Source organism: Alphaproteobacteria bacterium (assembly GCA_040905865.1).
GTDB lineage: Bacteria > Pseudomonadota > Alphaproteobacteria > UBA8366.
In genome coordinates this window covers 1-57,671 of record JBBDQU010000075.1, presented here as the reverse complement: position 1 = coordinate 57,671, position 57,671 = coordinate 1, and the positions used below count along the sequence as shown (strand labels likewise).

The following is a 57,671-nucleotide window of genomic DNA, read 5'->3' as shown; positions in this document are numbered from 1 at the left end:
GCTGGTCTGGTCGCCGACCCAGGAAATGCGCGCTTTCCTGATCGTCGGCTGTCTTGGCGCGTTTACGACCTTCTCCGCCTTTGCCATGGATATCGTGTTGCTGGATGAACGCGGGCAGGTTCTCGGCAACGCTATCTATATCGGCTCGTCGGTCGGGCTGTCGGTCCTGGCGCTGATCGGCGGGCTGCACCTGATGCGGGTCATCCTCGCGTGAGTTCCGTTGAGATTCGCGAAGTCGGTCCGGAAGATGACGATGTGCGGCTGGACCACTGGTTCAAGCGCCATTTTCCGATGATCGGCTACGGCCGGCTGCAAAAGCTGCTGCGGACCGGTCAGGTTCGGGTCGAGGGGCGCCGGGCCAAACCGGGGCTGCGCCTTGCGACGGGGCAATCGGTCCGGGTGCCGCCGCTGGACACCGGGCCGGATTCCGCCGCTCCGCGCCCGCCGCGCCGGGCGCTGGAACTGAGTGACAGGGATGCGGAATTCGCGCGGTCCCTGGTGATCTTCCGCGACGACGATGTGCTGGCGATCAACAAACCCGCGGGGCTGGCGGTGCAGGGGGGCACCGGCACGCTCCGGCATATCGACGGGATGCTGGATGCGCTGCAATTCGACGCCGCGGAGCGGCCGCGACTTGTGCACCGGCTCGACCGGGATACCAGCGGGGTGATGCTGCTGGCCCGTAACCGCAAGGCCGCGGCGGCGCTGGGCAAGAGCTTCCAGGGGCGGGACGCGCGCAAGATTTACTGGGCGCTCGTCATGGGCGTCCCGCGGCCGGAGCGCGGCAAGGTCGACCTTGCCATCGGCAAGACGCCGGGGCGGATGGGCGAACGTGTTTCACCCGATGCCGAAGACGCAAAGCGGGCGGTGACATTGTACCGGGTGCTCGAACGGTCGGCCAACCGCCTGTCCTGGGTGGCGTTCTGGCCGCAGACCGGGCGGACTCACCAGATTCGCGTCCACGCGACGGCAATGGGCCATCCGGTGCTGGGCGACGGGAAATACGGCGGAGCCGACGCTTTCCTGCCGACCGACGAGGTTGCCAGGCAGTTGCACCTGCATGCGCGTGAGATCCGACTGCAGCATCCGACGCGGCATGGCTTCATCCATGTCGCGGCCGATCTGCCGCCGCATATGCGGGATACCTGGACGATGTTCGATTTTTCGTCCGGTTTTCCCGGGGATCCTTTTGAGGAAATTGAATGACAATTGACGCGGCGACCATTCGTCTGGTCGTGTTCGACTGCGACGGCACCCTCGTGGACAGCCAGCATGCCATTGTCGAGGCGATGATCCAGGCATTCGCCGTCCACAGCCTGCCCCTGCCGGATGCGGAATCGGTACGGCGGGTTGTCGGGCTGGCGCTACCGGAGGCTGTCGCCCGGCTGATGCCGCCGGAAGCCCTGGAACGGCTCGATTCCGTCACGACAGCCTACAAGGACGCCTTTACCGGTATCCGCCAGCGCCCCGGTCACGAGGAGCCGCTTTATCCGGGAACGCGCGATGCCCTGAAATTTCTGCTTGAGAGCGGCGCGGTGCTTGGCGTGGCGACCGGCAAGTCGCGGCAGGGTCTGCATAGGGTACTGGAAGTGCACGGCTTGCGGGACAGTTTCATCACCCTGAAGACCGCGGATGACGGTCCCGGCAAACCAAACCCGCATATCCTGCTGGCTGCCATGGCGGAAACCGGCGCAACGCCGGAAACCACAGTGATGATCGGGGACACAACCTACGATATCGAAATGGCGGTTCGTGCCCGCGCCCTGTCAATTGGCGTGGCATGGGGGTATCATCCGAGCAACGAATTGACGGTGGCGGGGGCGCTGCACATCGCGAAGCAGTATGGGGACTTGCCTGCATTGATCGCGAATTTATGGGAGACAGGATCATGAAGCTGGGAACGATACTGAAAATGGTCGGCGTGCTGATCGTCGCCGTCGTCGTGGCGGGTGTCGCCATCCTGATGTCGATGGATTTTAATTCCTATAAGCCTGAAATCATCGCCGAAGCGAAGAAGGCTACAGGCCGCGACCTGAAGATCGAGGGCGATATCGGCCTCGCCGTCTCGCTGACTCCGTCACTGGAAGTCAATGGCGTCAGTTTTTCCAATGCGGCCTGGGGCTCCGAGCCGGATATGGCTAAGGTCGAGCGATTCGAAGCGCGGATCGCCATTCTGCCGTTGCTGTCCGGCACGATCGATATACAGCAGATCGTTCTGATCGGCGCCGATATCCTGATCGAAAAGAATGAACAGGGCGAATTCAACTTCGCCTTCGAACCGGAAGGCGGCGCCGCGCCGGCGGCATCCGACGCGGCATCGGCGGAAGCTTCGTCGGACGGTGGGGTGACAATCCCGGTCATTCGCGCCGTGACAGTCGAAAAGGCCCGGCTGATCTACAAGGATGCGGGCACAAAACAGACCATCACGATGGTCGTCGATGCGTTGACGCTCAAGGGCGATGGGCTGGACAGCCCGCTGGACGTCAATTTCGAGGGCTCCTATAACGACAACCCGATTGCCATGAATGGCACGGTGGGCGCTCCGGAGGCGATGATGGCGGCCGGAACGCCGTGGCCCGTGACGCTGGACATAACGGCGGGTGGGGCGACGATCGGCCTGAAGGGCGCGATTGCCGATGTCGCGGCGGGTCGCGGCCTGGATCTGGCGCTGAGCGTGAATGGCGAAAGCCTGGAGACCCTGTCGCCGCTGGCCGGCTCTCCGGTCCCGCCGCTCGGGCCTTATAGCGTCGAGGCCAAGATAACTGGCGATGCCGACAAGGCGATTACATTTTCGGGACTGGCCGTGAGGATCGGCGGCAGCGACCTTTCGGGCACGGCTACGGCGAACCTGACCGGCAATGTGCCGGCGATCGACGCGGACCTGAAGTCGACCCGGCTTGATGTCGCCGACTTCGTGAAGGCGGGCGGCCCGGCCGAATCCGGCGGGCAGGGTGCTGCGGCGCCCGCGACCGGCGGGGGCGCCGCGAACGATGGCCGGGTCTTCCCGGACGATCCGCTGCCACTCGACGGGCTGAAAGCGGTCAACGCCGACGTAAAAATGGCGATTGAGACGCTTGCTGCCGCGGTTCAGGTGACAAATGTCGCCGTGGCCCTGTCGCTCAAGGGCGGCGACCTGAATATTTCCTCGCTAAAGGGCGTAGTTGCCGACGGTGAACTGGACGGCAGTGTTAGGCTGAACGGCGCCCAGGCGACGCCGACGCTGGATACGGCGATGAAAATCACGCAGTTCGACGCGGGCAAGTTCCTCGCCGACCTGGAAATCACCGACCTGCTGGAAGGCAAGGTAAACGTTATTATCGACGTCAAGGGGCAGGGTGGCTCGGTACGCAGCCTCATGGCCGGTCTGAACGGCAAGACCCAGCTGGCGATGGGGGCCGGGCGGATGAAGAGCACCGCGCTGGATACCTATGTCGGCGGGCTCGGCAAGATCATGACGCAGATGTTCGCCGGCACGAAAAGCGAATACACGGTGGTCAATTGCGCGATCAGCCATTTCGATATCGTGAAGGGGCTGGCCACTAGCAAGGTGCTTGTCTTCGACACCGAATACGTTGCCATCGGCGGCGGGGGCACGGTCAACCTCGCCACCGAGGCGCTTTCCATCGATATCGATCCGCAGCCCAAATCGGCGACGGTGAACACGGCCGTGCCGGTCGAAATTCGCGGCACGCTGGCGAATCCGTCCTACGGCGTGAACAAGCTGGCGGCGGCGCGGAAGATCGGCGGGCTGGTCGGCGGCATCGCCTTTCCGCCGGCACTGCTTCTCGGTCTTGGCGAAATGGGTGCCGGTGAAACCAGCTCCTGTCTTGGCGGCGAGACGAAGCCGGCGGCGCAGCAGCCGGCACAGGACAGTGGCAATCCGGTCGGCGATGCGGTCAAGGGCGTCACGGACGGCGTCGGCGGCTCAATCAAGAAGCTGTTCGGCAACTAGAGCGGTCAGGGGTGAAGCGATTCTACACGGAGGCCGCCGTCCGGGAGACGTCGGCGGGGGCGTATTGCGTTGCGCTGGACGGGCGGGTCATGCGGACCCCCGGCCGGGAACTGCTCAGCCTGCCGAACCGCGCGCTGGCCGAGGCCATAGTCCGCGAATGGGCGGAACAGCCCGAGAAGATCGATCCGAAAGCGATGCCGATGACCCGGTTCGCGAATACGGCAATCGACCGGGTGCGTCCGCGGCGGGATACAGTGGTCGATGAAATAGCCGCCTATGGCGAGACCGACCTGCTGTGCTACCGCGCGGATGGTCCGGAATCGCTGGCGGCGCTGCAGGACGAGATATGGCAACCCCATCTGGACTGGGCGGCGGAACGCTATGGCGCCCGGATGCTGGTTACACGGCAGGTCCTGCATGTTGCGCAGCCGCCGGATTCGCTCTCGGTGTTGCGGGATGCGGTGGCGCAACGGAACGACTTCACCCTGTCGGCCCTGCATACGCTGACGGCGATCCTGGGGTCCGTGGTCCTGGCGCTGGCGGTGTCCGAAAGGCGGCTCGATGCGGCAGCCGCGGCGGCTGCCAGCCTTGTCGACGAACTCTGGCAGGCGGAAAAATGGGGACACGATCACGAAGCCGTATCCCGCCGGGACGCCGTTCAGGCCGAAATAGCCAGTGCTGCGCGCTTTCTGGCGGTTTCGGAGGCATAGCAGGCTTGCCGCGACCGGCGGCGAATGCGATTTTTCGGCAAAACATCGGGGGAATGCATGTCCGATATCATCCGCCAGCTGGAAGTAAAGCGCGATGCGGCGCGGCAGGGCGGCGGCCAGCGCCGCATCGACAGCCAGCACGCCAAGGGCAAGCTGACGGCCCGGGAACGGATCGACGTCTTTCTGGACGAAGGGACGTTCGAGGAATGGGGCATGTTCGTCGAGCATACCATCACCGATTTCGGCATGGCTGACCAGAAAGTCCCCGGCGACGGCGTCGTCACCGGGCATGGCCGGGTTAACGGGCGTCCGGTCTTCGTCTTCAGCCAGGATTTCACGGTTTTCGGCGGTTCGCTGTCCACCGCGCATGCGGGCAAGATCTGCCGGATCATGGACCAGGCGATGAAGGTCGGCGCGCCGGTGATCGGGCTGAACGATTCCGGCGGCGCGCGCATTCAGGAAGGCGTCGCCTCGCTGGCGGGTTATGCCGATGTGTTTCAGCGCAATGTCATGGCGTCGGGCGTGATTCCGCAGATTTCCGTGATCATGGGCCCCTGCGCCGGCGGGGCGGTGTATTCCCCGGCGATGACCGACTTCATCTTCATGGTGAAGGACAGTTCCTACATGTTCGTTACCGGCCCGGACGTGGTGAAGACGGTGACGCATGAGGAAGTGACCCATGAGGATCTTGGCGGCGCCGTGACCCATACGACCAAGTCCAGCGTCGCCGACCTGGCCTTCGACAATGACGTCGAAACCCTGCTGCAATTGCGGCGCTTCATGAGTTTCCTGCCGTCCTCGAACCGGGAAAAGCCGCCGGTGCTGCCGACCGACGATCCGCATGACCGGGCCGAGATATCGCTGGATACGCTGGCGCCGGTGAACCCGAACCTGCCCTATGACATCAAGGAACTGATCGTAAAGATCGTCGACGAAGGCGATTTTTTCGAATTGCAGCCGGATTATGCGGGCAATATCGTGATCGGCCTGGCGCGGATGGAAGGATCGACCATCGGCATCGTCGCCAATCAGCCGATGGTGCTGGCCGGCTGCCTGGATATCGCCTCGTCGCGCAAGGCGGCGCGCTTTGTCCGGTTTTGCGACTGCTTCAACATTCCCATCGTCACCCTGGTCGATGTTCCCGGCTTCCTGCCCGGGACGGCGCAGGAATATGGCGGCATCATCAAGCACGGCGCCAAGTTGCTGTTCGCCTTCGCGGAAGCGACGGTGCCCAAGGTGACGCTGATTACCCGCAAGGCCTATGGCGGCGCCTATGACGTGATGAGCTCCAAACACCTGCGCGGCGACGTGAACTACGCCTGGCCGAATGCGGAAATCGCCGTGATGGGGCCGAAGGGCGCGGTGGAGATCATCTTCCGCGAGGATATCGGCAATGCGGGGGCGATTGAAAAGCGCACCGAGGAATACCGGACGAAATTCGCCAATCCCTTCGTCGCCGGGTCGCTGGGCTATATCGACGACGTCATCATGCCGCACAATACCCGTCGCCGCATTGCCGGGGCGCTGCGCATGCTGCGCGACAAGCAACTGGAAAATCCGTGGAAGAAACACGACAACATTCCGCTGTAGCGGCGCAAAGGCGCCTGCGCTGGTTTGCCCTGCACCTGATCGGATACGTTATCGTCGCGGCCGGGGCGTTCGGGCTGCACCTGATGCTCCAGCCGGCAACGCCCTGGTTCCTGCTGCCTGTGGTGGGATGGGGCGCGGTTCTGGCGCTGCATGTGGCTTACGTTATGGGTCTTTTCAGGGTATTCTCGAATAAATAACGCCACATGAAACCCAAGAGGCCGCTCCATGCCCGAAATCCGCATCGACCTGTACAGCGATACCCAGACCCGTCCCACCCCCGGCATGCGCCAGGCCATGGCCAATGCCGAAGTGGGTGATGAACAACGCGGCGAAGACCCGTCGACCAACCGGCTCTGCGAGATGACAAAGGCACTGCTGGGCAAGGAAGCAGCGGTCTTCATGCCGTCGGGCACCATGTGCAACCAGATCGCGATCCTGGTGCAGTGCAATCCGGGCGACGACATCATTGCCGACAGGACGGCGCATATCATCAATTCCGAAGGCGGCGGCCCGGCGGTGTTCGCCGGCGCGATGATCCGCCCGGTCGATGGCGTTCGCGGCGTGTTCCAGCCGGACCAGGCGGAAGCCGCGATCCGCAAGGCCCGCCGCCATGCGCCGCGCAGCCGCATGATCGCGATCGAGCAGACGGCGAATGCCGGCGGCGGCACGGTCTGGCCGCTGGATACCATTCGCGGCGTCGGCGATGTGGCGAAGAAGCACGGCCTGGTGATGCATATGGATGGCGCGCGATTGCTGAACGCCGCGGTGGCATCCGGCGTGCCGGCGCGGGAGTTTGCCGAACCGTTCGATTCGCTCTGGCTCGACCTGTCAAAGGGGCTGGGCTGCCCGGTCGGCGCCGTTCTGGCCGGCAGCGCCGATTTCGTCGAACAGGCCTGGCAGTGGAAGCAGCGCATGGGCGGTGCGATGCGCCAGTCCGGGGTGATCGCGGCGGCCGGCGTTTACGCGCTGGAACATCACGTGGAACGCCTCGCTGAAGACCATGAAAACGCCCGGTTCTTCGCCGAATCCGTCGCCAATCTGCCGGGTATCAGGGTCGAAACCGACGGGATCGATTCCAACATGGTATTCTTCGATGTCTCGGAAACCGGCATGACCGCGGCCCAGGTGCATGACCGCCTGCTGGAACATGGCGTCCGCATCGGTGAAAATGACCGCACCCGCATGCGCGTTGTGACCCATCTGGACGTTTCCAGGGATCAGGTCGCGGAAGCCGCCGATGCGCTGCGCAGCGTCGTCATGGCGGCGGCGCGGGCCGCCTGATTGCGCCTTACGGCCGGGGTGCGGGCGGCGCCGAGGGCCAGTCGGTAAAGGGGAAGGGCTTTTCTTCGGTATTAAAGGTCAGGAACCGCATGATCTGGTAAAAATACCGGCCAAGATCCTCCCCGAAGGACAGCAGGCGCGGATTGACCTCGCCGCTGATCAGTTTCCAGACAAACTGCAGCACGGCTACTGCGCCGATCACCACTGCCGCGACGTGATACAGCGCGATAAACAACAGCATGAACAGCCCGCGAACCCACGTGCTACGATCCTTGTAGTACTCCTCCTGCGCATCCGATATCCGTTCCGCCATAAGTGTCGTCTCTCCATCCGATAGCTGGGGCGCGGCAGTTTCGCGCCGCACCGGCACTATGGATGTGGCGATGCGATTACGGACGTTCAAGAGGCGGCAATTTGCCCCAACGTCGCGTGACGGGGGCGTTCGAAAATCGTTTACGGTGTTCCGCGGCGGCAATGCTCGGTCTTCCGCCGGGTTTGCCATCTTTTCATGCTTCGTTAACCCGTTTTGCGCTTCAATGTCCGGGATCGATGGGCAATTGAAGGCCGGTTAAGCCATGGCTGATAAACTGACCGCCGCAGACGTCGCGCGGACGATGCAGGACACGTCACCGGAGAGCCGCGAGCAGACGGCGGAGAAGGTCGCGACCGGTTATGCCAAAGGCGCCCTGAGCGATACAGAGCGGAAAATTGCCGAGGATATCTTTCGAGTCATGGTCAAGGACGCCGAGGAACGCGTCCGCGCGGCCCTGTCGAAACAACTGAAGTATGCGCGGGGATTGCCGTCTGATGTCGCCGTCGGCCTTGCCAGGGACGTGAGCGACGTGGTTGCCCTGCCGATGCTGGCGTTTTCCGAGGCGCTATCGGACGCGGACCTGATCGAAATCGTGCGAACCCAGGGCGCCAGCCGGCAGGTCGTCATCGCGGGGCGGGATCTCCTTTCGGAGGCCGTCGCCGAGGCGCTGGTCGAAGACGGCAGCGAAAGCGCGGTCGCTATCCTGGTCGGCAACGAAGGGGCCGAACTGGGCGAGGTGGTCATGCATAAGGTCATTGATCGCTTTGGCGACAGTGAATTCGTGCACGAGCCGCTGGTCCGGCGCAGCATATTGCCGATCGTCGTATCGGAACGGCTGGTCGCGATGGTTTCAGAAAAGCTGCGGGACTATATCGTCACGCATCACGATCTTTCGGAGGACGTGGCAAGTGACATGGTCATTCAAAGCCGCGAGCGTGCGACCCTGGGGCTGATCGGCCGCGATGCCGATACCCAGGATATCGAGGCCCTTGTCGGACAGCTTTACCGCAACGGGCGGCTGACGCCGTCGATCATCCTGCGATCGATCTGCGCCGGCGACATCCATTTCTTCGAGGCGGCGCTGGCCCGCCTGTCGGAACTGCCGCTGGTCAATGCCCGGACCCTGATTCATGACGAGGGGGCGCTGGGCCTGAAATCGATTTACAGACGCGCGGGATTGTCCCGGAAGATGTTTCCGGCGTATCGCGTTGCCTTCGACATGGCGCGGGAGAATGAGCACGAGCGGTCGGATATCGACCCGGACGCCGTCATGCGGCGCACCCTGGAACGGGTCCTCACGCATTTCGAGGATATGTTCGACGACAGCAATCACGAAGACATGAATTTCCTGCTGAACAAGCTTGGGAATCTTGCCAACGCGGCCTGAGGGCATGCGGTAAGCCTGCCGGGTGCACTACGTTGAGCACGATCTGATCTATTTCGCGTCCGGCAGTTCCGTCAGAAAAAAGTCCAGCTTCTGCTGGCTGTCATACACATACCACTGCATTCGCTCGAACATTGCGTCGCCGCAATGCCCGTACTGCGCGCCGTACTGGCGGATGAATTCCGGATCCCGTGCGGCTGAATCCCGTTCCGTGGCGTAGAATTCGAACACGTCATTGTCGAATTTCCGCGCGATTTTCCGGACCAGAACGTCGATGTCGTTCTGCAGGCGGTGGAGCAGCTTTTTTCTGTTGTCCGGCAGGGCGGACCAGGAGTCGCTTTCCGCGCAGATCTGCAGGATTGAGGACGCCTGCGTCAGGGCGTATAGATTGCTGAACATCTGGTCCGGCAATACCTGCGGCGGTTTCGCCACGGCGGACGCTGCGGCCAGGCTTCCGGCCAGAACGAATGTCGCTGCAATGCGCATGTGCCCTCGGGGGTTCAGATTCACCACTCACGAACCATATTGTAACATGACCACAGGCTGACAAGCCACGCCGCCGGAGGGGCGAGCCAGGCCGCGCGATGTCTCGTTAGCCGCCGGCCCGATATTTGAAAGGTATGGGTTATGGCCGATCAGGACAACAAATACGCGCAGCGACGAAGGATGCGGATCATGCATCTCCACCTTGTCGCCTATGTGACTGGCGTTCTCGGCTTCATGATCTCCGACTACCTGACGCCGGGGCCGTTGTGGTTCCATTGGCCCGCGATGGCATGGGGGGTCGTGATGGGCGTGCATTTCCTGTACTGCAAGACCCTGCAACTGGGCGGAAACGAAGCCTGGGCGGACGAGCGGGCCGCCGATATCCGCGGGAAAAGTTATGATGTGGGTCATATACGGTCGATCCACGCCGCGCCTAAACTCTGGCAGAAGGCGGAAAAAAGGACGAATAGGCCCGTGCCAGGGGGCCCGGCTGACCGCTGTATAGGAGGATTGGGGAAAATGCATGCTAAAGATATCATGACCGCAAACGTGGTAACCGTGACCCGGGACATGAGCGTTCCCGATATTGCCAGCCTGTTGCTGACCCGCAATATCAGCGGCGTGCCCGTCGTGGATGACAACGGCGCCGTTGTCGGGATTGTCACCGAGGGAGATCTGATCCAGCACGAGGATACGGGCGAAGCCGGTGAGCGGCACACCTCATGGTGGCTGCGCCTGTTCGGCGAGCCGTCCGATTCGGCCGGGCATTATATCAAGACCCATGGCAAGCGGGCGGAGGACGTCATGACGCGCGATGTCGTTTCGGTGGATGCCGAAACGCCTGTCGGCGATATCGCCCGCATCATGGCGGAGCGCCATATCAAGCGCGTTCCGGTCATGTCCGATGGCGCACTGGTCGGCATCGTCAGCCGCTCCAACCTGCTCCGTGGCGTGGTGACGCGCGACACGGTCGAGTCGCCGACCGCCGATGACCGCTCGATCAAGGAGGCGATCCTGAAAGAGGTCAACGACCAGCACTGGGTATCGCACGGCACGCTGAATGTTATCGTTTCCGGCGGCGTCGTGGAGTTATGGGGCTGGGTTGAATCCGCGGAGGAACGGCATGCACTGGTCGTGCTGGCCGAAGGCATGGACGGGGTAAGGCGCGTCGAGGACCACCTCGGATCGATCCCGCGTTACCTGGAAGCCACCTGACCGGGCATATGCTGACCCTGCTTACTTGGGCGGCGGCTTCATGCCCGGGGGCACCTTGTTCCACGGGTTCATGTCCCGTGTCGCCAGGCCCGGATACGCCCTGGCGATCGCCAGCAGGCGCCGCGAATAATACAGCCAGGCGAGGATGAGGACGATGGCGATGGCCACCATAACGGCGAAATCGACGTCGTGTTGGCGTTCGGGAAAGCCCTCGATCAGGAAATAGAGCGACAGGACAATCGGGGCCGTCAGTGAATACAGGGCGGCGCCGGGGCTTTTCCAGACATTGACAACGATGGCGCAGACGACAAGCGAGCTTGCATACATCGCGACGGCAAGGCCCGCTAACTGTCCGTTGCGGAACAGGTTGACCACGAAGGACGTCAGATAAAGGGTCGCCGGCGCCGCCAGGATGAAGCCGTAAAGGAAGAGTTCCTTGTCAGCCTGGTCGCGCATCAATTTCGAGACCGGGATGAAATAGGGCGTCTTGTCCGCATCCCAGCAGTATTTCCTGACGTATTTGTGCCATTCTACCATTGCTTGTCCCCGAACCGTTGCGCCGCGGGTCGTATTGTCAGAGCAGCCACGCCCAGAAATTGAAGGTGTGGAAGATGATGACCAGGACGGCGACCATGATGACGACGGCAATGCTGGTAAAGACGACCTGCCCCTTTGCATCTTCTTCATGCTTCAGGGCCGTATCGTCCATTTGCCGGTTCATCAGTTGCGTACTGTTGCCGCGTTTGGCCTCGTTTGAACCGTCGCCGAATGAGGCATCGATGTTTTCCATGATTTCGCGGCGGGCGATTTTTTCCGCCTCGCTTTCAATCACGTAACACGGGAAGTCGTTCCCGCGCGGCCCGAAGACTTTGTAAAACACCTGCAGCCAGACGGAGAAACCGGATACGGCGGCAAGAAGCAGGCCGAAGACCAGGATGGACTTGATCGCCCAGCGATGGCTCAGCCCGACCAGCGACGACGACTGTTCGTTGGTTTCATAGGCATTGGCTGCGTATTCGATCGAGAAATAGGCGACGATCAGGCAGAACGGGATCATGAAGACCGAAACGCCGATCAGTTCGATCCAGGCCTGTTTGTAATTGCTCAGCTTTTCTCGGACGAGATCGACCCGGACCTGGCGGTTGTAGACGTAGCCGTAACCCAGGACGAGCGCGAATGTCGCCACATGGAAATGCCACTCGAGTTCCTGCAGCAGGGTCGACCGGAATGGCAGCCATTCCAGCAGGTTGCCGTACATCCAGTCCCTGGCCGCAAGCATGTCGTTGTTCAGCAGGAAATCGCCGACGAACTTCAGGACCTTCCGCTGGAAAACATCCCAGACCGTAATCAGGACCATCGGGATCAGGAAAAGCGACGCCCATTGGCCGATGGTTGACGACAGGCGCCCCAGCTTTTCGCTCAGCACCAGAATATTGGGGATGTCGCGGGATGCGGATGCCTGGATCGATTCTTGACTGGACATAAGTTCGATCTCCTCAGTTCAATCCGGGAAGCCAAAGCGCCATGGTCGGAATCATGATAACGAACAACAGGGCGATCAGCTGAAGAATGACGAAGGGAATGATGCCACGGTAAATGCTCATCAGGTCGACCTCTCGAGGGGCGATGCCCTTGAGGTAGAACAGCGCATAGCCGAAGGGCGGCGTCAGGAAGGATGTCTGAAGGTTGATTGCGATCAGGACCGTGAACCAGTAGATCGTCGCCCGGTTTTCCAGCGGCACGTGGTCGCCAAAATCCAGCGTTGCGACCATCGGCGCGAAGACCGGCAGGATGATGAGGGTGATTTCGACCCAGTCCAGGAAGAAACCAAGGATGAACACGATCCCCATGATCAGGAACAGCAGTCCCCAGGACGTGAGATTGGCGTGCCGGATCAGATCTTCGATGACGTCATCGCCGCCCAGCGACCGGAAGACATAGGCAAAGCAGGTCGCGCAGATGATGATGAAAAATATGAACGAGATGGTCAGGCCGGACGACTGGCAGACCGAATTGATCATGCCCCTGTTCAGGCGACGGTTGTAGAGGGCGATGAGCGTTGCGCCGAAGGCGCCTACCGCTCCCGCCTCGCTGGGGGTTGCCCAGCCGAGCAGGATGGATCCCTTGATCAGCGCGATCAGGAACACCGGCGGAAAGAAACTGCGCACCAGCAGGCCCGGCATTTCGTTGCGCGGCACATAAAGTTCATTCTCGGAAAGAGGTGGCGCGACGCTCCTGTCGATGCCCGCGTATACGGCAATGTAAATGACATAGCTGGCGGCCAGGAACAGGCCCGGCATGAGCGCGGCGAGGAAAAGGTCGCCCACCGAAATGGAGAGCAGGTCGGCCATGATGATCAGCATGATGCTGGGCGGGATCAGGATGCCCAGCGTTCCGGATGCGCAGATAACGCCGGTCGCCAGTTCATGCTTGTAGCCCTGTTTCAGCATGCTGGGCAGCGCCAGCGCCGTCATCATCGTGACCGACGCGCCGATGATGCCGGTCATCGCTGCGAGGACCGTGCCCATCACGGCCACGGCGACCGCCAGACCCCCGGGAACCTTTTTCAGCAGGACCTGACAGACATACAGCATGTCGTTGGCGACGCCGCTGCGCTCCATCATCACGCCCATGAAGACGAATGTGGGCACCGCGACAAGCACCAGATTCTCTGCCGCCTGGCCCCATATTCGGGGGAGGAAATTGAAAAATTCGACAATGGAGAAAATGTCGAAAGCGTAACCGATAAAACCGTAAATCAACGATAGGCCGCCAAGAATAAAGGCGACGGGATAGCCCGAAAATAATAGTATCGCGAGACTCGCGAACATGAACAAGGGTAGGAAATCGATAATAATATCGATGAGTTCCATGACTTTTGCCTCTCCTGATCCGCCTGAAGCCTGTTCCTTTGGCCTATTTTATTATTTCCCGGCATTTTTTGCCGGTGATTATTTGTACAGTATTGGCGGGTCGTTTCTTATTTTACGTAACCGGCCCCGACGGGAGCTGTGTATCGAAATCCTTTTCCATGGCCGTTGAAAAATGCTGGAGCCCTTTGGACCAAGGACTCCAGCAATATTCAAGCTAGCGCATGTTCAGGAAATTCTACGTAGTACGACCTTACTGGTAGGTGCCTTTCAGGTACTGGGCATCGCCCCAGACCTTGTACTTGGCGCGGAAGTCATAGAAGTGGTCCGCAACCTTCTTGAAGATCGGATCGCTTGCGGAATCTTCCTTCACGACTTCGAGCCAGGCGGTTTCGAACGCCTTCAGGGTTTCATCCGGCCAGCGACGAATCTCGACCCCATGCTTTTCCTGCATTTCCTGCATGGCGCCGAAATTCTTTGCCTCTGTTTCGGCATAGGTATGCATGACCGATTCACCCAGGGCGACCTCAATGATGCGCTTCTGCTGGTCGCTGAGCTTGTTCCAGGCCGTCTTGTTCACCAGAAACTCGTTTACAGAAACCTGCTGATGCCAGCCCGGGAAGTAGTTGTACTTCGCGGCCTGGTAGAAACCGAGCTGGATGTCCATGGCGGGCATCGAAAATTCGGTGGCGTCGATAACGCCGCGTTCCAGTGCCGGATAAATATCCGCGGCGGCAAGCAGCTGCGTCTGCACGCCCAACTTGGCCATGACCTTGGCGCCGAGACCGAAGAAGCGCATCTTCAGGCCCTTGACCTGCTCCAGCGAGGTGATTTCATTCTTGAACCAGCCGGAGGTTTCCGGGCCGATTGACGCGCCGTCGAATCCAATCAGATCGTGCTTGTCGTAAATTTCATTGCGCAGTTCCTGGCCGCCGCCGAACCACTTCCAGGCCAACATTTCGCCGATCTGCGGGCCGAACGGAACGGTTGTGAAGAACGCCAGCGCCGGATATTTCGCGGTGTGATAGCCTGGCGTGGTCCAGCATGATTCGACCGAACCCTTGGACGCCGCGTCGAAACATTCCAGTGCCGGCACAAGCGCACCCGGCTCGAAGAACTTGATGTTGATATCGCCGCCGGACATGACGTCGACGTTATCCACGAAGCGGACGCCCGATGTGCCGAGATGCGCCAGGCTGCTGCCGAAGGTGCTCTGCATTTTCCAGCGGACCTTCGCGGCATCCGCCGGGCCCGTGGCGGCGAGACCGATCCCGCCTACCAGACCGAACGCGATGCCGGCCTTCATAAGTTTCTTGAAATCCATACCTGTTACCTCCCTGGGTAATCTATTGCTGCGTCAATATTCAGCGCCGCGCTATTTCCTGAACATTATTATTATTGTATTTTTTGTTCGAACACGCGCCACAGGATAAAAAGGCTACCCCAGCAGAAGCAAGTGCTCAAGCGAATACAGCCATATGGAAAGGCGGTATTTCCGTTTTGTTACCGGCATGCAGCGGAAAACTGAGTCGGGTTGCGTCTATTGGATGTATTCGTGGCGTGGTAGAAATTATTGTCCCGCTGGCGGTATGCGTCGCCCCCGTATTTCCGCTCCTTTTCGGCGAATGCCGCCGCGTGTCACGATTTTGACCAATTTCGGCCTGACGGGCGATTGCCATGTATCGGGTCTGGGTATATAAGGCACGCCGCGGCGGGGAGTAGCTCAGCCTGGTAGAGCACTACGTTCGGGACGTAGGGGCCGGAGGTTCGAATCCTCTCTCCCCGACCATTTCACTGGTCGCCATAAGCCGCGGTTGAATGTCGGCCTCATTTATTCCGGGCAGGTGGACGATGACGCAGGACAGCCCCTATGTGTTTCGCGCCAGCGCCGCGCCGCTGGTCGCCGCAAGCCCCACGCTGAAGGTGAAGGAAGCGCAAATGCCGGACGGCATGATCGTGCGGTACCAGGAACGCAGCCCGGGCGGCGCGCAGCGCGACACATGGTGCGAAACCGGGCACAGCGCCTATGTCATTTCCGGTCGGCTGCGCTACGAGTTTCCCGACCATGCGGTCGAGGTGGGGCCGGGCGATATCGTCCACATCCCGGCGGGATACGATCACCGCCACCGGCCGCAGGCCGTCGGAGACGAACCGGCGCGGTATTTCATCACTGAATTTTCATAATCGGCGCCTATCGCTTTTCCGCCGTTCGGGGGTATATCCATAGTTCGGATAGGTGATGTTGCGGGGCTGCCGCCCGGGGAAAGCAGAGGGTCCATGTCAAATATGATACAGCGGCGGAAAACGGTTTCCGTGATGGTCGGAGACGTCGCTATTGGCGGCGGCGCGCCGATCGTCGTGCAGTCCATGACCAATACCGACACGGCCGATGTCGACGCGACGGTGGCGCAGACCGCGGCGCTGGCGCGGGCGGGTTCCGAACTGGTGCGCGTGACGGTGGACCGGCCGGAAGCGGCCCGGGCCATCCCGCATATCCGCGACGGGCTGGACAGGCTTGGTGTCAATGTGCCGCTGGTCGGCGATTTCCATTATATCGGCCACAAGCTGCTGGAGGATAACCCGGCCTGCGCCGAAGCCCTGGCGAAGTACCGGATCAATCCGGGCAATGTGGGTTTCCGCGAAAAGCGCGACACGCAGTTCTCGTCCATGATCGAGACGGCGCTGAAATACGGCAAGCCGGTGCGGATCGGCGTGAACTGGGGCAGTCTGGACCAGGACCTTGCGACCCGCATGATGGACGAGAATGCGAAACGGGCCAATCCGAAGCCCGCCGCCGAAATCACCCATGAAGCGCTGGTCGTGTCCGCCATCGAAAGCGCGAAACGGGCCGAGTCGCTCGGCATGGGACGCGACAGGATCATCCTGTCCTGCAAGGTGAGCGAGGTGCAGAGCCTCATCGCGGTCTACCGGATGCTGGCCGATCGCGGCGACTACGCCCTGCATCTGGGCCTGACCGAGGCCGGCATGGGGTCGAAGGGCATCGTTGCCTCGACCGCCGCGCTCGCCGTGCTGCTGCAGGAAGGCATCGGCGACACGATCCGGATATCGCTGACCCCGGAACCCGGCGGCGACCGCACGCGCGAAGTTGTCGTCGGCCAGGAAATCCTGCAGACGATGGGGTTCCGCTCCTTCGTGCCGCAGGTGACGGCCTGTCCCGGTTGCGGCCGCACGACCAGCACGGTGTTCCAGCACCTCGCGGAACGGATCCAGGGCTATGTCCGCGACCGGATGCCGGAATGGCGCAAGCAGTATACCGGCGTGGAAGAACTGAACCTCGCCGTGATGGGCTGTATCGTGAACGGCCCCGGCGAAAGCAAGCATGCGGATATCGGCATCAGCCTGCCCGGCACCGGCGAGGAACCGGCGGCGCCGGTCTTCATCGACGGCAGGAAGGCGGTCACCCTGCGCGGCGCGGATATCGCCGACCAGTTCAAGGTGCTGGTCGACGAGTATATCGAAAGCCACTACGAAAAGCGGGTCTGAAAGGTCTGATTTGCTCCGTTCGGAAGGCTGCGCTAACGTCGCGGTAGCCGTCGATTGGGCGCGGCGCGATGCATGGCGAATTCAAACAAGATGAAAAACAAGAAAGCTGACACGCTGGACGCGGCGCTGGACCGGGTGACCGACGGCTCGACCGTACTGGTCGCCGGATTTGGTTTCGGCGGCGTCCCCGAAGTGCTGATCGAAGGGTTATGCGGCCGCGGGCTGCGCGGGCTGACGCTGGTCAACAACAACGCCGGCAACGGGCGGATCGGCGTCGCGCGGCTGATCGAGGAAGGCTGCGTCGCCAAGGTGATCTGCACCTTCTCCACCTCGAAGGATTCTTTCGTGTTCACGGACCTGCACGACAAGGGTCTGATCGACCTGGAAATCGTGCCGCAGGGCACGCTGGCCGAACGATTGCGGGCGGCGGGGGCCGGGCTCGGCGGATTCCTGACGCCGACCGCCCTCGGCACCGACCTGGCGGCGGGCAAGCCCGTGATGGAAATCGACGGGCGGGACTATGTCGTCGAGCGGCCGCTGCGGGCCGATTTCGCCCTGATCAAGGCGAAACAGGTCGATCCGCGCGGCAACCTGACCTACCGGATGGCGGCGCGGAACTTCAACCCGGTGATGGCGATGGCGGCGGACTGCACCATCGTGGAAGCGACGGAGGAAGTGCCCCTCGGGTCGATGGACCCCGACACCATCGTGACGCCCGGCGTCTTCGTCGATTGCTATTATATAGCCGGTCCCTACACGCCCGGCACGATTGGGAAACCCGCATCATGACAAACCCGCATCTCCTGACCCGCGAGCAGATGGCCTGCCGCGTCGCGGCCGAACTCCAGGACGGCTGGCTCGTCAACCTCGGCATCGGCATACCGACGCTGGTGGTCAATTACATCCCGGAAGGCCGCGACGTCATTTTCCACAGCGAGAACGGCATTATCGGCATGGGGCCGCGCCCGGAACGCGAGGAGGATATCGACCCCGACCTGATGAGCGCCGGCAAGGGGCCGGTGTCGCTGATCCCCGGCGGCGCCTTCGTCCATCACGCCGATTCCTTTGCGGTGGCGCGCGGCGGGCGGCTGGATGCGGCGGTGCTCGGCGCATTTCAGGTGGCGGTCAATGGCGATCTTGCGAACTGGCGCCTGCCGAATGCGACGCGCGGCAATGTCGGCGGCGCGATGGATATCGCGGTGGGCGCGAAACAGGTCTTTGCGACCATGACCCATACGGACAAGGGCGGCGAACCGAAAATCGTCGAGTCGCTGACCTATCCGCTGACGACGCAGCGCTGCGTCACCAAGATATTCACCGACATGGCGGTGGTCGCCGTGACGCCGGAAGGGTTCGTGCTGGAGGAAGTGGCCCCCGGCTTCACGGTTGACGAAATCGTCGCGGCAACCGGCGCACGGCTGATCCTGCCGGATACGATCGGCACGATCGCCGCCTGACCGGTTCCGGCGAAGCCCCGTCAGTGCGAGGCTTCGGGCCCCGCCGTGATCCGGTGCATGACCCGGCGATAACCATGATAGTCGTTGATCGCCATGTGCTGAACGCTGCGGTTGTCCCATAACCCCAGCGTTCCTTTCCGCCAGCGGAATCGGCAGGTGTGCTCCGGACGCGCGACATGGCTGCGCAGATAGTCCAGCAGGGGCCGGCTTTCCTCCTCGGTCATGCCGACGATGTTCCGCGTGATGCCGTCATAGCTGATATAGATCACGTTGCGTCCGGTTTCCCGGTGTACGCGGACCAGCGGGTGGATCGCCTGGGGCGCTTCCTCCTCCACGGCCTCCACCTTCATCGCGGCGGCGCGGGGCTTTTTCTTGTTGTACTGGTTACGCGTCTGGAGCCCGTTCAGCATCGCCTTCATGCCGTCGGAAAGATTGTCATAGGCCAGCGCGGCATTGGCGAACAGCGTATCGCCGCCGAAGGGGGGCACTTCCTTGGCGTACAGCATGGTGACCCGGACCGGCGTGTCGGTAAACATCTGGTCCGTATGCCAGCTGTCGCCCAGATTCGACACGTCGTCCACATCCTTGATGATGGGGAAGACTTCCGGCTGGTCCGGCAGGCCCCGGATATGGGGGTGCAGGTGGATGTCGCCGAATCGCCGCGCGAAGGCGACCTGTTGCGCCGGGGTGACGTCCTGGTCATGAAAGAAGATTGCGCAGTGATCGAGCAGCGCCTGGTATATTTCGCCGAATGTCTGATCGTCGAGCGGCTGCGCCAGATCGACGCCGGAAACCTCCGCGCCCATGGCGCCCGAGATCGGTTGAATGTCCAGATGGTTGCTTGCCATGTTGACTGCCTCCCAGCATGTCGTCCGTGACGGGCCGCGAATCCCGGGTCAATACGCGCGGTCGATGCAGAAATCGATCAGATTGACGAGCGCCCGCTTGGTTTCCGTCTCCGGAAATATTCCCAGCGCATCCCGTGCGATAGCGCCGTAGTGGCGCGAGCGTTCGATGGTGTCGGACAATGTATTGTACTTGTTCATCAATTCAATGGCGCGGTCCAGGTCGCCATCCTGCTGTTCCATGGATTCCAGGGCCCTGCGCCAGAATTCCCGCTCCGCTTCCGTACCGCGCCGCCAGGCGAGCACGACGGGCAGGGTGATCTTGCCTTCCCGGAAATCGTCGCCGATGGTCTTGCCCAGTTGCGCCTGCTCCGCGGAATAATCGAGCACGTCATCGACGAGCTGAAAGGCGATGCCGAAATTCATCCCGTAGCTTTCCAGCGCCTCGCTCTCCGATGACGGACGTTCGGCCACGACGGCGCCGATCTCCGCGGCGGCTGCGAACAGTTTCGCGGTCTTGGCGCGGATGACGTCCATATAGGCCGCTTCGCTGGTTTCCGTATCGTTGGTGGTCATCAGCTGCATGACCTCGCCCTCGGCGATGGTCGCCGAGGCGTCGGAGAGGATTTTCAGCACGCGGAGCGACCCGTCCTGCACCATGAGCTGGAAGGCCCGCGAAAACAGGAAATCGCCCACCAGGACCGATGCCTGGTTGCCCCAGACCGCCCTGGCGCTGTCCTGGCCGCGCCGCAGGTCGGAATCGTCAACCACGTCGTCATGCAGAAGCGTCGCGGTATGAATGAATTCGACACAGGCGGCGAGGCTGATATGCCGGTCGCCCTGATAGCCGCACAGGTCCGCCGCCGCGAGCGTGATCAGCGGCCGCAGCCGTTTCCCGCCGGCCGCGATGATATGTCCCGCCAGTTGCGGGATCAGCGCCACGGGACTGTCCATCCTGTCCACGATGACCTGGTTGACGCGCTTCAGGTCGTCCGCGACCAGCGTCGTCAACTGGTCAAGTGCCCGCTTGATGCTGTCCCGGCGTGATTGTCCGATGTCTACGACGACCGCCAATGTCCGTTCCCTCTACGCCGCCTCAATGCCGCCTTAATATTGACAGATGCCTCCTGAGCATAGTTCAACCCTCACAACGGTCAAGAGGGGCCGCGGCTTGCCGGCCCCCGGGATGGAGAACGGTATCGTGACGGATCGCTTGTGAAGGAACTCCTGCGCACCACGGACCCTGTCCGGCTGTCCTGGCTGACGGCGCTGCTGGCGGAGCAGAAGATCGAGGCAATCGTCTTCGACACCCATACCAGCATCCTCGAAGGGTCGATCAGCGCGATTCCGCGCCGCCTGCTGGTCGGCGATGCCGATTATGAGGCCGCCCGGCGGCTATTGGCCGATGCGGGTGAACTTGAAACTCAGGGATCCCGGCCGGATACCCTGCTGGGTGGCCGCGTGGCCCTGCGCCAGCACGCCGGCGGTTACCGGGCGGCCATCGATCCCGTGCTTCTGGCGGCGGCGACCCCCGCGGTCGCGGGCCGGGTTCTGGATGTGGGCACGGGTGTCGGGGCGGCCGCCCTGTGTTACGCGTCGCGGACACCGGGCGCGCAGGTTGTCGGCCTCGAAATACAGCCGAACATGGCCGCCATCGCGGCGGACAATACCCGACGCAACGGCTTCGAATCGCGCGTGACGATTGTCACGGGCGATCTGCTGCACCCGCCCGCGGTGCTGGCGCCGGGCGGCTTCGATCACGTTATGGCCAATCCGCCCTATCTGCCCGCCGGGCGCGGCGCGCCGCCGCCCGATCCGTCGAAGGCCATGGCGATGGTCGAGGGGGAAGCCGGCCTGGATGCCTGGATCGGTTTCTGCCTGCGGATGACGGCGCCGAAGGGCAGCGTCACGATGGTGCACCGCGCCGACCGGCTGGACGAAATCCTGGCGCTGCTGCGGCAGCGGGCCGGGGGGATCGTCGTGTTTCCGCTCTGGCCCGGCAGGGGACGCCCGGCGAAGCGGGTGATTGTTCGCGCCCGCCGGGATGTCCATGCGCCGCTGCATCTTTCGGCGGGGCTGACCCTGCACACTGGCGACGGTGATTACACCGAAGAAGCGCTTGCCGTGCTGCGGGACGGGGCGGCATTGACGTTGTGAGGCGCGCCCTCTTGGAATTATTGCCTAACGGGACCACATGGCAGCCATGACAGAAAGTAAAACGTTGCGCCTGATCCGTCGCGTGCCCTGGGCCGGCGAAAAACTGGCGGAAAAACTGAGCAAGCGCCCGCAGGTCGCGGTATTGCGGCTTTCCGGCGTTATCGGCCGGACTGGCGGAATCCGGCGCGGCGGGCTGACCCTGGAGGATCTGGCCGATCCTATCGAGCGCGCGTTCAAGACGCCGCATCTGTCGGCGGTCGCGCTGCTGGTCAATTCGCCGGGCGGGTCGCCGGTGCAATCGGCGCTGCTATCGAAGCGCATCCGCGCGCTCGCGGATGAAAAGAACGTGCCGGTCTATGCATTCTGCGAAGACGTGGCGGCGTCCGGCGGGTACTGGCTGGCCTGCGCCGCCGATGAAATCCATGCGGATGGCGCGTCGGTCATCGGCTCCATCGGCGTCGTCTCGGCCGGATTCGGGTTTCCGGCGCTGCTGGAGAAAATCGGCGTCGAGCGGCGCGTCCACACCGCCGGCGACAAGAAGGCGATCCTCGATCCCTTTCAGCCCGAAAACCCCGAGGATATCGAACACCTGAAGGAATTGCAGCGCGATATCCACGATCAGTTCAAGCAGCATGTGCGCGACCGGCGCGGCGACCGGCTGGCGGCGGATGACGCTGTCCTGTTCAGCGGCGAGTTCTGGACCGGGAACCGGGCGAAGGAACTGGGCCTGATCGACGATATCGGCGACCTGCGCAGCGTCATGCGGGCGAAATACGGCGAAAAGGTGCGGCTGCGGGTCGTCGATAACCGCAAGGGCTGGATAGAGCGGAAATTCGGCCTGCGGGCCGTCTGGGCGGATGATCTGGTCGGCGCCCTGGAAGCGCGGGGCCTGTGGGGCCGCTACGGGCTGTAACCCCTGCTTGACCGCAATTCCCCGCCAGCGCATATAGTCGGCCCATGTTGAGCAAGCTGATCATCCTCGCGGTTGTCATCGCCGCTGTCTGGTACGGATTCAGGCTGTTGACCCGGATCGACCGGCAGCGCCGGCAGAAGCTGGCGCAGGATAAAAAGGACGCCGTATCGGGCGTCGCGGATACGGTCCAGTGTCCCGTCTGCGGCACCTATGTCGCCACAATCGGGGCGGCGGACTGCGGCAAATCCGCGTGTCCCTATTGACCCGGTTGACCCGGTCAGGTGGCGCCGCTAGGTTGCGCCGCACAATTTTATAATGTCTGGCCGGGTCATGGCCCAAAATAACGCTGAAAACAGAAGCTTCCAGTCTCTGATCCTCAAGCTGCACGACTACTGGTCGCGGCAGGGCTGCGTGATTCTGCAGCCTTACGACATGGAGGTCGGCGCGGGGACCTTTCACCCGGCGACGACCCTGCGCGCGCTTGGCCCGAAACCCTGGCGCGCCGCCTATGTGCAGCCGTCGCGCCGCCCGACCGATGGGCGCTACGGCGAAAACCCCAACCGGCTGCAGCATTATTACCAGTACCAGGTTGTCCTGAAACCCTCGCCGCCGGAAAGCCAGCAGCTCTACCTGGACAGCCTGGGCGTGCTCGGCATCGACCCGCTGGCGCATGATATCCGCTTCGTCGAGGACGACTGGGAAAGCCCGACGCTGGGCGCCTGGGGACTGGGCTGGGAGGTCTGGTGCGACGGCATGGAAGTCAGCCAGTTCACCTATTTCCAGCAGGTCGGCGGCATCGACTGCAACCCGGTGGCGGTGGAACTGACCTACGGGCTGGAACGGCTCGCCATGTATGTGCAGGGCGTGGAGAACGTCTACGACCTCGACTTCAACGGCGCGGGCGTGAAATACGGCGATGTGTTCCACCGCGCTGAGGTGGAATACTCGAAGCACAACTTCGAACTGGCCGACACGGATATCCTGTTCCGCCATTTTGCCGATGCGGAAAAGGAATGCGCCTCGCTGCTGGAAGGCGAACTGGCGCTGCCCGCCTATGACCAGTGCCTGAAGGCCAGCCACCTGTTCAACCTGCTGGACGCGCGCGGCGTGATCAGCGTGACCGAACGCCAGGCCTATATCGCGCGGGTGCGGGCGCTGGCCAAGGGCTGCTGCGACGCCTGGGTGGCCGGCGATGTCTGAATTCCTGCTCGAACTCCTGTCGGAGGAAATCCCGGCGCGCATGCAGGCGCGCGCCGCCGAAGACCTCAAGCGCCTCGTCACCGACGGGCTGAAGAAGGCGCGGCTCGACTTCACCGGCACCGAAGCCTTTGTCACGCCGCGCCGCCTGGTGCTGGTGGTGGACGGGCTGCCGGACCGCCAGCCCGACCTGACGGAAGAACGCAAGGGGCCCCGGGTCGGCGCGCCGGACAAGGCCATCGAAGGCTTCCTGCGCGCCGCCGGGCTCGAATCGCTGGACCAGTGCGAAAAACGCGACATGGGCAAGGGCGGCGAAGTCTGGTTCGCGGTGAGCGAGCGGCAGGGCACATCTACTGTTCGAGCTATCCTCGATTTTCTTGGCCCAGTGATTTGGTCTTTTCCTTGGCCTAAATCCATGCGTTGGGGACATTCTAAAGGCCGCTATGTTCGGCCATTGCACAATGTGCTGTTGATCTTCAATGGCGAAAAGGTGGATGGCCAAATTGATTTTGAAGGCGGAGTTTCAGTTCCGTTTAGCGATACGACCCGCGGCCACCGCTTTCTCGCGCCCGATTCCTTCGCCGTGTCGAATTTCGCGGAATACCGCGACCGGCTGCGCGACGCCTATGTCATCATCGATCCAGCGGAACGGCGCGCGGTCATCGCGCGCGACCTGGCGGCGCAGGCGGCGGCGGAGGGGCTGACGGTCCGGGACGATCCGGCGCTGCTGGACGAAGTCGCCGGGCTGGTCGAATGGCCGGTGGCGCTGATCGGCGATATCGACGCGGCGTTCATGGACGTGCCGGCGGAGGCGCTGACCTCGTCCATGCGGACGCACCAGAAATATTTCTCGCTGCTGAACGCGGACGGGTCGCTGGCGCCGCGCTTCGGCTTCGTCGCCAATATGGCGGCGGCGGACGGCGGCAGGGCGATCGTCGCCGGTAACGAGCGCGTGCTGCGCGCCCGACTGTCCGACGCCAAATTCTTCTGGGACCAGGACCGCCGCATACCGCTGGCCGACCGCGCCCCGGCGCTGGACGCCATCGTGTTCCATGCGAAGCTCGGCACGGTCGCGGAAAAGGTCCAGCGGATCGCGGCGCTGGCCGCCGACCTGTCGCAGAGCATTCCGGGCGCCGACCGGGATTCCGCGCGCGGCGCGGCGCTGCTGTGCAAGGCGGATCTGGTCACCGGCATGGTCGGCGAATTCCCTGACCTGCAGGGCGTAATGGGCCGCTATTACGCGCTGGGCGACGGCGAAGGCGCGGCTGTGGCCGATGCCATCGCGGAGCACTATTCGCCGCTGGGGCCGAATGACCGCTGCCCGACCGCGCCGGTATCGGTCGCCGTGGCGCTGGCCGACAAGATCGACACGCTGGTCGGGTTCTGGCTGATCGACGAGAAACCCACGGGGTCGAAGGACCCCTTCGCGCTGCGCCGCGCGGCGCTGGGCGTGATTCGCCTGATCCTTGAAAACCGGCTGCGGTTGCCTTTGCGGAGTGTATTCAACGCTTCTTGTTACTTGTATGAAGAGCGTTTTGGAAAGCTAAAAGCCGAAGAAGAGACTAGTAGAACGATAGGTCTTGATGTCGGTGCCGAGAGCATAGGAGTGGCGATCCGTGATACAGTGAATCGCACAACTAGCTATAGACGTGTACCTTCGCTGTCGCATGCGGCAAAATTAGATTATCCAGAGTCTCGCGACCTGCTCGGCTTTTTCGCCGACCGGCTGAAGGTATACCTGCGCGAACAGGGCGTCCGCCATGACCTGATCGCGGCGATCTTCGAACAGGGCGACGAGGACGATCTCGTCCGGCTGATGGCGCGGGTCGATGCGCTGGCGGCGCTGGTCGCCAGCAATGACGGCGAAAACCTGCTGATCGCCAACCGCCGCGCGGCCAATATCGTCCGTATCGAATCGAAGAAGGATTCGGCTGATTTCGTCCCGGTCGACTATGATCCATCCCGCGCAGAAGGCGAGGAAGCCGTCTTGTGGGCCGCGCTGGAAGAAACGCGCGTGGCGGTTGCGCCGTTGATCGAACGGGAAGAATTCGCGGAGGCCATGAACGCGCTGGCGCGTCTGCGCGCGCCGGTGGATCTGTTTTTTGACAAGGTAACCGTTAACGCGGACGACGCGGAAACACGCCGGAACCGGCTCTGCCTGCTGGCGCATCTGACGGATGTGATGCGCGGCGTCGCGGATTTCGGCCAGATCGAGGGTTAGGACGGCCATGACGAAATGGGTTTACGGATTTGGCGACGGCACGGCCGAAGGCCGCGCCGACATGCGCGACCTGCTGGGCGGCAAGGGCGCCAACCTGGCGGAAATGTGCAATCTGGGCCTGCCGGTGCCGCCGGGGTTTTCGATCACCACCGAACTCTGCACCGCCTATTACGAAAACGGCGAGACCTATCCCGCTGAACTGAAGGGCGAGGTCGCGGCGGCGCTGCGGCGGGTCGAGGATTCGGTCGATGCGAAGTTCGGCGATCCGGAAAAACCCCTGCTGGTCTCCGTCCGTTCCGGGGCGCGGGTGTCGATGCCGGGCATGATGGATACCGTGCTCAACCTCGGCCTCAACGACGTCACCGTCGAGGGGCTGGCGGCGCGCAGCAACGATGCGCGCTTCGCCTATGACAGCTATCGCCGCTTCATCCAGATGTATGGCGACGTGGTGCTCGGCGTCGCGCATTATCATTTCGAGGATCTGCTGGAATATGCGAAGGAAGACTGTGGCGTCTCCCTGGACACGGAACTTTCCGCCGACAGTCTGAAGACCCTGATCGCCGGTTTCAAGGCGAAGGTGGAAGAGGAAACCGGCGCGCCATTCCCGCAGGACCCGGAAGAGCAGCTCTGGGGCGCGATCACCGCTGTCTTCGGCAGCTGGCAGACCGCGCGGGCCGTCACCTATCGCCGCCTGAACAATATCCCCGAGGAATGGGGCACGGCGGTCAATGTCCAGGCGATGGTCTTCGGCAATATGGGCGATGACTGCGCCACCGGCGTCGCCTTCACCCGCGACCCCTCGACCGGCGAGAACAGCTTTTTCGGCGAATACCTGATCAACGCCCAGGGCGAGGATGTGGTCGCCGGTATCCGCACGCCGCAGCGCCTGACGATTCGCGGCAAGGAACTGACCGGGTCGACCCTGCCCTCGATGGAAGAGGTCATGCCGGGAGTCTTCGCCGAACTGGAGGCGATCCGGCACAAGCTGGAAGCCCATTACCGCGACATGCAGGATATCGAATTCACCGTGCAGCAGGAAAAACTTTGGATGCTGCAGACGCGCAGCGGCAAACGGACGACCGCGGCGGCGCTGAAGATCGCGACCGACATGGCGAACGAAGGACTGATCGACCGCCGCACCGCCGTGTCCCGCATCGAACCGGCGGCGCTAGACCAGTTGCTGCACCCGACCCTCGACCCCAGGGCGGAACGCAATGTCATCGCACGCGGCCTGCCGGCCTCGCCGGGCGCCGCCTGCGGCAAGGTCGTTTTCAACGCTGACGAGGCGGAGAAAATGGCCGGGCAGGGCGAAGCCGTTATCCTGGTGCGGGTCGAAACCAGTCCGGAAGACATCCACGGCATGCACGCGGCGAAGGGCATCCTGACCGCGCGCGGCGGGATGACCAGCCATGCCGCCGTCGTCGCCCGGGGCATGGGGCGGCCCTGCGTCGCCGGCGCCGGCGAAATCCGGATCGATTACCGGGCGGGCGAAATGACCGTCCGCAACCAGACGGTCCGGGCGGGCCAGGTTATTACCATCGACGGCGCGGCCGGCGAGGTCATGCTGGGCGCGGTGGCGACCATGGAGCCGGTGCTGTCGGGGGATTTCGAGACCCTGATGACCTGGGCGGACGAGTTCCGCACCCTGGGTGTGCGCACCAATGCGGAAACCGTGGAAGAAGTCACGACCGCGCTGCGCTTCGGCGCGGAAGGCATCGGCCTGTCGCGCACCGAGCATATGTTCTTCGACGCCGACCGCATCATCGCGATGCGCGAGATGATCGTGGCGGAGGACGAGGCCGGGCGCCGCCACGCGCTGGAAAAGATCCTGCCGATGCAGCGGGACGATTTCGCCGCGATCTTCCGGCTGATGAAGTCGCTGCCGGTGACAATCCGGCTGCTCGACCCGCCGCTGCATGAATTCCTGCCGAAGGGCGATGCGGAAATCGCCGATGTCGCCGCCGCGGCGGGCGTGTCGGAAGAACGGGTCCGGCGGCGCGCGCTGCGGCTGGAGGAATCGAACCCGATGCTGGGGCATCGCGGCTGCCGGCTGGCGATCACGTATCCCGAAATCTGCGAAATGCAGGCGCGGGCGATTTTCGAGGCGGCCGTCATCGTGACGAAGGAAACCGGCGAAACCGTCATTCCCGAAGTCATGGTGCCGCTGATCGCGACGCGCCGCGAACTGGATATTCTCAAGGAAGTGATCGACCGCGTCGCCGACGAGGTTGCCGTAGAACAGGGACTGGCGCCGCAATACCTGGTCGGCACGATGATCGAACTGCCGCGCGCCGCGCTGATGGCGGGCGACATTGCGAAGACCGCCGAATTCTTCAGCTTCGGCACCAACGACCTGACCCAGACGACCTACGGCATCAGCCGCGACGATGCCGCGTCCTTCCTGCCCGATTACGAACGCGCGGGCATTCTCGACGGCGACCCCTTCGTGTCCATCGACCCTGACGGGGTCGGCGAACTGGTCAGGATCGGCGTCGACCGTGGCCGTGCGGTGCGCGCCGACATGAAGATGGGCATCTGCGGCGAACATGGCGGCGACCCGCGCTCGGTCGCCTTCTGCCACAATGTCGGGCTGGACTACGTATCCTGCTCCCCCTACCGCGTGCCGATTGCCCGCCTTGCGGCGGCGCAGGCGGCAATCGCGGCCAGCGACCGGCAATGTTCAACCGCCTGACTCGCCGGTAAGGCGGAAGGGATCGCCATGAATACGCCTGACGGGGAAGCGGCGGACACGCTGCGCATATATGGCAACCTCTCGCTGGTGGAGATGGCGCCGGTGCTGCTCGCCATCGAGCGCTATTACGACGGCCCGGTCCATCTGGCGCATGGCGGCGTCATGGCGCTGTGGGGGGAGGGGAGCGAACTGGCCAGCCTCGCTTCCACCGGCCGGGCGGATATCGCCCTCAACACCGAAACCCAGGCGCTGCGCGGCGCCGCGCGGCATCCGGACATGCGCTTCATCTTTACCGTCGGCGAATGCCCCTACCGCATCGTCGCCCGCCGCTCCGCCGGGATCGCCACGCTGGCCGACCTGCGCGGCAGGCGGGTCGGCACGCAGATCGATTCCTCGGCCGACTATTTCCTCGACGCCATGCTGAATACCGTGGGACTCGGCCTGGCGGACGTCACCCGCGTGCCCTTCATGATGAAGACGGAAAAGCCGCTGACCCTGCTGCCGGAGGCGCTGCGGGACGGCGAGATCGACGCCGTCGCCATGTGGGAGCCGCAGGTCGCGCGGGCGCAGAATCTCATCGGCGATGACGCCGTCGCCTTCTACGACCCGGATGTCTACACGGAGAAATTCAGCCTCTGCACGACGCAGGCGAAGCTGGAGGAACCCGCCATGCGCGGCCGCATCGTGGCCTTTACCCGCGCCCTGATCGAAGCCTCGCGGCTCCTGCGCACCGACCCGCAGCCGGGCTGGGACCTCGTGGCGCGGACTTCCGGCCTCGACCGCCGCACCATCCGCGACTCATGGGGCTACTACCAGTTCCCCGCGACCCTCGCGTCCGACACGCTGGACTTCTGCGAGCGCATCGAGCCCTGGATTGCAGCCCTGGAAGGCCGCAACCCGAACGACCGGGCGGCGCTGGCGCGGTTGATCGATGACAGCGTCGTGAAAGAAGCGCGGGCCTGACTCACTCCGTTTCCAGCTTCTTGCGGATTAATGGCCAGTTGCCGTCTCCCGCGGCGATCAGCTTTTCGACGCCGCCCGACACCCATTGTTCCTGGATATCCTGCGAATAGTTCAGGTACAGCTTGCCCTCCACGATCTTCCAGGCCTCGGGATCGATTTTCGCCGTATAGCCCTGGCTGACCGCCCAGGCGCAGTAGCCGCCATACTGCGGCGCGTATTTATCGGGGTCCGCCGCGAAGGCGTCGCGGTTGGCCGCGCTGGCGAAATACCATTTCGCGCCCATCCATTCATGGGTGAAGTCGCTGTCGCCCTCGACCGGCTTCCCGTCGCGGAAATAGGCGACAGTGTCATAGCCGTCGATTGCCTTGCCCCCGGACGAGTAGACGAGTTCGTCCGCCCGCAGGGGGGCGGCAAGCGCGACGAGAAACATGATGAAAAGGACGGTGTTCAGGATTGGCCGCATGATCGTCTCCGTTTTGTTCCGCGAACCGCCGGCCTGAAAAGTCGGAGCGTCCGCAAGCATGCATTACGGTTGCGGATTCTGGACAGCCCGCGCGGCGTGCACAAATCAAAACACGCTCTCGTGCCTTCATATGGCCGTGAGGACTGTGGCGGTTAATCCGCCAGCGGCATTGTCACGGTCGCTTTCCGCTTCCTGACAGGCTTTTTTCCGGCTTCGGCGGCTTCCTTTTCGGCTGCCTCTTTCGCATAGCGCAGTTCCCGCAGCTTTGCGTTATGCTCGGCGCTTTTCTGCCGCGCCTTGTCCCGCTCGACGAGGGCCACCTTGGCCTTTGTTTCGCTTGCGGCGAATAGCCGCTCGGCTTTTGTCATTTCGGTGTTCGCCATTCGATGGTTCCTCTGCTCCGGTTTGCCGGGCCCGATCGTCACCATGACGTTCAGGCTTTGTGTTGGATCGCTGTTTGCGGACGCATTTTCCGCCCCGATGGAACAACTGGCGCGATCGCTTGCGGCAGTGGATGCGGGCACCGTAAAAACGTCGTGTGACCCGCATCCCGCATCCCGCATTATAGCGTGAAAATACACAGATTTTATTTATTTATATTACCAAATATATGGTGTTACGGGACGGACTTCTCAATAAATATTTATAATTAAACGGCAATTCCTGGGGAAAAGGTCAAATACGTATGTGCCGAACTCCGGGGATGATTCCGCGCCGATCCGACTGTCCCGCGCTCCTGTCCGGAGGGTGAACGCGGTTGCCGGAACATGGTCGCAATATTGCCCCATTCTCGCCTAATTTCCCGCCGCCATTCGGGTTACGGTCGTACATTGTCATGAATAACGGGCCGCGGGGTCAGGATAGGGATGCGAGACATGTTCAGAAAGCAGGGTGGGAGCGAAAGCGTGCAACGGGAAACGGAGAGTCCCTCACAGGTCCGCAGCATGGACCGGCAGCCGATGCGGGCCTCAATACCCGACAAGGGCGGGCCGAACGGGCGGCTGACAGTCGGTCCCGATATCAGGCTGGTCGGCGCCTCGATCGAGGCTTGCGACACTTTGCATGTGGAAGGGCATGTGGAGGCTTCGATGGACAGCCGGCTCATCCACATCGCGGAAACCGGCACGTTTTCGGGCGCCGTTTCGGTGGATGAAGCGGAAATTCACGGCCGGTTCGACGGCGAACTGACGGTCCGGGACCGCCTCACCGTGCACAAGACCGGCCGCATCGGCGGCACCGTGCGCTATGGCCGCCTGTCGGTCGAGGATGGCGGTGAGATCGCCGGCGATGTCGGATCCATCAAAACCGCGCCGCCCGCTGCGAAAGCCGTCGAGAAGCCGGTCGATAAGCCGACCGCGACTCCCGCCCCGGGACCACAGCCGGTGTCGGCCGAGGCGAAAGCGACAACCGGCTGACGCACCGCTATTCCGGGCCCAGGCGGGATTCCCCGAGCGGATCGTGTTAGTCTGATCAAAGTCGAGTCGTTTCAGAACCAGGTGGTCTTGTCGACGATGTTGCGCAGTTCCTCGCCCTTCGCGAAGCGGCGGCAGTTGTCCAGCAGGATGTCGAGTCGCCGGTCGTCCAGGTAGGGGCCATACCCCGCAGTATGCGGCGTGATCAGCACGTTCGGCGCGTCCCATAGTGGGTGGTCCGCCGGCAAGGGCTCGATTTCGAACACGTCCAGCGCCGCGCCTGCGATCTCCCCCGCCTCCAGCGCCGCGACCAGATCGTCGAGTTTGACGGTCATGCCGCGTCCGATATTGATCAGGAAGCCGCTTTTCCGCATGCGGCGCAGACGTTGCCGGTCCATCAGCCCTTCGGTCGCCGGCGTGTGCGGGATGGTCATGATGACGAAATCGGCCCGCGGCAGCAGGTCGTCCAGCAATTCCGGCTTGTGCATTTCGGCCACCCCTTCGGGCAAGTCCTCGCGGCGGCCGTCCACGCCGATCACATTCATGCCGAAGGCATGGCACAGCCGGGCCGCCTCCGCGCCGATGCCGCCGACGCCCAGGATCAGCGCCGTCGCCTCCGGCAGGTGCACCACGCCGGTATCCTTCGGCGGCTGTTTGTATTCGTGCCGTACCTGCTGCGGCCAGAGGTAGTGGAAGCCCCGCGCGAAGGCGAGGACGAAGCCCATGATATGCGCGCCGATATGGTCGTTGAAGATTTCGCGCTGATTGGTCACCACCACCGGGTGCTCGACCAGCGCCGGATGATAGAATCCGGCGGGCGGCGCAATCTGCGGCGCCTGCAGCCAGCGCAGCCGCTGCGCCTTTTCCAGCACCTCCGGCGGCATGACGCCAAAGGCCGCCTCGGCCTCAACGATGTCGCGCATCGCCTCCTCGATGGTTTCGGGCTGCAGCACGCGGATGCCGATATCCTCCGCGGCGACCCGCGACGCCCATTCGCGCCGCACCGGCGTCTGCGGCGGCATCATGACAAGTGTAAAGGCGGTGTTTTCCATGGGCTTGACCTCGGCAAGAAATGAAGGGCGATGCGTGTGTCGTCCGGCGTACAGGGGACCGCGAATCAGTCAGCCGCATTGGCCTGGCCGTCCCCGTCGCGGAAACGGGCGAACAGGGCGGCTTCGTTGGCTTTGGCGTCGGCGATATGGCGGTCCTTCACATGGCCATAGCCCCGGATATGCTCCGGCACGCTGGCGATCTCCACCGCGATGGCGTGGTTCGCGACGGTAAGCCCGGCCAGGATTTCCGCGATCGCAGCTTCGTATTCGATGATCAGTTCGCGCTCGCGGCGGCGTTCGGCGCTGCGGCCGAACGGGTCCCAGGCGGTGCCGCGAATCCCTTTCAGTTTCGCCAGCAGCCGGAAGGCCTGCAGCATCCAGGGGCCATAGGCCTTCTTTCGCAGGTGGCCGGTTTCCGGATCGCGTTCCGCGGTCAGCGGCGGCGCCAGGTGGTAATTCAGCCTGTAATCGCCGGTGAACCGGTCACGCACCGATTGCAGGAAGGCCGGATCCGTATGCAGCCGCGCGACCTCGTATTCGTCCTTGTAGGCCAGCAGCTTGAAGTAGTAGCGCGCGACCGCCTGCGTCAGCGCGTCCGAGTCGCGCATGATCCGCGATTCCGCCGTCTGCACCCGCACGACCAGGTCCTTGTAGCGCCGCGCATAGGCCGCGTCCTGGTAGCCTGTCAGGAATTCGATGCGGCGCCGGACAACGTCTTCCAGCGTCGTCGCGAAGGCTTCCGGCTTCTCCGCCGCCGGCCCTGCCGCGCGCTGTACCGCCGCCGGGTCATGCGCGGCGCGCTGGCCCCACAGGAAGGCGGCCTTGTTGGCTTTCACCGCGACGCCGTTCAGTTCGATGGCCGTTTCGATGGATTCCGCCGCGATGGGGATGGTGCCCTTCTGCCAGGCGTAGCCGAGCATGAACATGTTGGTCGCGATGGAATCGCCCAGCAGCGCCGTCGCCAGCCGCGTCGCCTCGACGAAGTCGGTCTTCTCCTTGCCCGCCATTTCGGCGATGCCGCGCTCCAGTTCGCCTTCCGGGAAGGCCATGTCCGGGTCGCGGGTGAAATCGCCGGTGATGGTTTCGTGGGTATTGACGAACATTGCGGTTTCCCCGGGCCGTACCTTGGTCAGCACATCGGAACCCGCCGTGACCACGATATCGCAGCCGATCACCGCCTTCGCCCCGCCGGATGCCAGGCGCACCGCGTGGATGTCTTCCGGCGTTCTGGCGATCCGCACATGGGTCAGCACGGCGCCGCCCTTCTGCGCCAACCCGGTCATGTCGAGCACCGAACAGCCCTTGCCCTCGATATGGGCGGCCATGCCGAGCAGCGCGCCGATAGTCACCACCCCCGTGCCGCCGACCCCGGTGATCAGGATGCCGTAGGGCGTGTCGATGGATGGCTGGGCCGGTTCCGGCAGCACCTCGAACAGGTCCGGCTGGGCGGTTTGCGCCGCCGGTTCCGGTTTGCGCAGCGCGCCGCCCTCGACGGTCACGAAGCTGGGGCAGAATCCGTTCAGGCAGGAAAAATCCTTGTTGCAGGTTGACTGGTCGATGCTGCGCTTGCGGCCGAATTCGGTTTCCTTCGGCACCACCGACAGGCAGTTGGAGGCCACCGAACAGTCGCCGCAGCCTTCGCAGACCAGTTCGTTGATGATGACGCGCCGCGCCGGGTCGGGGAAGGTGCCGCGCTTGCGCCGGCGGCGTTTTTCCGCCGCGCAGGTCTGGTCGTAGATGATGGCGGTGACGCCTTCGACCTCGCGCAGTTCGCGCTGGATCCGGTCCAGCTCGTCGCGGTGTTCGATGGTCACGCCCGCCGCCAGGCCCGATTGCCGGCCGTATTTTTCCGGTTCGTCGGATACCACGACGACGCGCCCGACGCCTTCGCCGTACAGCTGATGGGTGATGCGCGGCACCGAGATTCCGCCGCCGACCGGTTGCCCGCCGGTCATCGCCACCGCGTCGTTGAACAGGATCTTGTAGGTGATGTTGTTGCCGGCCGCGACGGCGGCGCGGATCGCCAGCAACCCCGAATGATAATAGGTGCCGTCGCCCAGGTTGACAAAGACATGCTTCGTACCGGTGAACGGCGCCTGGCCGTGCCAACTGGCGCCTTCGCCGCCCATCTGGGTATAGGTCTCGGTGTTGCGGTCCATCCACTGCGCCATGTAATGGCAACCGATTCCCGCCAGCGCGCGGCTGCCTTCCGGTACCTTGGTGGAGGTATTGTGCGGACAGCCGGAACAGAAATACGGCGTGCGCTTCAGCGGCGGGTCGATCGCCGCCAGCGACTGTTCCCTGATATCCAGGAAACGGACGCGCTCCTCGATTTTCCCGCTGGTATGGAAACGGGCGATGCGCTTTGCAATCAGTTTGGCGATGGGCCCCGGCGTCAACTCCCCGTTCGAGGGCAGTATCCAGTGGCGTTCCTCGTCGAACTTGCCGATCACCCGCGGCCGCGCGTCCTCGCGCCAGTTATACAGCTGCTCCTTGAGCTGGTTTTCGATCAGCGCGCGCTTTTCCTCGACCACGAGGATTTCCTCCAGCCCTTCGGCGAAGCGGCGGATGCCTTCCGGCTCCAGCGGCCAGGTCATGCCGACCTTGTAGACAGACAGGCCGATATTCTGCGCATAGGCCTCGTCGATGCCGAGGTCTTCCAGCGCCTGCATCACGTCCAGGTAGGATTTGCCGGCGGTCACGATGCCGAAGCGCCGTTTCGGCCCGTCGATCACGGTGCGGTTCAGGTTGTTGGCGCGGGCAAAGGCGAGCGCGGCATAGAGCTTGTGCCGGTGCAGCCGTTCCTCCTGCGCCAGCGGTTCGTCGGGGTAGCGGATGTTCAGCCCGTCCGCCGGCATGTCGAAATCGTCGGGATACCTGATCTTGACCCGGTGCGGATCGACATGGACCGAGGCCGAACTGTCGGCGGTTTCCGCGATCACCTTGAACGCGACCCAGCAGCCGGAATAGCGTGACATCGCCCAGCCATACAGGCCCATATCGAGGAATTCCTGCACGCCGGACGGATTCAGCACCGGGATCATCGCATCCATATAGGCGTATTCGGTCTGGTGCGCGGTGGTGGAGGATTTGCAGGTATGGTCGTCCCCCGACAGCAGCAGCACGCCGCCATGTTTCGACGATCCGGCCAGGTTTCCGTGGCGCAGCGCATCGCCGGACCGGTCGACCCCCGGCCCCTTGGCGTACCACATGGCGAACACGCCGTCGTAGTTGGCGTCCGGGAACAGATTGAGCTGCTGGCTGCCCCAGACCGCGGTGGCGGCGAGGTCCTCGTTCACCCCCGGTTCGAAGCGGATATGGTTTTTCTCGATGAAGGGCCTGGCCTGCCACAACTGCTGGTCCAGCGCGCCCAGCGGCGACCCGCGATAGCCGGTGATGTACCCGCCCGTCTTCAGCCCCGCCGCGTCATCGCGCTGCCGCTGCATCAGCGGCAGCCGCACCAGCGCCTGGACCCCGGTCAGAAAGACGCGGCCGGTTTCCAGCGCGTATTTGTCGTCCAGCGAGACGGCGGTCTGGGCCATGGGCTTCCCTCGATTCAGCCTGTCCGCGATGCCTGTTGCACCACGATACGTTTAAAAAGGTACTGCGCCGCACCGGTTTTTCAAACCGATTTGGCGATTTGCGCCGCAGATCGCAACGGTACTGCACCCGGCGGGCCGGGCCGAAACGTAATATTGCGCGCAACCCGCCCGCCGCGCAGCAAAAATACCCGCCGGCGCACCGCTGACCCCGGCTGTCAGAAAATTGCCGGATCATTGGTTTTTATTGGCTTTTATTGCCTTTTGTTGGCTTCGGGACACTCCCGGCCTCACCGTGAATACCCAATTCATAGGAATTATGCCTGATTCCGATTTTTCAAGGGAGGGTGGACAGGCTGCGGAAACTCGCTCAGAAAAGCTCCAGGACCGGCGTCAGCGTCCGTTCCATGCGCAGCGGCTTTATGCCGTCCACGGCGGGAAGGCCGACGCGGTTGTGCCAGTAGACCGGCATGCCGACCGCCGTCGCGCCCGGCACATCGGCGGCGGAGCCGGCGACGAACAGGGTTCTGGCCGGGTCGGCGCCGAGTTTCTCCAGCACCAGACGGTAGGGTTCCGGGCGCGGCTTGTAGTAACCGGCCGCTTCCGCCGTCGCCACGGCGGCGAAGGGGGCGTTGGCGCATTTGACGGCCTGTTCGGCCAGCGCATTCGAGCAGTTGGTCGCGATGCCCATCGGTACGCCGAAGGTATACAGGCTGGCGAACACTTCCTCCGATTCCGGCCAGGGTTGCAGGTCCGGCCACTGCACCATCAGCAGTTCCGCCACGTCGCGGTGGATGCCCGCCCGGTCGGCCGCGTCCCGGATGATGTCCTCATAGGGGCGGTAGGGGCCGCATTCATAAGTCAGCTTCAGGTATTCGCCGCGCCATCGCCGCCCGGCTTCCTCCGATCCGGCCACATCGTTCCATAATGACCAGGAATCGAGGACGGCGGTCAGCAGGTCGAAAACGATGGCTTCGTAATGCGTGGGTTGCGCCATGGCGGGTCTCTCCGGCAGTTTTTTGCGCGCGTCAGGAGGATTCGACGGTGTCCCGGGCTCGGTGGAAATGGATTTCGTCGGGTGAACTGGACCCGCCGGTGACGATGAAGGACATTGCCTGGTCGAAGGTCCAGTCGGTCCGGATGACCTTGTCCATCGGCATGATCTCGATATAACCCGATGTGGGATTTGGCGAGGTGGGCATATAGACGGCGGCCAGTTCCTCGCCGGTTTCGCTGTCACGCAGGACCCGGGTCATGATGCCCACCGCCTTCATGTCGCGCGAGGGGAAGTTGATCAGCACGACGCTGCGACCGCCTTCCGGCGACGAACCGGCGACGGAAACGAAGCGTTTGGTCGCGCGGTAGACGCTGTCGACGAAAGGGATGGCGCTGATGATCTGTTCGAACAGCCCGATCATGCGCTGCCCGACCACCCGTCCCGTTGCCCAGCCCAGGAAGAACAGGAAGGCCAGCACGATCAGGGCGGCGGCGACCGACATCAGTACCTCATTGACCATCAGCTCGGCGAGTGCCGGGCTCTGCGGCCGGACGCCGCGCGCCAGTCCCCGGACCCACGGTTCGCCCAGATTGGACAACTGGGTAAACAGGAATTCAAGAATGATCCAGGTGATGGCCAGCGGCGCAACCGTGAGGAGGCCGATCAGGATATATCGCCTGACCGATCGAAACGGCCCGGGCTTTTTCTCGGCTGTCTCCACCATGTCCGCGCTCCGGTCAAAAAGGGGTGATCTGCGCAACATGGCAGATGTAGGCAATATGTTGCGTTGCAACGCTATGGGCAAGGGGCCCGTCCAAACCTCCCGGGTACCTTGCCGGGCATCCCGCTTCACGGTAGGTTTTGGTTCGTTGCAGTTGCTGTATGTCTTTGATGGGAGGGAAAATACCGTATGCCGGGGATCGCATTCAATAACCTCGCCCCGAATATCGGGGCCGAAGTGCTGGGGCTGGATCTGTCCCGGCCGGTTGCCGCCGCGGAAATCGCGGCGCTGGAACAGGCACTTGCGGACCGGGCGGTGCTGCTGATCCGGGGCCAGGATATTACGCCCGAACAGCATATCGCCTTCAGCCGCCAGCTCGGACCGCTGGAAGATCATGTGCTGAGCAATTTCTGTCTGCCCGGTCACAAGGAAATCTTCGTGGTTTCCAACATCGTTGAAAACGGCAGGCATATCGGCGCCTTCGGCGGTTCGAAACAGTATCACTCCGACCTCGCCTATCTGGACGAACCGAGCCTCGGCTCCGTGTTCCATTGTCTGGAATGCCCGGATGAGGGCGGCGAGACGTCCTTCGTCAGCATGAGCGCCGCCTATGCCGCCCTGCCGGAAGAACGCAAACGCTGGCTGCGGGACAAGAAAGCGGTGTTCGATTATGTCTGGCATTACGAGCGGACCCATCGCGACCGCCCGGCGCTGACCGACGAACAGAAGGCGAAGGTGCCGCCGATCGCGCATCCCGTGGTGCGGACCCATCCGGTCAACGGCAAGCCTTCGCTGTTCCTGACGGAAATCTGGATCCGGCGTTTCGAGGGCATGGATGACGCGGAAAGCCAGAAGATCGTCGCCGATTTGCTGGCCTTCGCGACCGGACCGGAATTCACCTATGTCCATAAATGGGCGCCGGGCGATGTCCTGATCTGGGACAACCGCAATTCCATGCACAAGGCCTGCCCGTTCGACGAGACGGGGACACGCCGCCGGATGCACCGTACGACGGTCGCGGGCACGCGGCCCTATTTCGAAGCGGCGGCCTGATCGCGCCATTTGCCGAGTCCGGCATCCCGGAAGGTCATCCGCCGGCGCCGGCGGGCAACGGCGATGCGGGCGGCGCGCGGTCAGGTTAGGGAGGGACCTGTCATGCTAGGCTTGATGATGGACATGCCGCTGCTGGTGTCGTCGCTGCTGCGGCATGCGGCGGCGAACCATGCGGAGGTCGAGATCGTCTCGCGCACCGTCGAGGGCCCGATCCATCGCTATACCTATGCCGATGCGCACCGCCGCGCGCAGCAGATGGCGAACGCGCTGACCGGGCTGGGCGTGCAGCCGGGCGACCGCATCGGCACCATCGCCTGGAACGGTTACCGGCATTACGAGGTCTGGTTCGGCGTCTCCGGCATGGGCGCCGTGTGCCATACGATGAACCCGCGGCTGCACACGGACCAGATCGCCTATCTGCTGAACCATGCGGAAGATCGCTATGTCTTCGTCGACCTGACCTTCCTGCCGCTGATCGAACAGGCGGCGCCGCTGGCCCCCGCGCTGCAGGGCGTGGTGGTGATGACGGACCGGGCGCATATGCCCGAAACAACGCTGGCGAACGCGATCTGCTACGAGGAACTGCTGGACGGGCAGGGCGAGTCCTTCGATTGGCCGGTCTTCGACGAGAATACGGCCTCGTCGCTCTGCTACACCTCCGGCACCACCGGCCATCCCAAGGGCGTGCTGTATTCGCACCGGGCGACGCTGTTGCATTCCTACGCCATCGTGATGCCGTCGATGATGTGCCTGTCGGACCGCGAAACGGTGCTGCCCGTCGTGCCGATGTTCCACGCCAATGCCTGGGGCATCCCTTATGCCGCGACGATGACCGGCGCGAAACAGGTGATGCCCGGCCCGCTGCTGGATGGGAAATCGCTGTGGGAAATGCTGGACGGCGAGAAAGTCACGTTCTCGGCGGGGGTGCCGACGATCTGGCACGGGCTGCTGTCCTATATGCGCGAAAGCGGCAAGCGGCTGGATGCGATGCGGCGCATGGTGATCGGCGGCAGCGCCGCGCCGCGCTCGATGATTGAGGCGCTGGACCGGGAGTTCGGGATCGAGGCGCGGCATGGCTGGGGCATGACCGAAATGTCGCCGGTTGGCGCGATCAATACGCTGAAACCGGGTATGCTGGACCTGCCGGAAATAGAGCGGATGGATATCCTGGCGAAACAGGGCCGCCCGCCCTTCGGCGTCGAGATGATGATCGAGGGGGAGGACGGCGCGCCGCAGCCGCATGACGGTGTGGCGCAGGGCGAGTTGAAGGTGCGCGGGCCCTGGGTCTGCCGCGCCTATTTCTGGAACGAAGGCGCGGATGCCCACCGTGACGGCTGGTTCGGCACTGGCGATGTCGCGACCATCGATGCCGATGGCTATATGCAGGTCGTCGACCGCAAGAAGGACATGATCAAGTCCGGCGGCGAATGGATCAGTTCCATCGACCTGGAGGATTTCGCCATGCGCCATCCCGATATCGGCCAGGCGGCGGTTATCGGGGTCGCCCATCCGAAATGGGGCGAACGGCCGCTGCTGCTGGTCACCGCCGCGCCAGGGCGCAATCCGCGCCGGGAGGACGTGCTGCAGTTCCTGGAATCCAAGGTCGCGAAATGGTGGGTGCCGGATGACATGATCGTCGTCGACTCCTTTCCCATCGGCGGCACCGGCAAGATCCTGAAACCGGCGCTGCGCGAAGCCTATGGCGGATACACGCTGCCGGAATTGCGATGACCGACTCCAAGATGCTGGCGCATGAAACCTGAAGGCCTGTGTGTCCCACTGGTTGCGGTATGGTTAACTGCTTGCGATAAATCGAATTTTTCCGACAGAAACGGTGACGTGACTCAATTGGAGTCGCATGTCACCGGAATTTGTGTTAAATTGTTCTTAATCCCTATAACGAAACAGCCGAAGAGTGCTGCGGCGCGGTAACAGGTTATGTCGCTCTACCAAACGGTAAATCCAATCGATTTTCAGCAGGACGGAGCCGTGCGCGGTTCGTTCGTTGCCGATGCCGCCGCTGGCCCCGTCTTGTTGCCGAGTGGCCGCTTTGCCAGCGATGCGGTATTTCGACAGCATGGCGACGACCTTGTCCTGACCGGACCGGACGGGATGACGGTTACCGTTGCGGGCTATTTCCTTCAGGATCCGCCCCCCGACCTGCTGGCGCCCGGCGGTGGTCGGCTGACCCCGGCGATGGTCGATTCCTTTACCCCGCCCGAAGCGGCCGGCCAGTATGCCCAGGCGGGGCAACTTGCCCAGGCCGGCGAACCGATCGGCCAGGTGCGGGATATTACCGGTCAGGTCTTCGCGGTGCGCGCCGACGGCACGCGGGTGCAGCTTGGCGCCGGCGACCCGGTCTTCCAGGGCGATGTGGTGGAAACCGCGGCGGGCGGCGCGGTCAACCTGATCTTCATCGACGACACGACGTTTGCACTGGGCGCCGATGCGCGCCTCGCGCTGGACGAAATGGTTTATAACCCGGCGACGCAGCAGGGTAGTTCCTCGTTCTCCATGTTGAAGGGCGTCTTCGTCTTCGTCAGCGGGCAGATCGCCAGCGCGGACAGCACACAGATGACCGTGACGACACCAGTCGCCACCATCGGCATCCGCGGCACCACGGTGGCGGGCGATGTGAAACCGGCGGGCGAGGAAAGCAAGTTCACGATCGTCGACGGCGAGATCGCGGTATCCACCCTTGCGGGCACTGTCGTGATGAACGACCCGTACGCGACGACCGGCGTGACCAGCTACGACGCCCCGCCCAGTGCGCCCGTGATCCTGACCCAGGCCGAAGTCAACCAGAGTTACGGCAGTGTGCGTTCGGTATCCGGGAACATGCTGGACAGCACCTCGGACGGCAACGATTCGACCGTTTCAGACGGCGACGGCGACGGCGACGGGGGCGGCGAAGGCGACGCCGCGTCGGCGGCGCCGCCGGCATCGGCGATTACGGAAGCCCCGGCAGCGCCCGAGGAGCCGCCGCTCGTCGCTCCTGTCGTTCCGGTTCTGCTGGCGGCGTTTATTCCCCCGCCCCCTCCACCTGAACCGCCACCGCCACCGCCACAGGTGGTTGTCGAGTCGTCCGATCCGCTGCCGGAATCGGGCGGGTTTCAGGTTTTGCCGGCAAGCCTTGTGACGTTCTTCACTGGAACGAGTACCGTCAACGATTCATCCGGTACGCCTGTGGTCGTCGGCGCCGACGGTACCACCTCCGCGCAACTCAGTGCTGGTAGCGGCACCGGCGCCACCACTGCGGACGTCGAGATCTTCCTTGGCATGACGTCGGGAACTCTCAATGCGTTAAGTCTCGAGGAGACAAACCGGTCAACACTCAACGGTTCCGCTCTGTCCACATCCTTCACCGCCACCGAATCGGTGATATTAACGTTCAATTTCCAGTTCGTGTACGCTGATTTCGGCGGAACAACAATTGTGGAAGGCGAGCCGGTTTACAGCAGCTTCCCGGATTACGGCTTCATTTCGATCAATGGTGTGGCGTCCTTTCTCGGAATACCCGGCATCAGTTCCGGTGTGCAGTCATTCACCGCGTCGGTCGGTCCTGGCACCGTCAATCTCGGCGTCGGCTCCATGAACGCTGGCGACGGTGTGGTGGCATCGTTCCTCATCGTCAACGACCTCACCTTCGGTGGCTCCGGCAGCGGCTTCTCCTTTGGCGCATCGCCGGGCTTTTTCTTCGCCCCTGGCGACTTCGTGTTCACCGCGAGTTCGGTTGCATTGTTCGAACTGGGCGGGCACGCGCCGGGCGTGCATGAGGGCTTCGACCGGATGGAGGTCGCCGGCACGCTCACGCTGGATGGCGTTCTGGACGTGACCGAATATGGCGGCTTCGAGGTGGCGGCGGGTGACCGCTTCGAGATCGTCGAGGCCGGCCGGATCGAAGGTTCGTTCGCGGCGGCGAACGGGCTGTCGGTGGGCGGCGGCATCCTGCTGGACATCGAACAGACGGAAACAACATTCAGCCTCGTCGCCCACGCGGCGACCCACATTGCCGGAGACGACGGCGCGACGCTGACCGGCGGCGGGGGCGACGATGTCTTTATCGGCGGCAACGGCAACGACCGCTTCCTGATGGAAGGCGGGCGCGACCTTGTTCATGGCGGCGAGGGCGACGATGTCTTCGTGGCGCCGGACACGGGGTTCGGCCGGATCGACGGCGGCCGCGGGTTCGACCTGGTCACCTTCGCGGGCGCGGGCCAGGATTTCGACCTGACGGCGCTGCGTGGCGACCAGTTCAGCGGTATAGAGGGAATCGACATCACCGGGTCGGGCGATAATCGACTGGTGCTCGACTCGCGTATCGCTTTTGCGGCATCAGGCGGCATAAATGCCGCGACGGGAAGCGAACACACGCTTATTATCGACGGGAACGACGGTGACACGCTGGCCTTCAACGACATCTGGAACGCAGTCGATGAGGCGATCCTCGGGGATGAAAGCTATACGGTTTTCCAGAGCGCCGCGAACGCGGCGCAGGTTTTCGTGAGCGACAATGTCTCGGTATCAGCCTGAGACCGCGCCCAAAACCGGGACGTGCGCTACGAACAATTTGACAAATCAGTGGCCGCGCATTTTCCGGCCGAATTTCTCCAGGAGCTGTTTCAATTCGGGTTCCTCGACGGCATCGATGGATTCGGCGAGCGACATCCATTTCCGCCGCCGCTGGTCCATTTCCGGCCAGTGGGCCAGAACCCGGGAAACGGCCATGGGATAAACGTCGACCCGCCGCCCTCCGCCGCCCTTGCCCTCCGCCTTGATGTAATGATATGCGCCGATGCTTTCCGGCGCGACGATGCCTTCCACGCCGGCTTCCTCGTAAGCTTCCTGCGCGGCCGATTCCCGTGGCGTGAGACCGTTACCGATATGTCCCTTCGGCAGAACCCACCGCTGCGTGTTCATCGAGGTCACCAGCAGTATCCGTAATCGGAACCAGCGCCGCCGGTAGGCGATTACGGCGGATTGTGGAACGGGTTTACGTCCCGGCATCATCCACCATAGAGCGCTTCCAGTTGCGCGCCGTATTTCGCCACGATGACATGGCGGCGGATTTTCATGCTGGGAGTCATCATGCCGTTATCGGTTGTGAAGGTCTCGTCCGCGACCGTGAAGCGGCGAATACGTTCGATACTGTTGAGTTTTTCGTTGACCCGCTTTACGGCGGCGTCCAGCGCGTCGGCGCAGCCTTCCGCCGGGACCAGCAGGGCTACCAGATGCGGCCGCCGGTCGCCATAGACCATTGCCTGGGCGATTTCCGGTTCGATGGTCAGCATGCCCTCCACCCGCTGCGGCGACAGGTTGTCGCCGCCGGAATTGACGATGATGTCCTTCTTGCGGTCCGTGATGCGGATATAGCCGTCCGGGTCGATCACGCCGATATCGCCGGTATGCAGCCAGCCGCCCTGCAGCACTTCCGCCGTGGCCTCCGGGTTGCGCCAGTAGCCCTGCATGACCATCTCGCCCCGCGCCAGGATTTCCCCGTCCGCCGCGATTTTCACCTCGACGCCGGTCAGGGTGGGGCCGACGGTTTCGATGCGGATCCGGTCAACCGGGTTGCAACTGATGACCGGCGCCGATTCGGTCTGGCCATAGCCCTGCAGGACGCGGACGCCGAGCGCGAGAAAGAAGCTGCCGATTTCCGCATTCAGGGGCGCGCCGCCGGATACGAAGGCCTTCAGCCGGCCGCCGAAGCGGGTTCGGACCTTGGCGCGCACCAACCGCTCCAGCACCCTGTCCTGCAAGCGTTCGGAAAACGACAGCCCGCGCGCCGGATCCAGCCGCCTGCGGCCCAGGGTGACGGCTCGCATGAACATCATTTTCTTCAACCCGCCGGCCTGGTTGACGCCGTGCAGGATGCGACCGTGAATTGCCTCGTACAGGCGCGGCACGGCGGTCATGATCGTCGGCGAGACTTCCGCCATGTTGTTGACCAGCCGGTCCACCCCTTCGGCGTAATAGATTTCGGCGCCGATGGTGATCGGGAACATCAGGCCCGCGGTATGCTCGTAGGAATGCGACAGCGGCAGGAAGGACAGGAACTTTTCGCTGCCGAGGGCGAAATCTGGCAGCTTGCGCAGCAGGTCATAGGCGCCCTGGCAGTTGCAGAGGATCGCCCCGTGGCTCAGCATCACGCCTTTCGGCCTGCCGCCGGTGCCGGAGGTATAGATGATGCAACTCGTATCGCCGCGCTTTATCGCGGCGACGTGCTGCACCACGTTATTGCGGGAAATGCGGCCCTCTTCCATCACCGAATCCCAGTCCAGCGTCCGGATTCCCTGGCTGCTGGCCGGGATCGGCTCCATGGCGATGACGGCTTCCATGTCAGGCGCCTGCTTGGCGGCCGGGACCACGCGTTCCGCCAGCTTCGCGGTGGATACGATGGCCATTTTCGCGCCGCTGTCGGTGAATACGTGCAGATGATCCTCAACCGTATTGGTGATATAAGCCGGAACGCTGATCGCGCCGGCGGCCATCACCGCAAGGTCGGCGATCAGCCAGTCCGGGCGGTTTTCGGCAATGATCACGACACGGTCGCCGGCGAGCAACCCCTGCGCCCGCAATCCGCGTGACAGCGCCGACACGCGCGCCGCCGCCGTGCGCCAGTCGACCGAGCGCCATGCACCGTCATGTTTCGACCACAGGAATGGCCGGTCGCCCCGGCGCGCGGCTTCGTCAAAGAAAACTTCGGGAAGGTTTCGGAATGAGGCGTAGTCGATCATGTCTGGTTTCCTGCTTGCCGGGTCGGGCACCGCACCATATATCGGATGAAGCATTGGAGGAAATATGATGAATGACGCTACCGTGCTGGGCGCGCTGCCCGAATGGGATCTGGGCGACCTTTATCCGGGCCGGGACTCGCCGGAACTGGCGGCCGACCTGACGCGGGCGGAGACTATTTCCAGATCGATTGCGGAATCCTGGGAAGGCAGGCTTGCGGAGCTGGACGGCGCGGCGCTGGCGGCGGCGATCGCCGAGTACGAGGTGCTGGACGAAATTCTCGGCCGGGTGATGAGTTATGCGGGGCTGGTCCACGCGGGCAATGTGACAGACCCGGAAATCGGCCGCTTCTATCAGACAATGCAGGAACGGGTGAACGATATCGGCGCCCATACGTTGTTTTTCACGCTCGAACTGAACAGGATCGACGATGACGTCCTCGAAGCGAAACTGGCGGAATCGGATGCGCTGGCGTATTACCGGCCCTGGCTGCGCGACGTGCGCGCCATGCGGCCGCACCAGTTGTCAGACGAGATCGAAAAGCTGCTGTATGAAAAATCGGTCGCCGGGCGCAGCGCCTGGGTGCGGCTGTTCGACGAAACCATGGCCGGGCTGCGCTTTCCCTATCGCAAGCAGGTGCTGACCGCGACCGAAATCCTCGACCTGCTGTCGGATCATGATGGCACGGTCCGCAAGGACGCGGCCAAGAGCCTCGGCAAGGTGCTGGGCGACAATATCAGGCTGTTTTCGCTGATTACCAACACGCTGGCCAAGGACAAGGAAATCAGCGACCGCTGGCGCAAGTTCCCGCGGCCCGTATCGTCGCGCAACCTCGCCAATTCGGTCGAGGATGAAGTCGTCGACGCGCTGTCCGAAGCGGTGCGCGATTCATTTCCACGACTGTCGCATCGCTACTACGCGCTGAAGGCGCGGTGGTTCGGCGTCAAAGAGCTGGATTACTGGGACCGCAACGCGCCCCTGCCGGACGAGGACAAGCGCATCGTCCCCTGGGACGAGGCGCGCGACACGGTGCTGAAGGCCTATGGCGCGTTTTCCACGGACCTCGCGACCGTCGGCAAACAGTTTTTCGACCATGCCTGGATCGACGCGCCGGCGCGGGCGGGCAAGGCGTCGGGCGCCTTCGCGCACCCGACCGTGCCCTCGGCGCATCCCTATCTGCTGCTGAACTATCAGGGCAAGGTGCGCGACGTGATGACCCTGGCGCATGAACTGGGGCACGGCGTCCACCAGGTGCTGGCCGGGCCGCAGGGGCAGCTGATGGCCGACACGCCGCTGACCCTGGCGGAAACCGCGTCGGTCTTCGGCGAAATGCTGACCTTCCAGTCGATGCTGAACTCGACGACGGATCCGAAGGCGCGCCGCGCCATGCTGGCGTCAAAGGTGGAAGACATGCTGAACACGGTGGTGCGGCAGGTCGCCTTCTACGAATTCGAGCGCCGGGTACACGACGAACGGCGCAAGGGCGAAATCCCGCCAGAGGGGCTGGCGGAAATCTGGATGGCGGTACAGGGCGAAAGCCTTGGCCCCGCGATCCGGTTCGAGAAGGAATACGGCAATTACTGGGCCTATATCCCGCATTTCATCCACTCGCCGTTCTATGTCTACGCCTATGCCTTTGGCGATTGTCTGGTGAATTCGCTGTATTCCCGTTACCAGGACGCAGAGGAAGGCTTCGTCGAAAAATACCTCGCGATGCTGCGCGCCGGGGGCACCCTGCGGCACAAGGAACTGCTGGCGCCGTTCGGGCTGGATGCTTCAGATCCGAAATTCTGGTCGCTCGGCCTGTCCATGATCGAGGGCTTCATCGACGAACTGGAAGCGGGATCGTGACCGCCACCGGTCCGCGCCGCGTCGCCGTCATCGGCGGCGGAATCACGGGCATCAGCGCCGCGCTGTTCCTGCAGCGCGACGGGCATGACGTCACCGTCTTCGAACGGGACGAATTCGGCACCGGTACGTCGATGGGCAATTCCGGCGTCGTCAGCATCGCCGGCTGCATCCCCACATCCGTGCCGGGAATCGTCGGCCGGGTGCCGAAGATGCTGATGGACCCCTATGGACCGTTGTCGATCCGCTGGGGCTACCTGCCGAAGCTGCTGCCATGGCTGATCGGCTTCGCGCGGAACAGCCGCGAGGATCGGGTCCGCGCCAATGCGCGCGCAAAATCGGCGCTGCTGGAGATTTCCCATGCCGCCTATGACACGCTGATCGAACAGGCCGACGCGGAATCGCTGATCAGTCGGCGCGGCGTGCTGAAGGTGTTCGGCAGCGACGCCAGCTTCGCCGGGGCGCAGTTCGAAATGGACGTGATGCGCGAATGCGGCCGCAAGTTTACCGTGCTGGGCGCCGATGAGATCCGCCAGATGGAACCGGCCCTGCAGCCGATCTTCGAGCACGGCATCTTCTACGACGACAATTCCGCGCTGCGCCATCCGGGGCGGCTGGTGCAACGGTTTGCAAAATGTTTTGTGGCGGGCGGCGGCACGGTCGTGAAGAGTTCGGTAACCGGCTTCCACGGCGAGACGGTGGTACGCACCGATGGCGGCGACCATGAAACCGATATCATTGTCATCGCCGCCGGGTCATGGTCGGCGAACCTGGTGCGGCAGTTCGGCAGCCGTATCATGCTGGATACGGAACGTGGCTACCACATCATGCTGCCGCATCCGGACAGGACCCTGAACCGGCCGGTTGCGCTGGCGGATCATTCGGTGTTCCTGTCGCCGATGGAGCACGGATTGCGGCTGACGACCGGCGTCGAACTGGGCGGCAACGAAGCGCCGCCGGATTTCACGCGGGCGCGGCGAATGGTCGGTCATGTCAGCCACGCGGTGAAGGGGTTCCGGACCGAGGAACAGAGCAACTGGCTCGGTTTCCGCCCCTCGACGCCTAGCGGCGTGCCCTATCTCGGCGCGCTGCCAAAACATCCGAACGTCTATCTGGCGGCTGGCGGCGGCCATGTGGGCATGACCATGGGGCCGGTCAGCGGCCGCATCGTCGCCGATCTGGTGGCGGGGCGCGATCCGGGGGTAGACTTGACCCCCTACCGTATCGACTAAGGCAGAACAGGGAATAGCGTATGCGCGGCGTTCTCGTCCGGGAATGGACGGCTTTCGAAAACCTGGAACTGGCGGATTGCCCGGTTCCCGAACCGGGGCCGGGGCAGGTCCGCATTGCGACAAAGGCGGCGGGCATGAGCTTCGCGGTCAGCCTCGTCGTTGCGGGAAAATACCAGCGCAAGCCGCCGCTGCCCTTCGTGCCCGGATCGGAAGTCGCCGGCGTGGTGACCGAGGTCGGCGCGGGGGTGACCCGCTTCCGGCCAGGCGACCGCGTGTGCGCCGTCGTCGACTGGGGCGGGCTGGCGGAGGTGGCGGTGGCGAACGAGGTGAACACCTTCCGGATTCCCGACAGCCTGGCATTCCACTGGGCAATCTGCTTCACCAATTCCTATGGCACGTCCTACGCCGCGCTGGTCTGGCCGCATCTGCTGCATGTGCAGGCGGGCCAGACATTGCTGGTGCATGGCGCGGCGGGCGGCGTCGGGCTGGCCGCGATCGAAATCGGCAAGATCCTGGGCGCAACGGTAATCGCGACCGCCGGATCGGATAAGAAGCTGTCGGTCGCCCGCGAACACGGCGCCGACCATACGATCAATTACCGGGAAGGACCGTTCCGGGAAAGGGTGCTGGATCTGACCGGCGGGGAAGGGGCGAACGCCATATACGATCCGGTCGGCGGCGAGGTCTTTATGGAGTCGCTGCGCTGCATCGCGCCGGAGGGGCGAATCGTGCCGGTCGGTTTCGCTGGCGGGACGATCCAGCAGATCCCCGCCAACATCCTGCTGGTCAAGAACATCACCGTCTGCGGGCTGAACATGGGCTATTACGTCGGCTGGAGCCCGAAGGATGTCCGCCACGAATATGCGGAGCGGATGCACGAGATGATGGCGCAGCTTTTTGCGTGGTTCGAGGAAGGAAAGCTGCACCCCCGCGTCGCGCAGATCTTCGCACTGGAGGATTTCCAGGCCGCGATGGCGCTGGTGCTGGGCCGGCAGGCCATCGGCCGCGTCGCTATCGTGATGGACGGCGCATGATTTATCTCGATTACAACGGCAGCACGCCGCTCGCGCCGGAAGTGGCGGAGACGGTTCGCCGCTTCCTCGACGGTCCCTATGGCAACCCGTCGGCGCTGCACTGGGCCAGCCGTCCGGCCCGCGATGCGATAGAGGAAGCGCGGGTGGACGTCGCAGCCCTGTTCCACTGCACGCCGGGCGAGGTGGTGTTCACCAGCGGCGGGACCGAGTCGATCAACCACGCGATCAAGGGGGCATTCTTCGCGCGGAAGGACAGGGGCAACCACATTATCACGACCTGCGTCGAACATCCGTCGACCCTGTCGACCTGCGGATTCCTGGAAAGCCTCGGCGCGGAAGTGACTTACCTGCCGGTCGACCGCGACTGTCGGGTCGATCCGGATGTCCTGCGCGCGGCGATCACCGACCGCACCATCCTGGTCAGCATCATGCATGCCAATGGCGAGGTCGGCACGATTCAGCCGATCCCCGAAATTGCCGCGATCACGCGGCAGAACGGCGTGCTGCTGCATCTGGATGCGGCGCAGACCGCCGGTAAAATACCGCTGGATGTCGATGCGCTCGGCGTCGATCTGCTGTCCATCGCGGCGCAGAAAATGTACGGGCCGAAAGGTGTGGGCGCACTGTATACCCGTGGCGGCGTGACCGTCGAACCGCTGATCCACGGCGCCGACCACCAGTCCGGCCGTCGCGCGGGGACGGAAAGCGCAATGCTGTCCTCGGCGCTGGGGACGGCCTGCCGGCTTGCCCGCGATCTGTCGCCGATGGCGCGGGTGAAGGATTTGCGGGACGACCTGCATCGCCGGCTGCGGGAACGATATGGCGGCCGCCTGCATCTGAACGGGCACGGGGAATACCGGCTACCCAACACGCTGAACGTTTCCTTCGAGGGACAGATCGGCAGCGAGATTCTGGACCGCATGCCGCAGATCGCGGCGACGACCGGCTCTGCCTGCCACGAAGGCAAGGTGACGGTATCGTCGGTTCTGCAGGCGATGGGCGTTTCTGAATCGGTCGGGGCCGGGACAGTACGGTTCAGCCTCGGCCGCCCCACGACAGCGGCCGAAATCGACGCGGTTGTGCAGGCTGTCGCGACGGCGGTAGCGGATTAGCCGTCGAAGAAGGGCCGCCCCTCGTTGCGGTACCACAGCCGCACCAGATGGCGTTTTTCCTCTACCGTGTCGCCGTCCACATAGGGTTCGCGGTGGTGCAGGCCTTCGCGGTTGTTGATGAGGACGATCTGGCCGCGCTCCAGCATGTATTGCGCCGAGAGTTTGCGCTCGCCGATCACCGCCATGGCGGTCATGAGCGCATCGCGGGACAGGTTATCCATCTCCTCGCCGGCCTTCGTGTAACCGGCGGGAATCTTGGTCGTCGAATAACGGCCGGTCAGCTTCTCGCCGTCATAGCGCAGCGCCGGGGCGCGCAGTACGGCGACCTCGCCCGGCGACTGGATGTTCAACCGGTCATGCAGGAAGGGCTCGAACAGCCGGTCGAGCTGCACCGGCGCATCCTCCAGCATCGCGTTGTATAGCGAATACAGCGTGCAATACTGGCTCATGCCGCCTTCCTTCGGCGTGTGCAGGGTCAGCAGCCCGGTGTAATTGGGCATATTGCGGTTGCCGCTGTTGTCCTGGTGGAAGTTCAGGCCCGCCTGCGTCAGCGCGCCATCGACCCCCGGCATGGCGGAGGGAACGCCCTCGTCGCGGATTTCGCGAAAAATCTGGCCATAGGCGTTCTGCGCCACCACCCTCGAGAACGCGCAGGAAAGCAGCCAGTACATGGCGCGGCCTTCCTCTTCCGTCCAGTCGTCCAGCGCCAGCCGGTCGATGATCGCGAATCCGTGGCCATCGTCGATCTTGCGGCGGGCCTCGGCCATCATGGCGCGGCAGGCGTCGAATTCGAAATCGCGCGGATCGAGCATATGGACCGGCAGCGCCTGCTTGCGGATCAGTTCGACCGCCGCCTGCAGTTCGCGCGCCGCCGCGCCGTTTACCGGGACGGTCCAGTCAGCGGCGGTAAGCCCGTCGCGGGACCAGGTCTTTACATTATCGAAGGCGCCCTGCGGGCGCAGACCCGTGATTTCCGATTCGGTCAGGTCTAGAACCTGTTCTGAGGTGACCATGTGCGCACTCCTCCCGGGTGTCGGTGAATTCGATGCGCACAAGCGTAGAGCCGCTGCGCCGCGCGCGTCAACCTCGCCCCGCCAGCACGGTATCCGCGACATAGGGATTGTCCTGGCGTTCCTGGCCGAATGTCGACGGCCGGCCATGACCCGGCAGGAACAGGACATCGTCGCCCAGCGGCCATAACTCATGGGTGATCGAGCGCACCAGCGTCCCCGCATCGCCGCGCGGAAAATCGCTGCGGCCGACGCTGCCCCGGAAGATGACATCGCCGACGATGGCGAGGCGGGATTCCTCGTGGAAGAAGATCACATGACCCGGCGTATGGCCCGGGCAATGGCGGACCTGCAGGGTCAGTTCGCCGACGGTCACGGTGTCATGCCCTTCCAGCCAGCGGGTCGGCGTGAACGGGCGGGACTGGCCGAAACCGGGCTCCGGCCCGTATCCGGACAGCCTGTCGATCCAGAACTGGTCCTCCTTCTGCGGCCCCTCGATGGGCAGGTCGAGTTTCTCCGACAGTTCCGCAGTTGCCCCCGCATGGTCCCGGTGCGCATGGGTGATCAGTATCTTCTCCAGCGTCACCCCGTTTTCCTTCACGACCATGAGAATGCGATCCAACTCGCCCCCCGGATCGACGACGGCGCCCTTCATGGTTTTGGTGCACCAGATGACGGAACAGTTCTGCTGATAGGGCGTGACCGGGACGACGGCAACGCCGAGAGGTCTGTCATACATGTCGCTTTTCCGTTATTCGTTCAGGCATTAATGGCGTCGGCATGATGTGCTATAGCCTTCGCGTTATGAAAGGAGAAGCATCGGGGCGTTTGCAACTTGAAATTAAGGGTTACGCCACACGCAAGCAATTGTGATAGACAGTGCAGGGGCCTGAATTCGTCAAGAAGCATGTTTGGATTGTTAGCGCCGATGCCGGTCAGGAAGTCAGTCATACTCGGGGGATTGTGCTTCCTGCTCCTGAACTGTACCGGTATAGGCACAGACAGGGAAATTTCGCGTGGTACCGTCATAGGGCCAGCCCCGTCAACGTCTGTTGAACAGACGCCGTGGCCACATTTCCCTGTCGCGAAACACGAATCAGCACCCGCACCCCGTCCAAAAAACAAGCCAATCGGATTTTCCGTCAATCCGGAAACGCTGTTAAATCTCCCGGAGTATGAAATTATAGCGAAAATGGGTGCACCGTCCATCAGGCGCGAGGAACCACCGGCTATAATCTGGAGTTACCTTCGGGGCGAATGCCGCCTCGACATTTACCTGTACGAAAGCCTGAGCACTCAAGTCCTCAGATCCCTGACATATGTCGTCATGACGACGCGAAAGGATATGGTTGCGCAGCATTACTGCCTCGCTCGGGCGAACTGAAAAGTTGAATGCCATGAAAATACCGCACGAAAAGATGTCAATCCTACTCGTCGACGATGACGATCTGTATCGCGAAACGCTGATCCAGAATCTTGGGGATGATGGCTATAACGTAACGGAAGCCCGGAATGGCGAAGAGGCGCTGACCGTGCTGCAATCCGGCACCCTGCCTGACGGAGTCATCCTGGACTGGAATATGCCGCGGATGAATGGTATGCAGGTGCTGCGATGGATGCGGGATCAGGATATCGCCCTGCCCGTCCTGTTCCTGACCGGGCATAACGACCAGATTTATGAAGAATCGGCGCTCGACGGCGGCGCCGCAGATTTTATCGACAAGTCGCGCAGTTATTCGATCCTGAAGAAACGGCTTGCGCTCGTACTGAATGTGAACGCGCCTGAAACGACTGTCGACCACCGGCACGGCGATATAATCCGCCATTCGCTTACGTTGCGTAGTGAAGCCAAACGGGCTCTCTGGAAAGGCACGGAAATCGACCTTACTGTTTCGGAGTTCGATATCGTTTACCTGCTTGCCAGCAATCCGGGGGTCGATATCCGGTTCCGCCAAATCTATGATGTCGTCCATGGAAGCGGATTTTGGGCCGGGCATGGTGAAGACGGCTTTCGGCCCAACGTTCGGACATTCATCAAGCGGATCCGGAAAAAATTTCGTGATGTCGATCCGTTGTTCGATGCCATCGAGAACTATCCGGGTTTCGGTTACCGCTGGACCGGCGGCGACAGTTGATCGCGGTAGCCTCGGAGCAAATCTGGCGTGCACCTCCTGAGATCCGTCGCGAGCAAGCTCCTTCTTCTGACGATTATTTTCGTCGGGGTCCCGATCCTTGTCTATCAGCAGTTCCGAGCCGCAGACGACGAAAAGACCACTCTCCTGATGCGTGCAATCAGCGAGCAGGGGACGACGCTGGCAATGAGCCTCAGTCCGGCACTGAAAGCGTTGACACCGAAAACCATTGACACGATATCCGCGCAGTTGACGGCCTTTCAGGGAACCCGGGTCAATATCAAGGTTCTGCTTTGGCCGGGACCCCTTTCCGAAAAGGCCGAGTTTTATTACATCGCTTCCCTACCGGCATTTCCAAAGGACTATCGCGACCAGGAACTGGCGTCCCTCAGGAATTCCAGCGTATTCGATCGTCTGGACGAAAGCTGCGCGTCGGCCACATCGATGATACACCGGTATGTTAATCCGGCGGGAAAGGACGAGTTGCTGACATCGGTCGTGCCGGTTCTTTCACCTGCCGGATGCTGGCTCGTGATCACGTCCAATCTGACGTCCGATCTTGGCGGTACGGAAATCGGCACCCCGTACTGGTCGCGGTTTCAGGTACAACTGTCGCTGGCCGTCTATCTGGGCATGGCGGCGATTGTCCTCGCCTTGCTGATAGGGCTTCGTCGCAATCTTCTGAAGTTCGCTCAACTGGCGCGTGACATCCGGCAACAGGAGGACGGCGGCCATTCGTTTCAAACCGCCAATAACATTCCCGAACTGGCGGAGGTCGCCAAGGAATTCGACGCCATGGTCAGTTCCCTGAAAATTTCGGCGGACGCCATTCGCGCAACCGCGGAGGAATCCGCCCACGCGATGAAAACGCCGATTGGCGTGCTGGTTCAGGCTGTAGAACCGATCAGGAAGTCGTTGCAAAAAGAAGACGAACGCGGCCATCGCTCGGTCGAGCGAATGGAACTTGCCATTGATCGCCTTGTCCGGATTATCGACCGTAACCGGCGGTTTGGCGAGATTACAGCTGAGGCGCTGAACCCGTCCCGTGAAATCCTGGATTTGAACCATGTCGTCGAGGATCTTGTAGAAGAAATACGCCGGGGCTTGCCGACGGATGCACCAAGCCTGGACCTGAACATCACACGTCACACGGTTCTTGTCCGCAGCAACCGAAACCTGATCGTTTCCGCGCTGGATAACCTGATCGAAAACGCCATCAGCTTTTCGGAAGCGGGCGGGCGCGTGCGGGTCGAGGTCAAAAAAAACAACGGGTATGGCGTTCTGACTGTTTCCGATCAGGGGCCGGGTGCGGATCAGGCTGTATTGAACCGGATGTTCGAGCACAGTTTTTCGCACCGCACAAACGCGACAGATGACGAGCACTTCGGACTCGGTCTATGGATCGTGCGCCGGAATGTCCTCGCCCTGGGCGGAACCGTCCACGCCGAAAACATCGATCCAAAAGGTCTTCGCGTGACAATCGAACTGCCGCTCCAGCAATAAGCGTCTGAATTTGTCACAAAAAAAGTCACAGATCCGTTGTTTCAATATCTGGCAGGGGGCGTGACATGACTTCCCGGTTTAGATTCGATGCGGGTGGTAACGGCGTGACACGAAATCGCCTCGAAATAGACACATAATTTTCTTGTTCGTATCGCTACGATAAATGTTCGATAGGGGAGACTCGGACCCGTTTCATCCAGCTTCATCAGGAGGTGATCGATGACACTGTCGCCCGAAAATACCCGAAAAGTTCCCGCCGAAAAGGCATGTTTTCTGCAGACCGAACGCAATTCCAAGGATTCGTATATGCGCAACGGCGCCTCAAACAGGAAAGCGAGGCAGTCAATAACTTCGAGATATCCCTCATGAACCTCAAGGCTCGTTATTAAGCTGGAATCGAAAGAAAAATTCCACTGTGGCACGGTAGCCTGACTGGCCGAACATACAACTGGAGATAATATATGCGCCGTCCGCTTGTTGCGCTTGCGCCTGCCTTTCTTTTTATTGCGGCGATGCTGAACGCGGCTGTGTCGAGCGAAATCGGGAAACCGTCCCACGAAAGCCCGACCGTTCTGATCGCTACCCTTGGTGACAGTGCTATCCGGATCCTCAAAAATGACAGTCTGGCGCATCAGGAAAAAATCGACCAGTTCGACGCGTTGCTGAGCAGTGCGTTCGATTGGGAGCAGGTGGGCGCATATTCGCTGGGCGAGTACCGCGATACCATCGAACCTGCCCAGTTCGATGAGTACCGCGATGTCTTCAGCCGATACATGGTAAAGATTTATGCTGCGAAAATGGCTGCCTACTCGGGTGAAAGCTTTATAATTACTGGAGAGAAGCAGTTTTTGGCGGGCCACAGCGAAGTCCGCACCGAAGTACGGGGACCAACCCGTAGCCCAATTCCCATCATGTTCCTCCTGGATCGGGATGAGACAGGATTTAAGGTACACGACGTCATTATCGAGGGCGTCAGTCTCCTGGCTACCAAGCGTGAAGAGGTGACGTCCGTCATCGCACGCGGCGGGATTGGCCCCCTCATCGCCAAACTGAAGCAGAGCGGCAATTAGATCAGATCATGGCTCGTTGGAATCGCATCGAAGGCGGCGAACCGTGTGCTACGACGGTCGCCGTATTGGCGGCGATCGCAGGGGCGGGTTATTGGGCGATTGTGATTCAGCGGATTGTCTGGGCGGTTCTGTTAAGTTCGGGACGCTGGATCTTATGCGGTTGGCGGCCCGCGCCCATGGCAGATGACCGATATCCGCCCGCTGATTGCACTTGGAGGCAACGTTACAGGAGCCAGTCTTGCAGGCTTCGTCATCCGTCACCTGGATCAGTTTCTGATCGGATGGTACTGGGGACCGGCAGCGCTCGGCTTCTACGAACGTGCCTACAAATTGCTCCTGGTGCCCGTCAATAACATCAACGCGCTTTTTACGGTTCTCATGCAGGCGCTCAGTGGGTGACGGATGTAATGGTTTGGCGCCGTCATACGGCATGAGCCTGGGAAATAGTCTTTTTTAATCGAACGGATTCCCTAAGGAAACCCCGGGAATAATATACTTTACAAACCCTAAATCGTTCCCTATATTAGATTCATCAAACGAGTCTAAAGGGTTACGGTTATGTCGATTCTCTCTAAAAAATACTTCCACAACGAGCGCGCTGCGTTCGCCTATTTGGAGTCCATTTTGTGGACAGATGGCACCATTTGCCCGCACTGCGGATCGATTGGAAACGCGGGCAAGCTGAAAGGCGAAAGCACGCGCATCGGGCTCTGGAAGTGTTACGCCAAAGAATGCCGGATGCAGTTCACCGTCAAGGTTGGGACAGTTTTCGAGCATGGCCGTATTCCGCTGCACAAAATGTTGCAGGCGACCTACCTGATGTGCAGCAGCAAGAAAGGCGTATCGGCGCACCAACTGCACCGTACCTTGGAAGTCACCTACAAGACGGCATGGTTCTTGGCGCACCGTATACGGGAAGCCATGCGGGAAGGCAAGTTGCCGGGCGGCATGGGCCAGGGCAACGAATCCAGGTTAACGATCCATGGTTCCGAGGATTGATGCCAGGAA

General features: G+C 62.6%; 51 protein-coding genes, 1 tRNA gene and 1 pseudogene (1 of these 53 running past the window's edge). 35 read left to right on the top strand and 18 right to left on the bottom strand.

Annotation, left to right across the window (positions count from 1 at the left end):
* The 8 genes in view from crcB to WD767_17855 are tightly spaced (at most 57 nt apart) and all read left to right on the top strand, a layout consistent with a single transcriptional unit that may run on beyond the window.
* On the top strand, positions 1-214 hold the 3' portion of the coding sequence (gene crcB, locus WD767_17890; GenBank protein MEX2617963.1) for a fluoride efflux transporter CrcB. It extends 167 nt beyond the left edge of the window; 214 of the gene's 381 nt are visible here — the last part of the coding sequence; its start codon lies off the left edge, out of view; it ends in the stop codon at positions 212-214.
* Positions 211-1,206 (top strand): RluA family pseudouridine synthase, encoded by a 996-nt coding sequence (locus WD767_17885; GenBank protein ID MEX2617962.1) that lies wholly within the window; start codon positions 211-213, stop codon positions 1,204-1,206. The genes crcB and WD767_17885 overlap by 4 nt, the downstream gene beginning before the upstream one ends.
* Positions 1,203-1,892 carry an HAD-IA family hydrolase gene (locus WD767_17880; GenBank protein MEX2617961.1) on the top strand — a complete coding sequence of 230 codons (690 nt, stop codon included), beginning with the start codon at positions 1,203-1,205 and terminating at the stop codon, positions 1,890-1,892. Before WD767_17885 ends, WD767_17880 begins: the two co-directional genes overlap by 4 nt.
* On the top strand, positions 1,889-3,952 hold the full coding sequence (locus WD767_17875) for an AsmA family protein (protein ID MEX2617960.1): 2,064 nt from the start codon (positions 1,889-1,891) through the stop codon (positions 3,950-3,952). Before WD767_17880 ends, WD767_17875 begins: the two co-directional genes overlap by 4 nt.
* 11 nt (positions 3,953-3,963) lie before the next feature.
* On the top strand, positions 3,964-4,662 hold the full coding sequence (locus tag WD767_17870; protein ID MEX2617959.1) for an ATP12 family protein: 699 nt from the start codon (positions 3,964-3,966) through the stop codon (positions 4,660-4,662).
* Between the two features lie 57 nt (positions 4,663-4,719).
* Complete coding sequence (locus WD767_17865) at positions 4,720-6,252, top strand: acyl-CoA carboxylase subunit beta (GenBank protein MEX2617958.1); 1,533 nt, start codon at positions 4,720-4,722, stop codon at positions 6,250-6,252.
* Positions 6,222-6,449 carry a 2TM domain-containing protein gene (locus WD767_17860; GenBank protein ID MEX2617957.1) on the top strand — a complete coding sequence of 76 codons (228 nt, stop codon included), beginning with the start codon at positions 6,222-6,224 and terminating at the stop codon, positions 6,447-6,449. The genes WD767_17865 and WD767_17860 overlap by 31 nt, the downstream gene beginning before the upstream one ends.
* Before the next feature lie 28 nt (positions 6,450-6,477).
* The gene (locus WD767_17855) at positions 6,478-7,533 is read left to right on the top strand and encodes a threonine aldolase family protein (protein MEX2617956.1); all 1,056 of its coding nucleotides are present in this window, start codon (positions 6,478-6,480) and stop codon (positions 7,531-7,533) included.
* A gap of 7 nt (positions 7,534-7,540) precedes the next feature.
* Here WD767_17855 and WD767_17850 read toward each other — a convergent pair whose 3' ends face one another.
* A complete protein-coding gene (locus tag WD767_17850; GenBank protein ID MEX2617955.1) occupies positions 7,541-7,846 on the bottom strand; it encodes a DUF4389 domain-containing protein in 306 nt (101 codons plus the stop codon).
* A 262-nt stretch (positions 7,847-8,108) separates the two neighbouring features.
* On the opposite strand from WD767_17850, the gene WD767_17845 reads away from it, so the two are divergent.
* The gene (locus WD767_17845; protein ID MEX2617954.1) at positions 8,109-9,233 is read left to right on the top strand and encodes a DUF2336 domain-containing protein; all 1,125 of its coding nucleotides are present in this window, start codon (positions 8,109-8,111) and stop codon (positions 9,231-9,233) included.
* Positions 9,234-9,281: 48 nt separating this feature from the next.
* Here the strand turns inward: WD767_17845 and WD767_17840 are convergent, their stop codons facing one another.
* Positions 9,282-9,716 carry a hypothetical protein gene (locus WD767_17840; protein MEX2617953.1) on the bottom strand — a complete coding sequence of 145 codons (435 nt, stop codon included), beginning with the start codon at positions 9,714-9,716 and terminating at the stop codon, positions 9,282-9,284.
* A 189-nt stretch (positions 9,717-9,905) separates the two neighbouring features.
* Here WD767_17840 and WD767_17835 point away from each other — a divergent pair, with 189 nt between their 5' ends.
* Positions 9,906-10,931 (top strand): CBS domain-containing protein, encoded by a 1,026-nt coding sequence (locus WD767_17835; GenBank protein MEX2617952.1) that lies wholly within the window; start codon positions 9,906-9,908, stop codon positions 10,929-10,931.
* Between the two features lie 21 nt (positions 10,932-10,952).
* Here WD767_17835 and WD767_17830 read toward each other — a convergent pair whose 3' ends face one another.
* From WD767_17830 to WD767_17815, 4 genes are all read right to left on the bottom strand, one after another.
* Entirely contained in the window at positions 10,953-11,468 is a 516-nt protein-coding gene (locus WD767_17830) for a hypothetical protein (protein ID MEX2617951.1), read from the bottom strand.
* 37 nt (positions 11,469-11,505) lie between these two features.
* Entirely contained in the window at positions 11,506-12,414 is a 909-nt protein-coding gene (locus tag WD767_17825) for a TRAP transporter small permease subunit (protein MEX2617950.1), read from the bottom strand.
* Positions 12,415-12,427: 13 nt separating this feature from the next.
* Entirely contained in the window at positions 12,428-13,804 is a 1,377-nt protein-coding gene (locus WD767_17820; protein MEX2617949.1) for a TRAP transporter large permease subunit, read from the bottom strand.
* 250 nt (positions 13,805-14,054) lie between these two features.
* A complete protein-coding gene (locus WD767_17815) occupies positions 14,055-15,125 on the bottom strand; it encodes a TRAP transporter substrate-binding protein (protein MEX2617948.1) in 1,071 nt (356 codons plus the stop codon).
* Between the two features lie 388 nt (positions 15,126-15,513).
* Between WD767_17815 and WD767_17810 the strand changes: the two genes are divergently transcribed.
* The 5 genes from WD767_17810 (at position 15,514) to WD767_17790 (ending at position 18,762) form a co-directional block, all read left to right on the top strand.
* Positions 15,514-15,590 (top strand) — tRNA-Pro (locus WD767_17810).
* Between the two features lie 62 nt (positions 15,591-15,652).
* Positions 15,653-15,985: a cupin domain-containing protein gene (locus WD767_17805; protein ID MEX2617947.1), complete on the top strand. Its 333-nt coding sequence runs from the start codon at positions 15,653-15,655 to the stop codon at positions 15,983-15,985.
* A gap of 93 nt (positions 15,986-16,078) precedes the next feature.
* Entirely contained in the window at positions 16,079-17,305 is a 1,227-nt protein-coding gene (gene ispG, locus WD767_17800) for a flavodoxin-dependent (E)-4-hydroxy-3-methylbut-2-enyl-diphosphate synthase (GenBank protein MEX2617946.1), read from the top strand.
* A gap of 90 nt (positions 17,306-17,395) precedes the next feature.
* Positions 17,396-18,094, top strand: a complete 699-nt coding sequence (locus WD767_17795; GenBank protein MEX2617945.1) for a 3-oxoacid CoA-transferase subunit A — start codon at positions 17,396-17,398, stop codon at positions 18,092-18,094.
* Positions 18,091-18,762 carry a 3-oxoacid CoA-transferase subunit B gene (locus WD767_17790; GenBank protein MEX2617944.1) on the top strand — a complete coding sequence of 224 codons (672 nt, stop codon included), beginning with the start codon at positions 18,091-18,093 and terminating at the stop codon, positions 18,760-18,762. The genes WD767_17795 and WD767_17790 overlap by 4 nt, the downstream gene beginning before the upstream one ends.
* A gap of 20 nt (positions 18,763-18,782) precedes the next feature.
* Here the strand turns inward: WD767_17790 and WD767_17785 are convergent, their stop codons facing one another.
* On the bottom strand, positions 18,783-19,610 hold the full coding sequence (locus tag WD767_17785) for a TauD/TfdA family dioxygenase (protein MEX2617943.1): 828 nt from the start codon (positions 19,608-19,610) through the stop codon (positions 18,783-18,785).
* Between the two features lie 48 nt (positions 19,611-19,658).
* Positions 19,659-20,681: a polyprenyl synthetase family protein gene (locus WD767_17780; GenBank protein MEX2617942.1), complete on the bottom strand. Its 1,023-nt coding sequence runs from the start codon at positions 20,679-20,681 to the stop codon at positions 19,659-19,661.
* A 141-nt stretch (positions 20,682-20,822) separates the two neighbouring features.
* Between WD767_17780 and WD767_17775 the strand changes: the two genes are divergently transcribed.
* From WD767_17775 to WD767_17745, 7 genes are all read left to right on the top strand, one after another.
* The gene (locus WD767_17775) at positions 20,823-21,764 is read left to right on the top strand and encodes a DUF2007 domain-containing protein (protein ID MEX2617941.1); all 942 of its coding nucleotides are present in this window, start codon (positions 20,823-20,825) and stop codon (positions 21,762-21,764) included.
* Positions 21,765-21,810: 46 nt separating this feature from the next.
* A complete protein-coding gene (locus WD767_17770) occupies positions 21,811-22,677 on the top strand; it encodes a S49 family peptidase (protein MEX2617940.1) in 867 nt (288 codons plus the stop codon).
* 44 nt (positions 22,678-22,721) lie between these two features.
* Positions 22,722-22,940, top strand: coding sequence for a hypothetical protein (locus tag WD767_17765; protein MEX2617939.1), 219 nt, complete (start codon positions 22,722-22,724; stop codon positions 22,938-22,940).
* Between the two features lie 67 nt (positions 22,941-23,007).
* Positions 23,008-23,877: a glycine--tRNA ligase subunit alpha gene (locus WD767_17760; protein MEX2617938.1), complete on the top strand. Its 870-nt coding sequence runs from the start codon at positions 23,008-23,010 to the stop codon at positions 23,875-23,877.
* Positions 23,870-26,095 carry a glycine--tRNA ligase subunit beta gene (gene glyS, locus WD767_17755; GenBank protein MEX2617937.1) on the top strand — a complete coding sequence of 742 codons (2,226 nt, stop codon included), beginning with the start codon at positions 23,870-23,872 and terminating at the stop codon, positions 26,093-26,095. Before WD767_17760 ends, glyS begins: the two co-directional genes overlap by 8 nt.
* 7 nt (positions 26,096-26,102) lie before the next feature.
* The gene (ppdK, locus tag WD767_17750) at positions 26,103-28,787 is read left to right on the top strand and encodes a pyruvate, phosphate dikinase (protein ID MEX2617936.1); all 2,685 of its coding nucleotides are present in this window, start codon (positions 26,103-26,105) and stop codon (positions 28,785-28,787) included.
* A 27-nt stretch (positions 28,788-28,814) separates the two neighbouring features.
* Positions 28,815-29,750 carry an ABC transporter substrate-binding protein gene (locus tag WD767_17745; protein ID MEX2617935.1) on the top strand — a complete coding sequence of 312 codons (936 nt, stop codon included), beginning with the start codon at positions 28,815-28,817 and terminating at the stop codon, positions 29,748-29,750.
* Between the two features lies 1 nt (position 29,751).
* Here WD767_17745 and WD767_17740 read toward each other — a convergent pair whose 3' ends face one another.
* Both WD767_17740 and WD767_17735 read right to left on the bottom strand, forming a co-directional pair.
* Positions 29,752-30,180: a YHS domain-containing (seleno)protein gene (locus WD767_17740; GenBank protein ID MEX2617934.1), complete on the bottom strand. Its 429-nt coding sequence runs from the start codon at positions 30,178-30,180 to the stop codon at positions 29,752-29,754.
* A gap of 185 nt (positions 30,181-30,365) precedes the next feature.
* The gene (locus WD767_17735; protein MEX2617933.1) at positions 30,366-30,596 is read right to left on the bottom strand and encodes a hypothetical protein; all 231 of its coding nucleotides are present in this window, start codon (positions 30,594-30,596) and stop codon (positions 30,366-30,368) included.
* A 492-nt stretch (positions 30,597-31,088) separates the two neighbouring features.
* Between WD767_17735 and WD767_17730 the strand changes: the two genes are divergently transcribed.
* Positions 31,089-31,628 carry a polymer-forming cytoskeletal protein gene (locus WD767_17730; protein MEX2617932.1) on the top strand — a complete coding sequence of 180 codons (540 nt, stop codon included), beginning with the start codon at positions 31,089-31,091 and terminating at the stop codon, positions 31,626-31,628.
* Positions 31,629-31,699: 71 nt separating this feature from the next.
* Here WD767_17730 and WD767_17725 read toward each other — a convergent pair whose 3' ends face one another.
* From WD767_17725 to WD767_17710, 4 genes are all read right to left on the bottom strand, one after another.
* A complete protein-coding gene (locus WD767_17725; GenBank protein ID MEX2617931.1) occupies positions 31,700-32,677 on the bottom strand; it encodes a D-2-hydroxyacid dehydrogenase in 978 nt (325 codons plus the stop codon).
* 65 nt (positions 32,678-32,742) lie between these two features.
* Complete coding sequence (locus tag WD767_17720) at positions 32,743-36,219, bottom strand: indolepyruvate ferredoxin oxidoreductase family protein (protein MEX2617930.1); 3,477 nt, start codon at positions 36,217-36,219, stop codon at positions 32,743-32,745.
* Positions 36,220-36,586: 367 nt separating this feature from the next.
* Complete coding sequence (locus tag WD767_17715; GenBank protein MEX2617929.1) at positions 36,587-37,213, bottom strand: HAD-IA family hydrolase; 627 nt, start codon at positions 37,211-37,213, stop codon at positions 36,587-36,589.
* A 31-nt stretch (positions 37,214-37,244) separates the two neighbouring features.
* Positions 37,245-37,937: a DUF502 domain-containing protein gene (locus tag WD767_17710; GenBank protein MEX2617928.1), complete on the bottom strand. Its 693-nt coding sequence runs from the start codon at positions 37,935-37,937 to the stop codon at positions 37,245-37,247.
* A gap of 186 nt (positions 37,938-38,123) precedes the next feature.
* Here WD767_17710 and WD767_17705 point away from each other — a divergent pair, with 186 nt between their 5' ends.
* The 3 genes from WD767_17705 (at position 38,124) to WD767_17695 (ending at position 43,520) form a co-directional block, all read left to right on the top strand.
* Positions 38,124-38,987, top strand: coding sequence for a TauD/TfdA family dioxygenase (locus WD767_17705; protein ID MEX2617927.1), 864 nt, complete (start codon positions 38,124-38,126; stop codon positions 38,985-38,987).
* Positions 38,988-39,089: 102 nt separating this feature from the next.
* Positions 39,090-40,718 (top strand): 3-(methylthio)propionyl-CoA ligase, encoded by a 1,629-nt coding sequence (locus WD767_17700; protein ID MEX2617926.1) that lies wholly within the window; start codon positions 39,090-39,092, stop codon positions 40,716-40,718.
* A gap of 258 nt (positions 40,719-40,976) precedes the next feature.
* Positions 40,977-43,520, top strand: coding sequence for a FecR domain-containing protein (locus WD767_17695; GenBank protein ID MEX2617925.1), 2,544 nt, complete (start codon positions 40,977-40,979; stop codon positions 43,518-43,520).
* Between the two features lie 45 nt (positions 43,521-43,565).
* Here the strand turns inward: WD767_17695 and WD767_17690 are convergent, their stop codons facing one another.
* Both WD767_17690 and WD767_17685 read right to left on the bottom strand, forming a co-directional pair.
* Positions 43,566-43,997: an NUDIX hydrolase gene (locus WD767_17690; GenBank protein MEX2617924.1), complete on the bottom strand. Its 432-nt coding sequence runs from the start codon at positions 43,995-43,997 to the stop codon at positions 43,566-43,568.
* Positions 43,994-45,724, bottom strand: a complete 1,731-nt coding sequence (locus WD767_17685; GenBank protein ID MEX2617923.1) for a long-chain fatty acid--CoA ligase — start codon at positions 45,722-45,724, stop codon at positions 43,994-43,996. The genes WD767_17690 and WD767_17685 overlap by 4 nt, the downstream gene beginning before the upstream one ends.
* 64 nt (positions 45,725-45,788) lie before the next feature.
* Here WD767_17685 and WD767_17680 point away from each other — a divergent pair, with 64 nt between their 5' ends.
* From WD767_17680 to WD767_17665, 4 genes are read left to right on the top strand one after another with little or no spacing between them, the layout of a single operon-like run.
* On the top strand, positions 45,789-47,573 hold the full coding sequence (locus WD767_17680; GenBank protein MEX2617922.1) for a M3 family oligoendopeptidase: 1,785 nt from the start codon (positions 45,789-45,791) through the stop codon (positions 47,571-47,573).
* The gene (locus tag WD767_17675) at positions 47,570-48,802 is read left to right on the top strand and encodes an FAD-binding oxidoreductase (protein ID MEX2617921.1); all 1,233 of its coding nucleotides are present in this window, start codon (positions 47,570-47,572) and stop codon (positions 48,800-48,802) included. The genes WD767_17680 and WD767_17675 overlap by 4 nt, the downstream gene beginning before the upstream one ends.
* Before the next feature lie 20 nt (positions 48,803-48,822).
* Entirely contained in the window at positions 48,823-49,836 is a 1,014-nt protein-coding gene (locus WD767_17670) for an NADPH:quinone oxidoreductase family protein (protein MEX2617920.1), read from the top strand.
* Complete coding sequence (locus tag WD767_17665) at positions 49,833-50,948, top strand: cysteine desulfurase family protein (protein ID MEX2617919.1); 1,116 nt, start codon at positions 49,833-49,835, stop codon at positions 50,946-50,948. The genes WD767_17670 and WD767_17665 overlap by 4 nt, the downstream gene beginning before the upstream one ends.
* Here WD767_17665 and WD767_17660 read toward each other — a convergent pair.
* Both WD767_17660 and WD767_17655 read right to left on the bottom strand, forming a co-directional pair.
* Positions 50,945-51,961 carry a TauD/TfdA family dioxygenase gene (locus WD767_17660; protein ID MEX2617918.1) on the bottom strand — a complete coding sequence of 339 codons (1,017 nt, stop codon included), beginning with the start codon at positions 51,959-51,961 and terminating at the stop codon, positions 50,945-50,947. The two genes, WD767_17665 and WD767_17660, sit on opposite strands and share 4 nt — an antisense overlap.
* Before the next feature lie 67 nt (positions 51,962-52,028).
* A complete protein-coding gene (locus WD767_17655; GenBank protein MEX2617917.1) occupies positions 52,029-52,697 on the bottom strand; it encodes an MBL fold metallo-hydrolase in 669 nt (222 codons plus the stop codon).
* Between the two features lie 658 nt (positions 52,698-53,355).
* Here WD767_17655 and WD767_17650 point away from each other — a divergent pair.
* The 5 genes and pseudogenes from WD767_17650 (at position 53,356) to WD767_17630 (ending at position 57,602) form a co-directional block, all read left to right on the top strand.
* Complete coding sequence (locus WD767_17650; protein ID MEX2617916.1) at positions 53,356-54,093, top strand: response regulator transcription factor; 738 nt, start codon at positions 53,356-53,358, stop codon at positions 54,091-54,093.
* Between the two features lie 27 nt (positions 54,094-54,120).
* A complete protein-coding gene (locus WD767_17645) occupies positions 54,121-55,593 on the top strand; it encodes a HAMP domain-containing sensor histidine kinase (GenBank protein MEX2617915.1) in 1,473 nt (490 codons plus the stop codon).
* 461 nt (positions 55,594-56,054) lie between these two features.
* Positions 56,055-56,663, top strand: a complete 609-nt coding sequence (locus WD767_17640) for an ABC transporter substrate-binding protein (protein ID MEX2617914.1) — start codon at positions 56,055-56,057, stop codon at positions 56,661-56,663.
* A gap of 183 nt (positions 56,664-56,846) precedes the next feature.
* Positions 56,847-57,062 (top strand): oligosaccharide flippase family protein, encoded by a 216-nt coding sequence (locus tag WD767_17635; GenBank protein ID MEX2617913.1) that lies wholly within the window; start codon positions 56,847-56,849, stop codon positions 57,060-57,062.
* A gap of 159 nt (positions 57,063-57,221) precedes the next feature.
* A pseudogene (locus WD767_17630) lies at positions 57,222-57,602 on the top strand (IS1595 family transposase).
* The last annotated feature ends 69 nt before the right edge of the window (positions 57,603-57,671 follow it).

What these genes read in the sequence shown, in the direction of transcription:
- WD767_17880 (MEX2617961.1), top strand. Translation starts at nt 1,203, where the DNA reads ATGACAATTGACGCGGCGACCATTCGTCTGGTCGTGTTCGACTGCGAC.
- WD767_17875 (MEX2617960.1), top strand. Translation starts at nt 1,889, where the DNA reads ATGAAGCTGGGAACGATACTGAAAATGGTCGGCGTGCTGATCGTCGCC.
- WD767_17865 (MEX2617958.1), top strand. Translation starts at nt 4,720, where the DNA reads ATGTCCGATATCATCCGCCAGCTGGAAGTAAAGCGCGATGCGGCGCGG.
- WD767_17855 (MEX2617956.1), top strand. Translation starts at nt 6,478, where the DNA reads ATGCCCGAAATCCGCATCGACCTGTACAGCGATACCCAGACCCGTCCC.
- WD767_17850 (MEX2617955.1), bottom strand. Translation starts at nt 7,846, where the DNA reads ATGGCGGAACGGATATCGGATGCGCAGGAGGAGTACTACAAGGATCGT.
- WD767_17845 (MEX2617954.1), top strand. Translation starts at nt 8,109, where the DNA reads ATGGCTGATAAACTGACCGCCGCAGACGTCGCGCGGACGATGCAGGAC.
- WD767_17840 (MEX2617953.1), bottom strand. Translation starts at nt 9,716, where the DNA reads ATGCGCATTGCAGCGACATTCGTTCTGGCCGGAAGCCTGGCCGCAGCG.
- WD767_17835 (MEX2617952.1), top strand. Translation starts at nt 9,906, where the DNA reads ATGCATCTCCACCTTGTCGCCTATGTGACTGGCGTTCTCGGCTTCATG.
- WD767_17830 (MEX2617951.1), bottom strand. Translation starts at nt 11,468, where the DNA reads ATGGTAGAATGGCACAAATACGTCAGGAAATACTGCTGGGATGCGGAC.
- WD767_17825 (MEX2617950.1), bottom strand. Translation starts at nt 12,414, where the DNA reads ATGTCCAGTCAAGAATCGATCCAGGCATCCGCATCCCGCGACATCCCC.
- WD767_17820 (MEX2617949.1), bottom strand. Translation starts at nt 13,804, where the DNA reads ATGGAACTCATCGATATTATTATCGATTTCCTACCCTTGTTCATGTTC.
- WD767_17815 (MEX2617948.1), bottom strand. Translation starts at nt 15,125, where the DNA reads ATGGATTTCAAGAAACTTATGAAGGCCGGCATCGCGTTCGGTCTGGTA.
- WD767_17805 (MEX2617947.1), top strand. Translation starts at nt 15,653, where the DNA reads ATGACGCAGGACAGCCCCTATGTGTTTCGCGCCAGCGCCGCGCCGCTG.
- ispG (MEX2617946.1), top strand. Translation starts at nt 16,079, where the DNA reads ATGTCAAATATGATACAGCGGCGGAAAACGGTTTCCGTGATGGTCGGA.
- WD767_17795 (MEX2617945.1), top strand. Translation starts at nt 17,396, where the DNA reads ATGAAAAACAAGAAAGCTGACACGCTGGACGCGGCGCTGGACCGGGTG.
- WD767_17790 (MEX2617944.1), top strand. Translation starts at nt 18,091, where the DNA reads ATGACAAACCCGCATCTCCTGACCCGCGAGCAGATGGCCTGCCGCGTC.
- WD767_17785 (MEX2617943.1), bottom strand. Translation starts at nt 19,610, where the DNA reads ATGGCAAGCAACCATCTGGACATTCAACCGATCTCGGGCGCCATGGGC.
- WD767_17770 (MEX2617940.1), top strand. Translation starts at nt 21,811, where the DNA reads ATGACAGAAAGTAAAACGTTGCGCCTGATCCGTCGCGTGCCCTGGGCC.
- WD767_17765 (MEX2617939.1), top strand. Translation starts at nt 22,722, where the DNA reads ATGTTGAGCAAGCTGATCATCCTCGCGGTTGTCATCGCCGCTGTCTGG.
- WD767_17760 (MEX2617938.1), top strand. Translation starts at nt 23,008, where the DNA reads ATGGCCCAAAATAACGCTGAAAACAGAAGCTTCCAGTCTCTGATCCTC.
- glyS (MEX2617937.1), top strand. Translation starts at nt 23,870, where the DNA reads ATGTCTGAATTCCTGCTCGAACTCCTGTCGGAGGAAATCCCGGCGCGC.
- ppdK (MEX2617936.1), top strand. Translation starts at nt 26,103, where the DNA reads ATGACGAAATGGGTTTACGGATTTGGCGACGGCACGGCCGAAGGCCGC.
- WD767_17745 (MEX2617935.1), top strand. Translation starts at nt 28,815, where the DNA reads ATGAATACGCCTGACGGGGAAGCGGCGGACACGCTGCGCATATATGGC.
- WD767_17740 (MEX2617934.1), bottom strand. Translation starts at nt 30,180, where the DNA reads ATGTTTCTCGTCGCGCTTGCCGCCCCCCTGCGGGCGGACGAACTCGTC.
- WD767_17735 (MEX2617933.1), bottom strand. Translation starts at nt 30,596, where the DNA reads ATGGCGAACACCGAAATGACAAAAGCCGAGCGGCTATTCGCCGCAAGC.
- WD767_17730 (MEX2617932.1), top strand. Translation starts at nt 31,089, where the DNA reads ATGTTCAGAAAGCAGGGTGGGAGCGAAAGCGTGCAACGGGAAACGGAG.
- WD767_17725 (MEX2617931.1), bottom strand. Translation starts at nt 32,677, where the DNA reads ATGGAAAACACCGCCTTTACACTTGTCATGATGCCGCCGCAGACGCCG.
- WD767_17720 (MEX2617930.1), bottom strand. Translation starts at nt 36,219, where the DNA reads ATGGCCCAGACCGCCGTCTCGCTGGACGACAAATACGCGCTGGAAACC.
- WD767_17715 (MEX2617929.1), bottom strand. Translation starts at nt 37,213, where the DNA reads ATGGCGCAACCCACGCATTACGAAGCCATCGTTTTCGACCTGCTGACC.
- WD767_17710 (MEX2617928.1), bottom strand. Translation starts at nt 37,937, where the DNA reads ATGGTGGAGACAGCCGAGAAAAAGCCCGGGCCGTTTCGATCGGTCAGG.
- WD767_17705 (MEX2617927.1), top strand. Translation starts at nt 38,124, where the DNA reads ATGCCGGGGATCGCATTCAATAACCTCGCCCCGAATATCGGGGCCGAA.
- WD767_17700 (MEX2617926.1), top strand. Translation starts at nt 39,090, where the DNA reads ATGCTAGGCTTGATGATGGACATGCCGCTGCTGGTGTCGTCGCTGCTG.
- WD767_17690 (MEX2617924.1), bottom strand. Translation starts at nt 43,997, where the DNA reads ATGATGCCGGGACGTAAACCCGTTCCACAATCCGCCGTAATCGCCTAC.
- WD767_17685 (MEX2617923.1), bottom strand. Translation starts at nt 45,724, where the DNA reads ATGATCGACTACGCCTCATTCCGAAACCTTCCCGAAGTTTTCTTTGAC.
- WD767_17680 (MEX2617922.1), top strand. Translation starts at nt 45,789, where the DNA reads ATGATGAATGACGCTACCGTGCTGGGCGCGCTGCCCGAATGGGATCTG.
- WD767_17670 (MEX2617920.1), top strand. Translation starts at nt 48,823, where the DNA reads ATGCGCGGCGTTCTCGTCCGGGAATGGACGGCTTTCGAAAACCTGGAA.
- WD767_17665 (MEX2617919.1), top strand. Translation starts at nt 49,833, where the DNA reads ATGATTTATCTCGATTACAACGGCAGCACGCCGCTCGCGCCGGAAGTG.
- WD767_17660 (MEX2617918.1), bottom strand. Translation starts at nt 51,961, where the DNA reads ATGGTCACCTCAGAACAGGTTCTAGACCTGACCGAATCGGAAATCACG.
- WD767_17655 (MEX2617917.1), bottom strand. Translation starts at nt 52,697, where the DNA reads ATGTATGACAGACCTCTCGGCGTTGCCGTCGTCCCGGTCACGCCCTAT.
- WD767_17650 (MEX2617916.1), top strand. Translation starts at nt 53,356, where the DNA reads ATGAAAATACCGCACGAAAAGATGTCAATCCTACTCGTCGACGATGAC.
- WD767_17640 (MEX2617914.1), top strand. Translation starts at nt 56,055, where the DNA reads ATGCGCCGTCCGCTTGTTGCGCTTGCGCCTGCCTTTCTTTTTATTGCG.
- WD767_17635 (MEX2617913.1), top strand. Translation starts at nt 56,847, where the DNA reads ATGACCGATATCCGCCCGCTGATTGCACTTGGAGGCAACGTTACAGGA.